The following is a 41567-nucleotide window of genomic DNA, read 5'->3' as shown; positions in this document are numbered from 1 at the left end:
GGCCGGTAGACGGACCGGCCGAGGTGGGTCACGGTCCCGGTGACGGGGTCGGTGACCAGGCGCCGCCAGGTCCCGCCCGCGGCCAGGGCCCGGGCCAGGTCCGGGGTGATGGGCCCGTACCCCTCCAGGTACGCCGCCGGAACGGCCTCCTCGCCCACCTCCCCGCCGCCCTCGCCGGTGTCGGCGTCGTCGGTGTCGGCATCGGTGCGCCCGGCACCGCCCTCGGCGCCGCCGGCACCGGCTCCGGTTCCGCTGCCGGTAGAGGCCGTCCCCTCGGCGCCGACGGTCGAGGCCGACCCGCCGGTCGAGGCAGACCCGTCGGCGCCGGTGCAGGTGCCGGTTCCGGTGTCGTCAATGGCGGTGGTGGGCAGGGCTGTGCCCTCTGACCCGCCCGGGGGTTCGGGCGGGAGGGTGGTGGCCAGCGGCACGGTGACGTGGACGCGGATGTCGGGAACGGTGAAGCGCTCGCACGAGCGCAGCAGCAGCTGGTGCAGCGGCGGGAACTCCACCCCCACCGGGACCCCCGGCGGAGCCGCGCCCGGCACCGCACCGGGCGGCACGACCCGTGGTGGGGAGGCAGACGCTGCGCGGGAGTCCGCACCGCTCCCGGTGTCCGCCCGCGGACCATCCGGTGGCGTGCCGGGGGTGCCGTCGTCCGAGGGCGCGGGCGGGCCGTCCGGCGGTGGGCCGTCTGTCGGGGAGCTGTCCACGGTCCGTGTTCGTGTGCGGCTCGCGTCGTTCACGTCGGACACGTCGGGCACGCCGGTGCCGGTGCCGGTGTCGGCGTTGCTCGGGGTCTGGGGTGGGCCGGTGGTGCCGGTGGTGCCGGTGATCAGGGCGGCGTGGGTCAGGGCCAGCAGGGCGTCGGCGCGCAGCTGGTCGATCGTGCGGGCGTCGCCGTCGTTCTTCGCCCCGTGCGCGATCGCGTCCAGGGTCAGATCGACCTGGACACAGTCCTCGGCCGGCAGCACCGCGTAGATCGACCCCATCCCGTCGGGGAGCACCCGGGTGTGGTTCACGTGCCGCCGCGCCCGCGCCCGCACCCGCCGCTCCTGCGCGTCCTGCGGGTCGACCTCCACCAGCGCCCGGGCCAGGTCCCGACGCACCTGCGCCACCGTGCGCCCGTCCGCCTCCTCCAGCACCCGCGCCTCGACCTGCACCGCGACCTGCACCGGCGACCCCTGCAGCGTGGTCACGATCGCCGCCGCCTTGGCATAGTCGACCACCCCCGCCTCCAGCGCCGCCGCGGTGTCCCGGAACCGCCGCGTCAGGCCCTGCCCGACCCGGACCAGCGTGCGGGCCTCCTGCCGCGAGACCGCCAGCCGCATCGCGATCTCCTCCCCCGTGACGTCCACCGGCCCGGCCAGGCGCGGATGGTCGAAGAACGTCGCGGTCTCCGCCAGCCCGGCCGCCGCCAGCGCCACCCGCCCCGCCGCCCACGCCTGGACCCGCCGGTGCGCCGCCAGGACCTCGATCCCCGCGACCCGCCCCAGCCTCGACACCTCCGTGCCGGTCAGCACCGCCGCCAGGTCCGCACCCCCACGCATCCCCGCCAGCACCCCCACCCCGACCCCCAGCGACGCCGCACCCTCCCCCGCCACCACCGGGTCGAAGACCTCCAACACCCGCCGCCGCAACGCCCGCGACCACGCCGGACCACCACCCACAAACCCCTCAGGATCCGGCGCCCCCGCACCGTCATCAGCCGCCTCGGCGGCCCCGGCGTCGGCGTCGGTGACGGCCTCGACGGTGGCGGCGCCGGCATCGGAGTCGGCGACGGCGTCCGCGGTCACCACCACGCCCGCGGCGGTGCCGACTGGGTCGTCGGAGCCGGCAGAGGAAACGGCGGCAGCATCGAGCTCGCCGGCGGCAGACTCCTCGGCCGGCAGCGCGCTCGTCCGGGTGAACCCCGCCGGCGCCAGCCCGGCCAGGACTGCGGACCCCTCCGTGTCCGCCCCGGGGGCGCGCGGGGCCTCGTCGTCCGGGCCCAGCAGCTCCTCCAGCACCCCCTGCGCCCACGGGTCGCCCGCCTCCAGCAGCACACCAAGACCCTGCAGCCCCGCGCTCGAGAGCTCGTGCGCCCGCGCCAGCCGCTCCGCCGCCCTCTGCTCAGCGGCGAAAGCACGCAGATGCCGGCATGGGCCGTGCCGCCCGTCCTCCGGGCAGCACCACCCACCCGCACCGCGCACCCCGCCTCTGCTCATGGATCGATCGTATGTTCGACCACTGACATCGGGCATCGCCCGTCGCTGACCAGCGAGTTCGCTCACGCACGAAGGTCGGTGCCGGCGTCGCACCTCCGACGTCCTCAGGGATGACCCGCTCCGAAGGCGTGGTTCTGCAGGCGCCGGAAGCAACCGGCCCCGCCTTGCCGCCAGCGCCAGCGGCCGGCCGGCCAGCAGCGGCGAGCGCGAGCCACGAGCCACGAGCCACGAGCCACGAGCCACGAGCCACGAGCCACGGAAAGCGACCGCCAGCCGCTCGTTGAACAACACGTCCGGACCGCCCACGATCCCCGTTGGCGAGCTCCACCCGAAGCAGATTCACTCCCCGGCCAAGGCCCCGAGAAGGGTCTCATTCCCCCAGCATGGCCCGGAGACGGGTGAGCATCTCCCCCCGCGTCTCCACACCGAGGCGACGACGAATCCTCGCGATGTGGTGCTCGGCGGTGCGCGGCGAGATGAAGATCGTCTCCCCGATCTCCCTGTAGGTCTTGCCGGCCAGCACCAGCCGGGCGACCTCCTGCTCGCGCGCGCTGAGACCCGTCTCGTCCACCACCCCGACCGGGATTCCCGACGGCGTGGTGGTGTCCTCAGGCTGACGTGCCGCCGCGGAGGGGTGCAGATCGCGGGCGCAGGCGAGCAACCTCGCCATGTCCGCCCGGTCCGGCGCCCGTGCGGCCGCATGACCTGCGAGCCGGGCACCGTCCCAGGTCAGGCCGACGGCGGAGAGCCCCTCGGCGGCGCGCTCCACCGCGGTGACGTCGACGTCGGAGCTGAGCACCCGCACCCAGGCACGGCCCGCGGCCGCGAGTGCCGCGGCGTACGGGTTGGTCGCGGCTGCGGTCACCAGTCCGCGGGCGTGCGGAGCCAGGCTCGCGGGCTGACCGGTGAGGATCGCCGCCTGGACGCCGCACCAGTGCAGGGGCGCGGCCCACACCGACGGCTGGCCCAGCCGCTCGAGCAGCTGCCACGCGTCGGCGAGGTGCGGGTCAAGCCGTGTCTCCTCGTGCAGCCGCGCCGCCGCCATGAGCAGCTCGCCGAGCGGCAGGAGGCTGAAGAGGTCGACAGGGAAGTGCAGGAGCGAGGCCCGGGCCCTCGCCCAGGCACGTACGAGCCCGGCCGCGTCGTCCGACCGGCGCGCGAGCCCTACCTCGAGCGCGGTCCGGAACATCTCGTCCCGGGGCACGAGGTTGCCGTCAGCCTCCTGCAGCGCGGCGCGGGCGTCGTCGGGCCGATCGCGCAGCATCGCCACCCACGCGCGCATGAGCTGGAGCCGGGGCGCGGCTGCCGGACCCCCCTGATGGCCGCGCAGGGCGTCCTCGACCACCGACTCCGCCACGGCGAGCTCACCGGTGTTGACCGCCACCAGGGCAGCGATGATCGCGGGCAGCTCGGGCACCGGCGCTGCCGCCCCGTTGGCGGAGAAGGTGTCGGAGGCGCGCACGAGCATCCACAGCGCCCGGGTCGACTGACCCTGCAGCGACTCCCACAGGCCGTCAGCCATGAGTGCACTGGTGACGGCGAGCGAGGTCGGTGAGCCGTGACGGGCACCCGCCGCCAGCATGCGCTCGGCCCCCTCGGCGTCCCCGGACCCCAGCATCGCGACGGCCGCGAGGGGCGCCGAGGCACCGAGCCGCTCCGCACCGGCCCAGCGGTACAGGTCGGCCCCGCGAGAGAGCATGCCCCGCTGCGCCCAGACGGACGCCCCGACGTCGACGGCGCGCACCAGGTCGGGCGGGTTCTCGTGACCGAGCAGCTCCTCGACGATGGCCCCGGCACGGTCCAGATCTCTCGCCTGGGCGGCCGACTGTGCTCGGCGTGCCGCGGTGGCCAGCGTGTCCGCGCCGGCCGCGGTCGCCTCCTCGTACAGTTCCGCCGCCAGCTCCGGCTCCACGGCCAGGGCGTCGTCCGCCGTCGACTCCAGCGCGCGCGCCACATGCGGGTGCCGCAGGCCGGTCCGTGCCAGCTCCCGGGCGACGTCGTTGAGCGAGTGGCCACCCGCGAGCAGCGTGTCGACCAGGGCCCGCTGCAGCGGCCGGACCCGGTACGCGGGCGTCACGGCCAGCAGCCCGGCGCGCACGAGCGGCACGATCGTGCCGTCGTGCATCATCAGCCCGCAGGCCACCGCCTCCGACACGATCGCGTCCCCCTCCGCCGGAGGGCCCTCCAGGACGGGCGGGACCGCGTCGCCGGAGAGGTCGAAGCCGACGGCGGAGGCGAGCAGGAGATCGCGGAGCCCGGCGTCGAGGTGCTCGATCTCGTGCCCCACCTGCAGCGAGACGGAGCCGAGCACGTCATCGGCCCCGAGACCGGTGCTGCGCATCGCGCCGACCATGCGGTTGACGAGCCACGCCATCCCACCGGTGGCGGCCAGGATCTTCTCGACCTCCTCCATCTGCACCTGGCCACGCAGGCTGCGCCCCGCGTAGGTCAGGATCTCCGCCGGGCCGAGCGGACCGAGCACCACGGGCGGACGCTGCTCGCCGAGCGCGGAGACGAGCCGTCGAAGCCCCGGCGCCACCGGCCACGGCCGGTACGCGACGACCAGATCGCCGTCGTGCTCGTTCCAGTGCCGCAGGACGTGCTCGTACGCCGGCTCGGGCAGGGTGTGCGCGTCGTCGATCAGCACCGCCCGGAACCCGGACAGGTTCTTCAGGTCGAGCTCGGACCGGACGAGGCGGGTCTCGACCCCGGTGCTGCGGTACGCGTCCGCGAGGTCTGCCAGGAGCGCCGACTTGCCGGAGCCGCCGACGCCGATCAGCGTCGCCGCCCGCCTGGCCGGCGGCCCGCCGGTGATCTCCTCGTACAGGGCCGCCGCCGCGGTGCCCCGGATGTCGCGGAGCGCGACCGGACGCTGACCGATCATCAGCCACCAGCCACGGTCGGTGACAGGGTCTCGCCGGCGGTCGGCTCGATAGCGGTGGGCGTGACCAGCGGCGGCTCCGTCGGTTCTGCCAGCGTCGAGGTCGGCGACGGCACCGGGTCCGGGGTGGCCGGCGGCACGGGCGCCTGCGTCGTCGGCTCGACCGTGGGCGCCTGGGACGTCGGCTCGACCGTCGGTTCCTGCGTCGTCGGCTCGGGCGAGGGCGTCGTCGGCTCCGGCGAGGGCTCCTGGGTCGCCGGCGGCTCGGGCGTGGTGGGCTCGGGCGACGGCGTGGTCGGCTCGGGCGACGGCGTCGTCGGCTCGGGCGACGGCGTGGTCGGCTCGGGCGACGGCGTCGTCGGCTCGGGCGACGGCGTCGTCGGCAGGTCCGTGGTCGGCGAGGGGCTCGGGCTCGAGGGCGAGGTCGGGGACGAGCTCGGGGTACCGGGCCTCGTCGGCGCCGTCGTCCCGGGCTTCGCGTCCTGCGACGGCGTGCCGCCGCCGCCCTTCCCGCCCGTCGTCGTGGCGCCCGGCTCCGTCGTCGTCCCGTCCTCTGACCGCGTGGACGACGGCGACGCCTCCTTCGCCGGACGGACGGTCGAGACCGCCTCGGCCTCCGCCCTCCGCCCCGCGAAGACCCCCGCGTCGGTCGCCATCGGGGCGGCCTGGGCGGGCGCGGCCGGCTGCTCGGCGGCGGCCGCCGCCGGCGGCTCGGGCCGCACGGAGTCACCGAGCTTGGCGACGACGTCCGAGAGGGTGCTCCGCCCCGCGTCGATCACCGTCGGTCCCTCCCCGGCCACCGAGGTGATGACGGTGATGCCGAGGACCGCGGCGGCCACGGCTGCGACCCTGGCTCCCGTGACCCGGCGGTTGGGCCGGGACGCCGGCTCCGGCACGAAGGCCGATCCGGCGGAGACGAGCCTCGGCGGCGCCTCGTCCGGCGTCGCCGCGTCCACCGTGTCGCGGGGGATGCCGGCGGGCGTGACGATCGCGGGCGGTGCGACGGCGTCGCCGGCGGCGGACAGCGCGGCCCCGAACGCCACGGATGCCTGCGGGTCGGTGTCGATCGCGATCGGACGGCCGAACTGCGCCGAGAGGACCTGCGCGACCAGGGGGATGCGCGAGGAACCCCCGACCAGGAGGATCGCCTCGAGGTCCGCCGGTGCGACCTTCGCCGACTCCAGCGCCGCCGCGAGCACCACCGCGGTCTCCTGGACGGCCGGGGCGATGAGCTCCTCGAGCTCGGCGCGCACGATCCGGACCTGGGTCTGCAGGTCGGGCAGGAGCACCGGGACGTCCGTCTCGGCGTCGGCCGAGAGCGCCTCCTTCGCCTCGGTGCACTCCCGCCGCAGCCGTGCCAGGGCGGACAGCGCCCCCGGCGCGGCGGGGTCGAGATCCGTCAGGCCCGTGCCCACCGCCGCGGCGACGTGGCCGAGCACGAGATCGTCGAGGTCGGCCCCACCGAGCCGCTCGAGGCCCTGGGGCTCGCCGAGGATCTCGCAGGCCCCCGGCCCCGTCCTGCGCACGACGGCGGCGTCGAAGGTTCCGCCGCCGAAGTCGTAGACCGCGACGACGGCGCCGTCGCGGATCCGCTGCTGGGCGAGGTAGTGGCGGGCCGCGGCGCAGGGCTCGCCCACCAGGGTCACGTCGGCGAGGCCGACCCCGGCCAGGGCCTCGCGGACGAGTCCGGTGCGGTAGGCGCCCCAGGTCGCCGGGACGGCCAGAGCCACCGCGGCGGGGGCCTCGCCCTCGCGCTCCGTGGCCCGGTCGACCACCCACCGGGCCTGGGTGGCCAGGAGGTCCTGCGGCGTGACCGAGACGTCCCCCAGCCGGAGGGGGACCGTGTCCCCCACCCGGCGCTTGACCTCGCGGACGACGCGCTCGGGGTGGGAGAGGATGCGCCGCTCGGCGGCCTCGCCGACCAGCACCTCACCGTCCTCGCCGAGGAAAAGCACCGACGGCACGGCGGCGCCCCGGGCCCCCAGCCGGAGGAGCTGCGGGACCTCCAGGTCCGTCCCGCCACCGCCCGGCCGCACCGTGGCGGCGAGGGTCGAGGTGGTTCCGATATCGATGCCCAGCAGGTACGGCATGTCTTCCCCAGACGGCGCTCATCGTCGACACAGCCCCCCGGCCCGCTGCCAGGCTACGACCCGACGGGAGGGCGTGCACACCCCTTGGAAGGGGGATTGAGAGGCGAGTTTTCGGCGGGATTATGCGGAATTTCCCGTCCCAGGCGTCCGGGCGACACGGCACCGGACGGGACGACGGCGGTGAGTGCCTAGGGTGACGACGTGACCACCCTGCTGCTCGCCTCCGCCTCCCCGGCCCGTCTGTCCACCCTCCGCTCGGCGGGGATCAATCCCCTCGTGGCGGTCTCCACCGTCGACGAGCCGGCGGTGCTCGCGGCCGCGGTCGCCGAGGCCGTCGCCTCCGGTCGGGGCGAGCTCCCTGCCGCCGAGCAGGTGCTCGTGCTGGCCCGGGCGAAGGCGCAGGACGTCCTCGGCACCGCCCCCGTGGCGGCCCAGGCCGATCTGGTGCTCGGCTGCGACTCGATGCTCGAGATCGACGACGGCTCCGGCGCGGAGGTGGTGGGCAAGCCGGCGGACGCCGCGGACGCCGTGGCGCGGTGGCGCCGGATGCGCGGCCGCTCGGCCGAGCTGCACACCGGGCACTGGCTCGTGGGCGGCGGGCAGGAGGTGGGCGCCACCTCCTCCACGGTGGTCCACTTCGCCGACCTCTCCGACGCCGAGATCGACGCCTACGTGGCCACCGGCGAGCCGCTGCGGGTGGCGGGGGCGTTCACGATCGACGGCCTCGGCGGCCCGTTCGTCACCGGGATCGAGGGCGACCACCACGGGGTGGTGGGCCTCAGCCTGCCGCTGCTGCGGGACCTGCTCGGCCGGCTCGGCCACACGGTGCCCGACCTCTGGTCCGGCCCCCTGGCCTGAGCGTCAGAGCCGGGCGACAACCTCGTCGAGCATCTCCTCGGTGAGCCTGCCCGTGAACGTGTTCTGCTGGCTGACGTGGTAGCTGCCGAGCAGCCGCACCCGATGACCGTCCGCGGCGCGGAGCAGCACCTCCGCCCCGTGCCCGAACCGCGGCCGCGGGCGGGGGACGTCCCAGCCGAGCCGTCGCGCCGAGGCCAGTGCCGCCTCCCACCCGATGGCGCCGAGCGCGAGCATGGAGCGCAGGCCCGGCGCCACGAGGGCGAGCTCCCGGTCGAGCCACTGCCCGCACGTGCGCCGCTCCTCCGGCGTGGGCCTGTTCGCGGGCGGGGCGCAGCGCACGGCCGAGACGATCCGCAGCCCGATCAGCTCCAGGCCGTCCCCGGCCGCGACGCTCTCCGGCTGGTTCGCGTAGCCGGCGCGGTGCAGGGCGGCGTAGATCCAGTCCCCGCTGCGGTCGCCGGTGAACAGCCGCCCGGTCCGGTTGGTCCCGTTCGCCGCCGGCGCCAGCCCGACGACGAGGACGCGGGGCGCCGCGTCACCGAACCCCGGCCCCGGGCGGCCCCAGTACGGCTGGTTCGCGAAGGAGGCGCGCCGCCCCGTCGTCGCGACGGACTCGCGCCAGGCGACCAGGCGCGGGCAGGCACGGCACACCGAGACGTGAGCGTCGACGTCGGCCACGTCCCGGGCGGCCGCGGCGAGCGCCGCGACCTCCTCCGCCGTGGTGGCCACCGTCGTCGACGGACAGGCCGGATCCCCGGGCCAGCCGGTGCCGGGCGGGACCGGCGAGGGGAAGAGCTGCCCGGTGACCGGGTGGGGCAGGGGCACAGCGGCGTCGGGCACGCCGCCCATCCTCCCGCGCCGGCCGTGCGCCACCCGGAATTTGTGACCCTGCTACAAGGCCAGACCCCATGACACACGTCACACCGCACGAAGTTGTCGGAATCGCACAACTGCCACCGGGCGCCGTTGAAGGGATGGACAGACTTGGCGCGCGTCGCCGGGTCGAAGTGGGAACCGGCGACGACGCACGGCTAACGTGGTGCGGTCATCTCACCCTTCTCGCACCCCGGGAGCGCCCCATGCCGAGCACCTCCACCCTGCCGGGTCAGCGTCACCGGCTCCGGAAGGTGCTCATCGCCAACCGCGGGGAGATCGCCGTGCGCGTCGCCCGGGCCTGCGCCGACGCGGGCATCGCGACCGTGGGCGTGTACGCGGACCCCGACCGCGACGCCCTGCACGTCAAGCTCGCCGACGAGGCCTTCGCCCTTGGCGGAATGCGCGCCGCGGAGACCTACCTGGACGCGGGCAAGATCCTCGACGTGGCCCGCCGCTCCGGCGCGGACGCCGTCCACCCGGGCTACGGCTTCCTCTCCGAGAACGCGGACTTCGCCCGCGCCGTCATCGACGCCGGCCTCGTGTGGATCGGCCCGCCGCCCGAGGCGATCGAGGCCCTGGGCGACAAGGTCACCGCCCGCCACATCGCCCAGCGCGTCGGCGCCCCCCTGGTGCCCGGCACCGCGGACCCCGTGGCCGACGCCGCCGCAGTCCTCGCCTTCGCCGACGAGCACGGCCTGCCGGTCGCGATCAAGGCCGCCTACGGGGGCGGCGGCCGCGGCCTCAAGGTGGCCCGGACCCGCGAGGAGATCCCGGAGCTGTTCGACTCCGCCGTGCGCGAGGCCACCGCGGCCTTCGGGCGCGGCGAGTGCTTCGTCGAGCGCTTCCTGGACCGCCCCCGCCACGTCGAGACGCAGTGCCTCGCCGACACCGCCGGCAACGTCGTCGTCGTCTCCACCCGCGACTGCTCCCTCCAGCGCCGCCACCAGAAGCTCGTGGAGGAGGCGCCCGCCCCGTTCCTCTCCCCCGAGCAGGAGCGCCAGCTGGTCGAGGCGTCGAAGGCGATCCTGAAGGCCGCCGGCTACGTGGGCGCCGGCACCTGCGAGTTCCTCGTGGGCGTGGACGGGACGATCTCCTTCCTCGAGGTCAACACCCGCCTGCAGGTCGAGCATCCGGTGACGGAGGAGGTCGCCGGCATCGACCTGGTGCGCGAGCAGCTGCGCCTCGCCGAGGGCGAGGAGCTCGGCTACGACACCGTCGCGCCCCGCGGCCACTCCATCGAGCTGCGCATCAACGGCGAGGACCCGGCGTCCGGGTTCATGCCCGCCCCGGGAACCATCACCTCGCTCACGTGGCCCTCGGGGCCGGGCGTGCGGGTCGACTCCGGCGTCGTCGGCGGGGACTCCGTCTCCGGCGCCTTCGACTCGATGCTCGCCAAGATCATCGTCACCGGCGCCACCCGCGAGCAGGCGATCGAGCGGGCGCGCCGCGCGCTGCGGGAGACCGAGATCGTGGGCCTGCCCACCGTCCTGCCCTTCCACCGCTCGGTGCTCGCCGAGCCGGACTTCGTCGCCGCCGGCGGCGCCGAGAGCTTCCGGGTGCACACCACGTGGATCGAGACCGACTACGCCGAGCGGCTGCGCGCGCTGCCCTCCACCCGGTCCGCGACCCCGCCGCCCACGCCGGAGCCGGCCGAGGCGGAGGCGACCGAGCGCGTCGTCGTCGAGGTCGGCGGCAAGCGCCTGGAGGTCGTGATCCCGGCGGGGCTCGGGATCTCCGGCGGCCTGCGCGGCGCCGCCCGCCGGCCCGTGCGCCGCTCGGCGGGGCGCACCGCTGCCGCGGCCGGGAGCAACGGCGCGTCGCTGACCTCCCCCATGCAGGGCACCATCGTCAAGGTGGCCGTCGCGGACGGCGAGATCGTCCAGGCGGGCGACCTCGTCGTGGTGCTGGAGGCCATGAAGATGGAGCAGCCGCTCGTGGCGCACCGCGCCGGGCGTGTGCACGGCATGGCGGCCGCCGTCGGCCAGAACGTCGCCACGGGCGCCGTGATCTGCCAGATCGACCCCATGGACGACGCCTCGGTGAACTGACGTCACCCGGCCGTCAGGGGACCCTGCGGCTGCGGCCGCCCGCACGCGCCGGAGCACGAGCGGGCGGCCGGCCTGCGGGGGCTCAGGCGAAGGCGCCGGTCCACGTCGTCGGCCCGAACACCTCGTAGTGGATGTTCTCGGCCGGGACCTCCCGGGCCACCAGCGCGTCGCGCACGGCGAGCATGAAGGGCAGCGGCCCGCACAGGAACGCCTGCGTGCCGGGCTCGAGGGCTACCTCGGAGAGGTCGACCCGTCCCGCGTGCACGACGTCGACCGGCCGGCGCGCACCGAGGTCCTCGTACCAGCGGTGCAGGCTGGCCGAGGGCAGGCGCTCGACCAGCTCCGCGAGCTCGCGGCGGTGGGCGTGGCTGGCGGCCGACCGGTCGGCGTGCAGCACGGAGATCGCGCGCCGGTCCTCGGTGTCGGCGAGGTGGTTCAGCATGCCGATGACAGGGGTGCACCCGATCCCCGCCGAGGCGAGCAGCAGGGGCGCGTCGCCCTCCGGCGGGAGCACCACGTCCCCGAAGGGCAGGGTGACCCGCAGGTCGTCCCCCTCGAAGACGTTGTCGTAGACGAAGTTCGAGACCTCGCCGGCCGGCGCGACCACGCCGTCGGCCAGCTCGGCCGCGAGGACGCGCTTGACGGTGATGCGCCAGCTGCCCTCCGAGGGCGCCGAGCACAGGCTGTACTGGCGGATCTGACGGGCGCCGTCGGGCAGGGTGACCCCGACGGAGAGGTACTGGCCGGGCAGGAACGCCGGCAGGGGCTCCCCGTCGGGCGAGGTCAGCACGAGGGAGACGGTGTCCGCGGACTCCAGCCGCCGGGCCGCCACGCGCACCGTGCGCCACACGTCGCCGACCTCCACCCCCGCGCCGCCGTAGAGGCCCTTCTCCATCGCGATGAGGGTCTCCGCCATCAGCCAGTAGACCTCGTCCCACGCCGCCGCGACCTCGGGGGTGACGGCGTCGCCGAGCACCTCGGCGATCGCCTCGAAGAGGTGCTGGTGGACGATGCGGTACTGCTCGGGGGTGATGCCGAGGGAGGCGTGCTTGTGGGCGATGCGGGAGAGGACCAGGTCCTGCCTGGCCGGGTCCGGCTCCAGCTGCAGCGTCGCGAACGCGGCGATCGAGCTCGCCAGGGCCTTCTGCTGCTCCCCCTGGCGCTGGTTGCCCCGGTTGAACAGGTCACGCTCGAGCTCGGGGTGCGCGGCGAACATCTTCCGGTAGAAGAGCGGGGCGATCTCGCCCAGCGCACCCCCCACCGCGGGCAGGGTGGCGCGGACGATCTCCTCGGACTGCGGTGTGAGCAACGGTCTCTCTCTTCCTGACGGATCTCTTGACTGACGGGGGGATCGGGGTTCAGCGCCCGAGCGCCGGTGCGGCGGCGGGCGCGGCCCGGGCGTCCGGGCGGGCGAGGTCGAGCAGGACGACGTCGGCCGGCGCCCGCGCGACCTGCTCGACGGTCACCGCGTCGAGCGAGGCGTAGAAGGCCTCCTGGGCCGCGCGCAGGGCGCCGCGGAGCCCGCAGGCGGCCCGCAACGGGCAGGGCGAGGGACCCTCGCAACGGGCCACCTCCTCCTCGCCCTCGAGCCGCCGCGCCAGCCAGCCCACGGAGGCACCTCGGCCCAGCTCGGTCAGCGCCAGGCCGCCGCCCCGGCCGCGGCGGGTCACCACCGCGCCCAGCTCGGAGAGCCGGGTGACCACCTTCGCCGTGTGGGAGTAGGAGACCTGCAGCTGGTCGGCGAGCACGCGGGTGCTCGGCGCGGACGGCGGCGTCTCGGCGGCGAGGCGCATGACCACCCGGAGGCCGAGGTCCGTGAACTGGGTGAGCTGCATGGGCGGCACCGTACGTAAATCGGAGTCTGCGACTCCAATTTCGGTGCTGTCGTATGAAGTCCGTTACGCCCCGGTTCACGACGTTTCGGGAGGGATGTCCTGTCCGGTTCCGCCCGGCATGTCGGATCTGCCCGGCGGAAGATCACGTCACGCTGTCCGCATGCCGGACGCGCGCCTGGCCGCTCGTCCGGGACCGGCCGCGGCCCGTGTGCGACGCTGATCCGGTGACCTCGCCCGCACACCGCCCCCCGCCCGACGCGCGCGTGCACCGTCAGCCCGGCGACGGCTGGGTCGAGTGCGCCTGCGGCGCCCGGCACTGGGGACTGAACGGCGCCGCAGGGCTCCTGCTGTGGCGGCCCGGGCCGGCCGGCGTCGAGGTCGTGCTGCAGCACCGCGCACTGTGGTCGCACCACGGGGGCACGTGGGGCCTGCCGGGCGGGGCGATCACCGACGGCGAGAGCCCGCGCGCCGGCGCCGTCCGGGAGGCGGCCGAGGAGGCGGGAGTCCCGACGGCGGCGATGCGGCTGCGCGCTGACCGCGCCCTGGTCCACCCCGACTGGTCCTACACCACCGTGCTGGCCGAGGCCGTGGCCCCGCTGGACCCGTCGGTGACCGACCCGGAGAGCCTCGAGGTCCGCTGGGTCGGCCTCGACGGCCTCGACGGTCTCGACCTGCTGCCCGCCTTCGCCGACGCGCTGCCGGAGCTCCGGCGCATGCTGCGGCGCCTGGTGATCGTGGTCGACGCGGCGAACGTCGTCGGCTCCCGCCCGGACGGGTGGTGGGCGGACCGTGCCGGCGCCACGCGCCGCCTGCGGGACCACCTCGCCGCCCTCGTGCGCGAGGGCCTGCCCGCCCGCGCCGTCGGCCTCCCCGGAGGCAGCTGGTTCCCCGACGTCGTCCTCGTCACCGAGGGGGCGGCCCGCAGCGTCGAGGCCGTCGACGGCGTCAGCGTGGTCAGCGCGGACGGCCACGGCGACGACGCCCTCGTGGCGGTGGTCCGCCGCCTGGTGCGCGACCCCGCCAACGACGTCCTGGTCACGACGGCGGACCGGGAGCTGGTCGGCCGGGTGGAGGAGCTCGGCGCCCGCGTCGCCGGCCCCCGCCTGGTGCGGAACTGATCGACGCCGCCGCGCCGTCCGGAACCCGGGCGGCGGTCACCGCCCGTGGGCGGCGGCACCTAGTCTTGGGGCATGAGTGAGCGCACCGCCTGGGCCTTCGGCCTCGCCACCCGCACCGACTCCGGCGACGTCCTGGACGTGTGGTACCCCTCCCCCGCGCTGGGCCCCGCCCCCGCCGACGCCGGCACCCCCGCGGACCTGACCGCGCTCGAGCGCCCCGACGCCGACCGGGGCGTGCGCACCGAGGTCGTGCGCACCGAGATCGACCTCGACGCCGCACCGGCCTCCACCGAGGACGCCTACCTGCGCCTGCACCTGCTCTCGCACACCCTCGTGGCCCCCAACACGATCAACCTCGACGGGATCTTCGCCGTCCTGCCCACCGTGGTGTGGACCTCGGCGGGCCCGTGCGCCGTGGAGGGGTTCGAGACCACCCGGGCCCGCCTGCGCGCCGCCCACGGCACGGTGACGGTCCACGGCGTCGACAAGTTCCCCCGGATGGTCGACTACGTCATGCCCGCGGGCGTGCGCATCGCCGACGCCGACCGCGTGCGGCTCGGCGCCCACCTGGCCGCCGGCACCACCGTCATGCACGAGGGCTTCGTCAACTTCAACGCCGGCACGCTGGGCCGGTCCATGGTCGAGGGCCGTGTCTCGCAGGGGGTCGTGGTCCACGACGGCGCCGACATCGGCGGCGGCGCCTCGATCATGGGCACCCTCTCCGGCGGCGGCAAGCAGGTCATCTCCGTGGGCCCGCGCTCCCTGCTCGGCGCGAACGCCGGCCTGGGCATCTCCCTCGGGGCGGACTGCGTCGTCGAGGCGGGGCTGTACCTCACGGCCGGCACCAAGGTCTCGGTCCTCGCCGGCGGCGGCACCCGCCCCAACCACGGTCAGCTCACCGAGCCGCCGGTGGTCGCGGCCCGCGAGCTCTCCGGCCACGACAACCTGCTGTTCCGGCGCAACTCCCTCTCCGGCGCCGTGGAGGCGCTTCCCCGCAGCGGCACCGGGGTGGAGCTCAACGCCGCCCTGCATGCCTGACCCCGCACCGCGGCGCCGCCGTGGGACCGGCTCGCGCACCCGTGGCTGCGGGGCCGGCGCCCTGGTGCTGCTGGGCTCCCTCGGCCTCAGCGTCGGCGCGGTGGTGCTCGCCCTCACCGTCCTCACGGGGGACGACGGCGCGTCCGGGACCTGCCGGGTCGACCTCGAGGACGGCACCAGCGCGGCGCTCGAGGCGGACCAGGCCGACAACGCCGCCCTCTTCGCCGCGATCGGCGCCCGGCGCGAGCTCCCGGCCCGCGGGGTGACGGTCGCCATCGCCACCGCGCTGCAGGAGTCCAAGCTCCGCAACATCGACTACGGCGACCGTGACTCCGTGGGCCTGTTCCAGCAGCGCCCCTCGCAGGGATGGGGCACCGTCGAGCAGCTGATGGACCCGGTCTACGCCACCAACGCCTTCTACGACGTTCTCGTCACCATCGAGGGGTGGGAGGGCAAGGAGATCACCGACGCGGCCCAGGACGTCCAGCGCTCGGCCTTCCCGGACGCCTACGCCCAGCACGAGGGTCGCGGCCGCGCGTTCGCCTCCGCGCTGACGGGGTACTCACCCGCGGCGCTCACCTGCCACCTCGACCCGGCCGAGGAGCCCACCGGCGACGGCGAGAGCCCGGGCGCCAACGCCGCGCAGCGTGCCGCGGCCGTCCAGGCCCGGCTCGCCCGCGACTTCGGCGAGGTCGCCTCCACCGTCGCCCCGGGCGGCGTCCTCGTCGTGGACGCCACGTCCGTGCCGCCCGGGCTGGAGCCGTCCCCCGAGCGCCGCGCCTGGGCCCTCGCGCAGTGGGCGGTGGCGACGGCGTCCGCGACGGGCGCCGACGTCGTCGCCGTGGACGGCCGCGCCTGGGTGCGCGCCGACGGCGACGAGGCCAGGTGGGTCCCGCTCGACGAGGCCGGCGTGCCCGACGCCGTCGCCCGGGCGGCCGCCGGTGCACCGCCGGGCGCCGTCGTCATCGCGTGACGCACCACGACCGGCGGGCGCGAGTCAGCGGGTGAACGCGCTGAGCCCCGTGATCGACCGGCCCACGACGAGCTGGTTGATCTCGTTCGTGCCCTCGAACGTGTAGATCGCCTCGGCGTCGGCGAAGAACCGGGCGACGTCGGTGTCCAGGGTGATGCCGTTGCCGCCGGCCACCTCGCGCGCCAGCGCCACCGTCTCGCGGGTGTGCCGGGCGATCCAGCCCTTGGCCAGCGCGGCGTCGGCGTCGGTGTGGCCCGGGCCGTCCTCGAGCTGGCTCAGCCGCACGGCCATCCCGAGCGAGGCGGTGAGGTTCCCGAGCATCGTCGCGAGCTTGTCCTGGACCAGCTGGAACCCGGCGATCGGCCGCCCGAACTGGGTGCGGGCCTTCGCGTAGCGCACCGCCGCCTCGAAGGCGCCCGCCTGCGCGCCGACCGCCAGCCAGGCGACGTCGGCGCGCATCGAGCGCAGCAGCCGGTTGACGTCCGTGAAGGAGTTCACGTCCTGCAGCCGCATGGCCTCCGGCACCCGCACGCCGGTCAGCGTGATGTGCCCGTTGTTGACGATGCGCAGCGAGACCTTGCGCCGGATCTCCTCGACCTCGACGCCGGGCGCGTGCCGGTCCACGAGGAACGCCTTGACCTGACCGTCGGCCTCGTCGCGGGCGACGACGGTGATGAGGTCGGCGTACTCGGCTCCCCCGATCCACCGCTTGGCGCCGTCGATCACCCAGCCGTCGCCGTCGCGGCGGGCGGTGGTCTCCAGGCCGCCGGCCACGTCGCTGCCGTGGTCCGGCTCGGTGAGCGCGAAGACCCCCTTGGTCCGCCAGCTGCGGATGCCGTCGTCGAGCGCGGCCACCTGCTCGGGGCTGCCGCCCAGGAGCACGGAGTTGCGGAACAGAGTGCCCTGGGCGCCGAAGAACACCGCCACGGAGACGTCGGTGCGGGCGAGCTCGAGCATCCGGAAGCCCTTGAACAGGGCGCCCGGCTCCCCTACCTCCGGCGGCGCCATGAGGTCCAGCGCCGCGATCGGGCCGCGGATCTGGTGCGGGAACTCGGCCCGGTCCCAGCAGTCGTTCACCAGCGGCTTCACGTCCGCCTCGAGGACGGCTCGCAGCCGGGTGAGCACGGCGTGCTCGGCGTCGCCGAGGAGGGACTCGTACCCCAGCGGGTCGACCTGCTCGTACAGGCGGGTGCGGGTGGTCCGGGCGTCGTGGACGGCGGTCATCGGCCCGGCCTCACGCGTAGAAGCGGAAGAGGGTGGTCGCCGCGACGGCCGGCTTGGTGCCCCCCTCGACCTCGAGGACGTTGTCGAGGGTGATCTGGTAGCCCCCCGGCACCTCCGTGACGTCCCGGACCGTCGAGCCCATGCGGACCCGGTCCCCGACCTTGACCGGCGCGGGGAAGCGGACCTTGTCGAGCCCGTAGTTGACCTTGGTGCTCACCCCGTCCACCTGCAGGAGCTCCTCGGAGAACGGGATGACCAGGGCCAGGCTGAGGTACCCGTGGGCGATCGGCGCCCCGAACGGCCCGTCCTTGGCCCGCTCGGGGTCGACGTGGATCCACTGGTGGTCGTCGGTGGCGTCGGCGAAGAGGTTGACCTGCTGCTGGGTGATCTCGCGGTAGGCGGACCGGCCGAGGTCCGCGCCGACGAGCCCGGGCAGGTCCTGCAGAGAGACGGTCGTGGTCATCGGGCGTTCCCCTCGTAGGTGGTGCGGATCAGGTGCTTCTGGAGCTTGCCGGTGGCGGTGCGGGGCAGGCGGTCGACGACGACGACGTCCTGCGGGATCTTGTAGCGCGCGAGCCGCCCGGCGAGGGCCGCGACGATCGACCCGGGCGTGACGTCGGCGCCCTCGGCGAGCACGACGTAGGCGTGGCCGACCTCGCCCCACCGCGGGTGCGGGACGCCGATGACGGCGGCCTCGGCGACGCCGGGGACGTCCAGGAGCGCGTTCTCGACCTCCGCGGGGTACACGTTCTCCCCGCCGGAGATGAACATGTCCTTGAGTCGGTCCTTGATCCAGACGTAGCCGTCATCGTCCACGGTCGCCAGGTCACCGGTGTGGTACCAGCCGTCGACGACCGCGGCCGCGGTGGCGTCCGGCAGGTTCCAGTACCCCTGCATGACGTTGGGACCCTGGGCGACGACCTCGCCGATCTCCCCGGGCGCGACCTCCGTGCCGTCCGGGCGCACCACCTTCCCCTCGACCCAGAAGTGGGGCCGCCCGGCCGAGCCGGCCTTGCGGAACGAGTCCTCGGCGAGCAGCAGGAAGATGCCCGGCGCAGTCTCGGTCATGCCGAAGCCCTGCTGGATGGCGACGCCGCGGTCGGCCCACGTGCGCAGCATGCGGTCGGGCAGCGGCGAGCCGCCGACGAGGACGTTGCGCAGGCTGGACAGGTCCGTGCCCGGGAAGTCGGGATGGGCGGCGAGCGCGTCCATCATGGCCGGCACCGCGAAGATCGACGTCACGCGCTCGGCGGCGACGGTGGCCAGCACCGTCTCGGGCCGGAAGGCCGGCTGGACGATGATCCTCCCGCCCTTGAGGAAGGTCGGCATCGTCATCGTGTTGAGGCCGGCGACGTGGAAGAGCGGGGCGACGGCGAGCATCACCTCGTCGCGGGTGAAGTCGGTGTCGATCAGGGCCTGGAAGTACTGGAAGGTCAGGGAGCCGTGCGTGTGCGTGGCCCCCTTCGGGCGCCCCGTGGTCCCGGAGGTGTACATGATCATGACCGGGTCGTCCCACGTCACCGGCTCGTCGATGACGTCGGTGCCGCCGGCGGCGAGGAAGGCCTCGTAGTCGAGCGCGCCCGGTGCGCCGGCGGCCGCGGTCCCGGCCGCGGCGCCGCCGACGGCGACCCACGTCTCCACGCTCTCCAGGTGCAAGAGCTGCGCCGCGTGGCCGGCGTGCTCGCTGCCGAAGACCACGGCGCGCGCCCCGGAGTCGGTGAGGATGTACTCCACCTCGGCCGGGGCGAGGCGGGCGTTGACGATCACCCAGACCGCGCCGAGCTGCGCCGTCGCGAAGAAGGTCTCCAGCAGGGCCGGGTGGTTGAAGCCGACGTACGCCACCCGGTCCCCCCGGCCGACCCCGGCCGCCCGCAGGGCGTTGGCGAGCTGGCGGGTGCGCCGCTCGACGTCGGCGTAGGTGTCCACCCGGTCGCCGAAGACGATCGCCGGACGGTGGGCGCCGTTCTTGGTCCGGCGCGCCGGCCACGAGCCGATGCCCAGGTCACGCACCGGACCCGCCGCCCTCGTCCAGCCCGAGGAGCCGGACCGCGTTGTCCTTGAGGATCTTGGGGCGCACCTCGTCCTTGAGATCCAGCTCGGCGAAGTCCTTCAGCCACCGCTCCGGGGTGAGCAGCGGGAAGTCCGAGGCGAAGAGCACCTTGTCCTGCAGCAGCGAGTTCGCCTGTCGCACCAGCGCCGGCGGGAAGTACTTCGGCGACCAGCCGGACAGGTCGATGTAGACGTTGCCCTTGTGCGTGGCGACGGCGATCGCCTCGTCCTGCCACGGCACCGAGGGGTGGGCCATGATGATGTCCAGCCCCGGGAACGTGGCCGCGACGACGTCGAGCAGCGTGGGGTTGGACAGGCCGAGCTTGATGCCGAAGCCCCCCGGCAGGCGAGCGCCGATGCCCGTCTGGCCGGTGTGGAAGATCGCCGGGAGCCCGTGCTCCTGGATCACCTCGTAGATCGGGAAGTACCGCTCGTCGGAGGGGTCGAAGTCCTGCAGGGACGGGTGGAACTTGAAGCCCCGCACGCCCAGCTCCTCGACCTGCCGGCGGGCGCGGCCCGCCGGGTCGTCGCCGCGCGGGTCCACCGAGCCGAACGGGATGAGGACGTCGTTGTTGCGGGCCGCCCCCTCGGCGATCTCCTCGGTGCTGTTGGGCGCGTGCCCCAGCGCGGTGGTGGCGTCGACGGTGAAGACGACGGCGGCCATGGACCGCTCGCGGTAGTACTCGGCCGTCTCGTCGATCGTCATCCGGTCCGTGGGAGCCTTGAAGTACTTCGCCGCCGCGTCGAGCACCTCACCGGGCAGGGAGAGGTGGCCGTGGCCGTCCTTCTCGACGTGGACGTGGGTGTCGACCGCGACGACGGCGGCGGCGTCGACGGCGCACTCGTACCGGGTCACCGCTGCTCGACCTTCTCGGCCTTGTCCGCCGCCGGGGCCGGGGGCTCCGGCATGGGCTGGCCCACGCTCTGGAGGACCTGGCCGAAGAGGGAGTCGAAGTCCTCGCTGAGCTGCTCGTAGCCCCAGCCGCCGTCCTGGAAGGCGGTGGCGACCTCCTGGGGGTGGGACCACAGCGCCAGCCGGTCCCCGCCCACGCCGATGGCCTGCCCGCTGATCCCGGCGGCGGCGTCGGAGGCCAGGAAGGCGACCACGCCCGCCACGTCCTGCGGGGTGCCGAAGCCCAGCACCCGGCGGGCGAACGGCGGCATCTGCTCGCCGCGCGCGGCGGCGTCGACGAACTGCTTGAAGAACGGCACGGTCTCGGTCATGGCGGTGGCCGCGACGGGGATGACGGCGTTGGCGGTGATGTTCGCCCGCGCCAGCTCCATCGCCCAGGTGCGGACCATGCCGACGATGCCCGCCTTGGCCGCGGCGTAGTTGGTCTGGCCGAAGTTCCCGCGCTGACCGGTGGGCGAGCCGATGCAGATGATCCGGCCGCCCTCGCCCTGCTCGCGCATGCGGACGGCGGCCTCGCGCACGCAGGTGAAGGTGCCGCGCAGGTGGACGTTCACCACGGTGTCGAAGTCGTCGTCGGACATCTTCCACAGCACCGTGTCCCGAAGCACGCCCGCGTTGGTCACGAGGATGTCGAGGCGGCCGAAGCTCTCGACGGCGGCGGCCACGAGGGCCCTGGCGGTCTCCGTGGGGCCCACGGGGGCGACCAGGGCGGTGGCCTTCCCGCCCGCGGCGGTGATCGACGCGACGGCGTCGTCGGCCACCTGCTGGTCCACGTCGTTGACCACCACGCTCGCGCCGCCGGCGGCGAGCTGCTGGGCGTAGGCCAGGCCCAGTCCCCGGCCGCTGCCGGTCACGATCGCGACTTTCCCTGTCAGGCTCATGCGGATCTCCTCGTGCGTGTCCTCGGCGACATCGAGGCCGAGCCGGTCGGCGTCGCCCTCGACATCCGTCACCGCAGAGTCTGGCCGCGGTCATTTCGTTTGTCAATGATTGACAGTCTCAACCGCTTTGCCCAGTCTGGAACGCACGAGGCGGGTGCTCTCCGCGACCGGAGGGCACCCGCCTCGACAGCAGGGTTGATCAGCGCTGCATGCTCAGCGCTGCTCGACAGGCACGAAGCTGCGCTCCGCCTCACCGGTGTAGACCTGGCGCGGCCGGCCGATCTTCGTCGTCGGGTCCGCGATCATCTCGCGGTACTGGGCGATCCAGCCGGGCAGGCGGCCCAGCGCGAACAGGGGGGTGAACATCTGCGTCGGGAAGCCCATCGCCTTGTAGATCAGCCCCGTGTAGAAGTCCACGTTCGGGTAGAGCTTGCGCTCGATGAAGTACTCGTCGTTGAGCGCGATCTCCTCCAGGCCCATGGCGATGTCGAGGAGCTCGTCGTCCTTGCCCAGGCGGGCGAGCACGTCGTGCGCCGCCTCCTTGACGATGGCGGCGCGCGGGTCGTAGTTCTTGTAGACCCGGTGCCCGAAGCCCATGAGGCGGACGCCGTCCTCCTTGTTCTTGACCTTCTTCATGAACTCGGAGGCGTCGCCGCCGCCGGACTGGATCTTGGTGAGCATCTCCAGGACGGCCTCGTTGGCGCCGCCGTGCAGCGGGCCCGACAGCGCGCCGACGCCCGCGGCCACGGAGGCGTAGATGTTCGCGTGCGAGGAGCCGACCATGCGCACCGTGGAGGTGGAGCAGTTCTGCTCGTGGTCCGCGTGCAGGATCAGCAGCATGTCGAGGGCCTTGACGATGGCCGGGTCGACGTCGTGGCGCTGGTAGGGCAGCCCGAAGGTCATCCGGATGAAGTCCTCGACGTACCCCTTCGAGGCGTCCGGGTAGAGCAGCGGCAGACCGGTGGCGCGCTTGGCGATGGCCGCGATCATCGTCGGCACCTTCGCCATGAGCAGCACCGTGGACAGCTCGCGCTGGTACGGGTCGTGCGGGTCCAGCGTGTGCTGGTAGTAGGTGGCCAGCGCCGCGATGCCCGCCTGCAGGATGGCCATCGGGTGGCCGTTGGCCGGGAACGCCGTGAAGAACGCCTTGAAGTCCTCGTGCAGGATCGTGTGCCGCTTGATGCGGCGCTCGACGGCCTCCAGCGTGGCGGCGTCGGGGAGCTCGCCGTAGATGAGCAGGTAGGCGGTCTCGAGGAAGCTCGAGCCCTTGGCCAGCTGGTCGATCGGGTAGCCGCGGTAGCGCAGGATGCCGGCGCCGCCGTCGATGTAGGTGATCGCGGACGTGGTCGAGGCCGTGTTCATGAAGCCCGGGTCGAGCGTCACGAGGCCGGTCTCCTTCAGCAGCGAGGAGATGTTCACCCCGTCGTTGCCCTCGACGGCGGGCACACGGTCGAACCGGAGCGTCTTCCCGTCCACCTCGAACGTCGCCGGGCTCAGCTCAGCATTCGACATCTGTGTTCCTCCTCGATCGGCTCTCTGGGGAGCGCCTCGTTGCGTGGTCCAGGGTCGAACGGCCCCGGAGACGTGATCCGGTCAACAAAGATATGCCATCAGCACCGCGTACCAGGAAATCCGTCCGGGCCCGGACGGGCTCAACCGATCGGGCCTCCCTCGCGCAGCCGGCGGGCGGCCTCGGCGACCCGCTCGTCGGTGGCCGTGAGGGCGATGCGCACGTACCCCTCGCCGTGCGGCCCGTAGAAGGTGCCGGGCGCGACCAGGATGCCGCGGTGGGCGAGCGCGTCGACCAGCTCCCACGACGTCGCCGGCCGGGAGAGCGCCCGCACCCACAGGTACAGGCCCGCCACGGACAGCGGGTCGTGCGCGAGCCCGGCCGCGCCGACCGCCTCCAGGAGCACCCGCCGCCGCGAGCGGTAGCGCTCCCGCTGCTCCGCCACGTGCGCGTCGTCGGCCAGCGCGGCGGTCATGGCAGCCTGGACCGGCCCGGGCATGAGCATCCCCGAGTGCTTGCGGACCTCGGTGAGCCGGGCCACGAGCGCCCGGTCGCCGGCCAGCAGGGCGGCCCGGTAGCCCGCGAGGTTGGACTGCTTGCTCAGGGAGTACAGGACGAGCAGCCCGGCGTGGTCTTCGCCGCACACCCGCGGGTCCAGCAGGCTCGGCACGCCGTCGGCCGCCGCCGGCCCGTCCCAGGCCAGCTCGGCGTAGCACTCGTCCGAGGCGACGACGGCGCCGCGCTCGCGGGCCCAGGCCACCACCGCCGCAAGCTCGCGGACGGAGAGGACGTGCCCGTCGGGGTTCCCCGGCGAGTTCAGCCAGACCAGCCGCGCGTCCGGCCAGTCGGCCGGGTCGGGGCCGACGGCGACCGGGGTCGCCCCGGCCAGCCGCGCCCCGACGTCGTAGGTGGGGTAGGCGGTGCGCGGGTGGAGGACGACGTCGCCCTCCCCCAGCCCGAGCAGCGCTGGCAGGAGCGCCACGGACTCCTTGGAGCCGATCGTGGGGAGCACCGCGTCGGTGCGAAGCCCGGGCACCCCGCGCCGCCGGGCGAACCAGGCCGTGATCGCCTCGCGCAGCGCGAGGGTGCCGATCGTCTGCGGGTAGCCCGGGGAGTCGGCGGCGGCGGTCAGGGCGTCGCGCGCGACGGCGGGCGTGGGGTCGACGGGGGTGCCGACGGACAGGTCGACGATGCCGCGGGGGTGCGCGGCGGCACGCGCCTTGGCGGGGGCGAGCGAGTCCCAGGGGAAGTCGGGCAGCGCGCTGCCGTGCAGCGGCACCTCAGGCCTGCGGGGGCAGGGCGGCGATCATCGGGTCGTCCTTGTCGATGACGCCCATCTTCGCCGCGCCGCCCGGGGAGCCGAGGTCGTTGAAGAACTCGACGTTCGCGCGGTAGTAGTCGGACCAGACCGCCGGGGTGTCGTCCTCGTAGAAGATCGCCTCGACCGGGCACACCGGCTCGCAGGCGCCGCAGTCGACGCACTCGTCCGGGTGGATGTACAGCATCCGCTTGCCCTCGTAGATGCAGTCGACCGGACATTCGTCGACGCACGCCCTGTCCTTGACGTCCACACACGGCTGGGCGATGACGTAGGTCACGAGAGCTTCCTTTCCTCGCTGCGACTGCTCGGCGCACGGGCGCGCCGTCGCCCTAGTATCGCCCAGCCCGTCCGCGGGCACGACCGGCGTCCGCGGTCGGGCAGGATTGCCCCCATGAGCGCCACCCCCGGACCGCCCGCCCTCCCGTGGCTGAGCTGGCGTGCCGGCGACCGGGTCGTGGTGCGCTACCGGGAGGCCGACGGCCTCCACGACGCGCTCGGTGAGCTGCTCGAGGTCGAGCCCGGCGCCGTCGTCGTCCGCACCCGGCGCGGGGACGTGCGCGTCCCGGCCGAGGCGATGGTGACGGGGAAGCGGGTGCCGCCGCCGCCCGGCTGAGGCCGGCCCCGACGGCGGGGGTCCGGAGGCGTCAGCCCTGGTCCTCGCCCTCCGACGGGGGGTCGCCGCAGACCACGTGGTTCCACGGCGTGTAGGTCCAGGTCCAGCTCTCGTCGTCGTGCATCGTGCCGTCCTTGTACCGCTGCCGGTCGACGGTCACGGTGAAGCCGGGCTGCCCGCCGCTCTCGGGCTTGCACTCGGGCGAGGGGTTGTACACCGTCTTGGGCTCGACGACGTTGTACTTCTCCGACGTGCTCGTCCGCACGTCCCACACGTCCGTGCCCCACAGGCGGGCGTGGACCGCGTCGCCGGTGACCCAGGCCTGGACGAGCACGCCGTACTCGGTGTTGTTCCGCCAGATCATGTCCGTGCTCGGCTCCCACAGCGTCGCCTCACGGCCGGGCGGGTACCGCTCGAACCACCGGCTGTGCGGGGTGTGGGTGACGTCGTCCATGCCCGCGAGGAAGCCCACGTTGAACATGTTGGTCGAGAGCTGGGAGAGGCCGCCGCCGACGGCGGTGGAGACGAAGCCGTCCTCGACGACGCCGGAGGAGACGTACCCGTTCGCGGCGGAGATCGGCCCGATCGCCTCGAGGAGGGAGAACTCCTCGCCCGGCATGACCAGGACCCCGGTGACCTTCTGCGCGCCGACCTTGAGGTTCGTGGTGCGGACCGGGTCGTAGGGCATCGGGGAGGAGAACTCTGCGATGACCTCCTTGACGCCGAGGGCCTCGGCGTCGGCGGTGCTGAACTCCGGCTCGGCCTCCACGAGCGCCACCTCGGCGGTGCGGTCCGAGGACGTCCCGGCGGCGTGCACGGCCTCGGCGAGCTGGTCGGGGTCGAGCCCCTTGCCGGTCGTGGACGGCACGATCGTCGGCCTGCCGTCCTTGAGGACGATCTTGGCGTCCTCGCCGGTGACCTGGATCTGCGGGTTGACCTCGGCGACGGCGTCGGCCAGGCCCTCGCCGTCGAGCTCGAGCTTCAGGGCGGAGCCCTCCGCCACGAAGGTGGCGTTCGCGGCGAGCTGCTCCGGCGAGAGCTCAGCGAGCGTGCCGTCCACGCTCACCGTGACGGGCGCGGAGACGAGCGGCTGGGCGAGGGTGGTGAGCGCCTCGTCCACCGCCTCGGCACCGACCGCCGGGGCGACCGGCTGCGTCGGCAGCTCCAGCGGGCGCTCGGCGGTGAGCCAGGTCCGCGCCACCGCCTCGGTGGCGGCGTCGACGTCGACGGCCGTCCCGTCGACCGGCTCCGTGACCTCGGGCGTGGCTCCCGCGAACGTGATGGCTCCCTCCACCGGCGCGACGTCGAGCTCGCCCGCCACGGTCGTGAGGGCCGCGCGCAGGGCGGTCTCGTCGACCTCGGACACCGGCTCGACCGGTCCCATGCCGAACAGCCGTCCCCACAGCACGCGCGGGTCGAGGGTGAAACCGGTGAGCCCGTCGAGGGTGGCGTCGACGTCGAAGCTCAGGCCGACGGCCGCCGGGTCGAGGCTCGAGGCGGCCTCGCCGACCGCGGCGGGCACCTGCTCGGCGGCCAGGGGCGAGAGCTCGGCCTCCAGGCGCACGCGGGCGTCGTCCGCCGGCAGGCCGCCGATCGGGACGCCCGCGACGGTCGTGCCGTTGGGTGTGCGGTCGCCGAGGAACCAGGCGCCGGCCCCGTAGGCCAGGGCGAGGAGGACGACGATGATCCCGGCCACCAGTCCCCCGCGACGTCGGCGGCGCGGCTCCTCGGCGCGGAACTGGTCGAACGGCGAGGGCATCGGGCGGTCCTGGGGATCGGGGGCGGCGTGCACGGGCGCCGCATGGACGGCGGTGGCGTCGGGGCCGGCGGCGGGGAGCGTGACGGTCGCGTCGGCGTCGGGCTCCGGTGCGGCGGGTGCCTGGCCCGGGTCCTGCTGCCTGCGCGCGAGAACGGAGTCGAGATCGGACATCCCGTGGGCTCGGTGGGTGTCCGGGGTCGGGCGGTCCGCGGGGCCGACGGTGTCGTCGACGGACCCGCGCCCGGCTGCTCGGTCGTCAGTCACTCAGCGTCCTTCTTCCCCCTGTGCCGCCCCGTGCGACCTCAGCATGGTAGGACGCATGCGTCCGCCGCACCGCCGGGCGCTGCCCAACGTCACCACATCGTTACGGACACCCGTGACGTTCCCTACAGCGCGCGCACCCGCCCGAGGTGGTGCACCAGTCCCCCGGCGCCCGTGGTGCCGGTGCGCGCGTCGATGACCTCGCCGACCACGACGTCGTGGTCGCCGGCGTTCTTGATCCACGCCGTGCGGCACTCCAGCCAGCCCTGCGCGGCGTCGATCAGGGCGGCGCCGGAGTGCTCCCCCGCGTGGTGCGGGACCCCGATGAGCTGCCCGAACGCGGGGCGTCCCGGCATGGCCAGCCGTTCCGCAGCCACGACCGCCGAGGCGTCCAGGATGCTGACGGCCCAGGTGTCCACCTCGTCCAGCGCCTCACGCAACCGGGCGTCGGTGTACACGCAGAACAGGACCATCGGCGGGCGCAGCGAGACCGACGTCACCGCCGTCGCCGTCATGGCGAGGTCGAGGCGGCCCTGCCGCAGGGAGACCACGGTGACGCCGCCGGGCAGCCGGCCCATCGTCGCCCGGTACCGCTCGACCAGCTCCTCCGGGACGGGCGCCGCGCCCGCACTCACCGGGCGGTCCCGGCCCGGCGGACGGCCGGGCCGTCGGAGAACCACCTCCGGGGCGCGAGCATCGTCAGGGCGGCGACCAGCGGCATGCCGAGCAGCCACGCGTAGCTGAGGAGCTGGTCGGTGACCAGGACGTCCCCGTTCGGGCTGACGAACGTCATGGTCAGGGTGGTCAGGACCCCGGCGAGCCCGAGCAGGAACACGCCCGCGCCGTCGGCGGCGGAGCGGGCGAACACCGCACCGACGACCACCAGGGCGAAGGCGGCCGGCAGGCCCGTCGGCACCCCGCCCGCCGTCCAGCGGTGGACCAGCGTGCCGGCGGCGCCGACGACGACACCGGCTACCACGGCCACGACGGCGGCCACGACCCTCCCGGTTCGGTCGCCGCGGTCCGTGCGCTCGTTCACGCGACCGTCCCGCCGAGGAAGGCGGCGAGCCGGTCGGCGCCCCGGGTACCCGCGAGCCGGTCCCGGGTGAGGCCGTCGATCGTCCGGGGGTCGCTCAGCTCCTCCACCCGGTCCCGGCCCGGGGCCAGGCGCAGGCTCGCGGTGCCGAGCAACGGCTGCAGGATGCCGTTGCTCACGGCGTACCAGCCGCACACCGGCAGGCCGCGGTTCTCCTGGCGGGTGAGGTCGAGCAGGTGGACGGCCTGCACCTGGGTGCGGTGGGCCTGCATCGCCTGCACGACGGCGGGAAGGACGGGCTTGACGTCGATGGTCAGGTCCACCTGCTCGTCGGGCACCACGAGCGAGGGCAGCTCGTGGTCCGCGGCGAGGGTGCCCAGGGCGTCGCCCCGGGTGCCGAACTGCGGCTGGCGGTCGACCATGGCGTCCAGCCAGCGCAGCGCGGCGCGGTACCGGGTCTCGGGCTCCACGATCCAGCCGACCACGGGCACGTCCCAGGGGTCGAGCTCGGACAGGGGGTCGTCGGGCTCCTCGGACGGCGCCGCGTCGGCGGCGAGCTCCACGGCCCGCATCGTCACCTGGTGGAGGTGCACGTGGTCGGGGTGGCCGTAGCTGCCGTGGGCCTCCTCGGTGATCACCACCTGCGGCCTCGCACGCCGGACCACGGTCGCGAGCAGCCGCGCGGCGACCTCCACCGGCACGGACGTCAGCGCGTCGGCGGCGGACTCCGTCCCCGGGCCGGCCAGCCCGGTGCGGATCCAGGCCATGCCCGAGTCCGTGAAGTGCGCCGGCCGCTTCGCGGCGAGCCCCGGCTGGGTGTCGAGGAACCGGTGGGCCCGCACCCCGAGCGCCGAGAGCGCCCGCGAGAGCTCGTGCTCGCGCTCGTGCGCGAGCGCGGGGCGGTCGTCGGCGAGGTGCGCCAGCTTCGGCGCCAGGATCTCGCCGAGCTCGCCCCGGGTCGCGGTGACCACCCCGACGCCGACGCCCACCGAGGCGGCGCTCGCGAGGACGCCGCCCGCTCCCAGCGTCTCGTCGTCGGGATGGGCGAAGACGCCGAGGAGCCCGCCGGTGATCATGGGGGCCCGGGAGATCGCGTGCAGGTCGGTCATGTCCCCCATCATGGCCCTGTCCGGCCGAGGTCGCAGGCGAGCCGGCGGGCCGTCAGACCTGGGCGGCGCGCCTGTTGCGCGAGGTGGTACGGAAGCGGTCCTGGGAGTCCAGGATGACCTTCCGGATCCGCACCGCCTCAGGAGTGACCTCGACGCACTCGTCCTCGGCGGCGAACTCGAGGGACTCCTCGAGGGTGAGCCGGCGCGGCGGCACGAGGTTCTCGAAGTTGTCCGCCGTGGAGGAGCGCATGTTGGTGAGCTTCTTCTCCTTGGTGATATTGACGTCCATGTCCTCGTTGCGGGAGTTCTCCCCGACGACCTGGCCCTCGTACACCTCAGAGGTGGGCTCGACGAAGAACGAGCCGCGCTCCTGCAGGTTGATCATCGCGAACGGGGTGACCGAGCCGGCCCGGTCGGCCACGAGCGAACCGGTGTTCCGCAGCTCGATCGGTCCCTGCCACGGCTCGTAGCCCTCGGCGATCGAGGAGGCGATGCCGGTGCCGCGGGTCTCCGTGAGGAACTTGGTGCGGAACCCGATGAGGCCACGGGCCGGCACGACGAACTCCATGCGGACCCAGCCGGTGCCGTGGTTCGACATGGTCTCCATGCGGCCCTTGCGCTGAGCCATGAGCTGGGTGACGGTGCCGAGGTACTCCTCGGGCACGTCGATGGTCATGCGCTCCATGGGCTCGTGGCGCTTGCCGTCGATCTCCTTGGTGACCACCTGCGGCTTGCCGACGGTCAGCTCGAAGCCCTCGCGGCGCATCTGCTCGACGAGGATGGCCAGCGCGAGCTCGCCGCGGCCCTGGACCTCCCAGGCGTCGGGCCGCTCCGTGGGCAGCACCTTCAGCGAGACGTTGCCGATCAGCTCGCGGTCGAGCCGGTCCTTGACCTGTCGGGCGGTGACCTTGGCGCCCTTGACGCGGCCGGCCAGCGGCGAGGTGTTGATCCCGATCGTCATGGAGATGGCGGGGTCGTCGACGGTGATGAGCGGCAGCGGTCGCGGGTCCTCGGGGTCCACGAGGGACTCACCGATGGTGATGTCCTCGATGCCGGCCACGGCGACGATGTCGCCGGCGAACGCCGACTCCGCGGGCACGCGGTCGAGCGCCTCGGTGCGCAGCAGCTCCGAGATCCGGACGTTCTTCGTGGTGCCGTCGGCGCGAGCCCAGAGCACGGACTGGCCCTTGCGCAGCTCACCGTTGTGGATGCGCAGCAGCGCCAGGCGGCCGAGGAACGGCGACGCGTCGAGGTTGGTGACGTGCGCCTGGAGCGGGGCGTCCTCGTCGTAGGAGTAGGCGGGGATCTTCTCGATGATCGTCTCGAAGAGCGGCTCGAGGTCCTCGCTGTCCGGCAGCGTGCCGTCGGCGGGCTGCGCCAGGCTCGCCCGGCGGGCCTTCGCGGAGGCGTAGACGACGGGGACGTCGAGGATCGCGTCGAGGTCGAGGTCCTCGACCTCGTCGGCCAGGTCGGACGCCAGACCGAGCAGGAGGTCCTGCGCCTCGGAGACCACCTCGGAGATGCGCGAGTCGGGGCGGTCGACCTTGTTGACCACCAGGACGACCGGAAGCTTGGCGGCGAGGGCCTTGCGCAGCACGAACCGGGTCTGCGGCAGCGGCCCCTCGGAAGCGTCGACGAGCAGGACGACGCCGTCGACCATGCTCAGCCCGCGCTCGACCTCGCCGCCGAAGTCGGCGTGGCCGGGGGTGTCGATGACGTTGATCGTCAGGCCGTCCTCGAGGCCGGCCTTCTGCGCGGCCGGGCCGCGGTAGTGCACCGCGGTGTTCTTCGCGAGGATGGTGATGCCCTTCTCGCGCTCGAGGTCGCCGGAGTCCATCGCGCGCTCGTCGACGTGCTGGTGCTCGCCGAAGGCGCCCGACTGCCACAGCATGGCGTCGACGAGCGTGGTCTTGCCGTGGTCGACGTGGGCGACGATCGCGACGTTGCGCAGGTCGGAGCGCAAAGGCATACGCGGGACTCATTTCATCGAGAGGTTCTGCCCCGCGCGGCACGGCCCGGGGCGGGCCTCGGCGGCCCGCAGGACGTCCGACGGCGGTGGGCAGGCACCCGATCACGGGCACCAAGGGTCGATTCTACTGCCGAGGGTGCCTCTCGCGTCACCCCGGAGCGCTGTGCGCGCGGTCACGGGCGGGGCGGCAGGCCGCGGCGGGCAGGGATGATGACGCCATGGGACCGACCATCGTCTTCCGCCCGACCTCCGCCCGCGTCTACGCCGTCCTGTGCTGGATCGTCGCGTTGGCGATGCTGCTCGCCTTCGCCACCAACGGCGGCCTGGCGGAGGTCCTGCAGTACGGGCCGGTGGCGCTGGCGATCGCGGCCCTGGGCTGGGCGGTCTTCTGGCAGCCGCACGTGCGCGTCGAGGCCCGCGGCGTGACGCTGGCGAACGTCTTCCGCACCCACGAGGTCGGGTGGGAGGCCGTCGAGCGCGTCGAGACGCGCTGGGGGCTGAACCTGCGCACACCGGCCGGCAGGCTCTCCGCCTGGGGCGCCCCCGCCAAGGGAGCGCTGTTCGCCGGGCGGCGGTCGGAGGCGCAGCCGGAGCTCCTCGACACCGACGGCACGGGCACCTTCGCCGCGAGCGGGGACTCGGTGCTCGTGGGGCGGGTCATCGAGCTGCGGGCCGGGCAGGCGGGTCTTCCGCGTCCGGCCGGTGCGTGGACCGGCGTCCGCTCCACGACCAACGTCGCGGCGGTGGTCGCGGTCGTCGGTGCCGTCACCCTCGCCGTCGTCGCCGCGACGACGCTGGGCTGAGCCGGGCGCGGGCACGGCACAGGGCCGGTGGTCACCCACCGGCCCTGTGGTCGTTCCCCGTCGGGGGCGTCAGCGAGCGGTCACTCGGCGACGAAGCCCCAGTTCTCGGCGCGTGTGGTGCTGAAGCCCGTGGCACCGAAGTTGGCGAGGTTGCTCACCGTGGCCACGAGGTCGGGGCGCTGGTACAGCGGCAGGGTGTGCACCGACTCCCAGATCAGCTTGTCGGCCTCGTTGGTCAGCTCGATCCGCTTCTCGAGGTCGGTCTCGACCGCGATCTGGTTGATCAGCTCGTTGAGCTCGGGGTTGTTGAGCTTGGCGTAGTTCGACGTGTTGGTCGACGGGTCGCCGTAGATCTGGCCGATGCTGTCCATCGGGTACGGGGTACCGATCCACGAGAACGCCATGATCTCGAAGTCGCCGGCCTCGAGCGCCGGGCCGAACTCGTCGACCGGGGTCTGGACGAGCTCGAGGTTGATGCCGACCTCCTTGAGCTGTGCCTGCGCGAGCTGGGCCTCGTTCTCCGAGACCGGGACACCGGTGAGGACGGAGAACTTCACCGTCAGCGGCTGGCCGTCCTTCTCCCGGATGCCGGTGGACTCGTTGAGCACCCACCCGGCCGCCTCGAGGTCGGCGGCGGCGCGCTCCGGGTCGTACTCGAAGTCGCCCGCGTTGTCCTGGTAGCCGGCCTGGTTCTCCATGAAGAAGTGGTTGTTCAGCGTGCCGATGAGGTGCTCGGGCATGCCCGCGAGGTCGGACTCGGCGATCGCCTGACGGTCGAGCGAACGCACGATCGCCTGGCGGATCCCCTGGTCCTGGAGCAGACCGGCGGTGGAGTTGAACGTGAAGTGCCGCCAGTTCGGCGCGAGCGCCTCACGGATCTCGGCGTTGGCCACGGTCTGGGCCAGCTGGTACGCGTTCGGGTCCGAGCCGATGTCGAAGACGTCGATCTCGTTGTTCTGGAACGCGGTGCCGGTGGCGTCGGAGGCGACCACGCGGAACTGGACCTCGTCGAGCAGCGCCTCGGGGCCCCACCAGTTCTCGTTCGGGACGAGCGTGAGGACCTGCTGGGCCTTGTCGATGTTCTCGACCTTGTACGGGCCGGTGAACCAGTCGGCCGGGTACTCCAGCCAGCCCTCGTTGAAGGTGGCGGCGTCCGCGAGGCCCTCGGCCGGCAGGACGGAGCTGACGATGCGGCTCCAGTCCGGGTACGTGGACTTGAAGGTGATGACGACCTGGAACTCGTCCTCGCCCTGCTCGACCGACTCGATCTGCTCGTAGGGCGTCGTCTCGACGCAGAGGAACTCGGTGTCCTCACCGTTGCACGCGGTGAGCGTGGCCTCGTAGTCCTCCCACGTGATGGGGTCGCCGCTGTTCCACTTGGCGTCGGGGTTGAGGTTGAGGGTGATGACCTGCTGCTCGCCCTCCATCTCGTCCGTGAAGTCGACCAGGTAGTTCTCGTTCGGCGTGGGCTTGCCCTCGCCGTCGTAGTCCCAGTTCGCCACGGAGATGGTGTCGCGGATGTCCGTGTAGTCGGCGTTGTTGCCGTTGACCTGCATCGGGTTCCACTGCGGGGGCAGCTCGGCGACGGCGCGACGCAGCGTGCCGCCCTGCTCGAGCTGGTCGCGGGAGGTGGCGTTGACCTGGAACAGGTCCCCCTCGCCCTCCGTGTTGACGCCCGGACCGGCCTCGCCGCCGGCGGCCGTGGTCTCGTTGCCCGAGCCGGTTTCGCCGCCGTCGCTGCAGGCGGCCAGGACGAGAGCGAGTGCCGCGCTGGTAGCGAGGACTGCTGCACCCTTCTTCGTGCGCACTGTTGAACCTCCATCAGGTGAGTCGAGAACGTCGGCGGTCACCCGCTGAAGGCAGACATCGGTCTGCGGCACGTTCTGTGGGATGTACTGAACCACGCACGGTGTGACATACCGCACGCTTACCGATAATTCGGGGTCACTTGTGACCCAATTGAGACCCGCAGGAAGTGGGCCCCGTCAGAAGACCTCGACCGCCTCCGCGTAGTGGCACGCCGAGCGCTGGTCGTGCGCCATCGGCCGCAGCGCCGGCTCCTCCGAGATGCACCGCGAGCGTTCGTCGTCGGAGAGGGTCAGGAACTTCTGGCACCTCGTGCGGAACCGGCAGCCCGACGGCGGGTTCGCCGGGGACGGCAGGTCGCCGGAGAGGATGATCCGCTCCCGCTTGCGCTCGAGCTCGGGGTCCGGCACCGGGATGGCCGAGAGCAGCGCCTGGGTGTACGGGTGCGTCGGGCGCTCGAACACCTCGTCCACCTGGCCCACCTCGACGATCTTGCCCAGGTACATCACGGCCACGCGATCGGCGATGTGCCGGACCACGGACAGATCGTGGGCGACGAAGAGGTAGCTGAGCCCGAGCTTCCCGCGCAGCTCGTCCAGCAGGTTGATCACCCCGGCCTGGATGGAGACGTCCAGGGCCGAGACCGGCTCGTCGAGGACGAGCAGCTTGGGCTCCAGCGCCAGGGCCCGCGCGATACCGATGCGCTGACGCTGGCCGCCCGAGAAGTGCTGGGGGTAGCGGTTGGCGTGCGAGGGCTCCAGACCGACCAGGCGCATGAGCTCACGCACCCGCTCCTCGGCCTTCTTCCCGTGGACCCCGTTCGCCTCGAGCGGCTCGGCGATGATGTCGAAGACCGGCAGCCGGGGGTCGAGCGAGGCCATCGGGTCCTGGAAGACCACCTGCAGGTCGCGCCGCACGCGCCTGCGGGCCTGCCGGCCGCGGAGCGTGGCGACGTCCTTGCCCAGGACGACGACGGTGCCGTCCGAGGGCGCCCTCAGGTCGAGGATCTCCAGCAGCGTCGTCGTCTTGCCGCAGCCGGACTCCCCGACCAGCCCGAGGGTCTCCCCCGCGCGGATGTCGAAGCTCACGCCGTCGACGGCGTGGACCGTGCCGACGCGGCGCTTGAACACCGAGCCCTTCATCAGCGGGAAGTAGCGCTGCAGGTCCGTGACGCGGAGCACCTCCTCGCGCTCCTCGCGGGGCAGCTCCGCGAGCGGGTGCTCCACGAGGCGCGGCAGCGGGTAGATCTCCTTGAAGGTGAGGTCCTTCGCGGCGATCTCCTCCGACCGGTGGCAGGCGGACGCGTGCCCGAGGCCGCGGGTCGGTTCGAGGGCCGGCTCGATCTCCCGGCAGACGTCGACGGCCATCGGGCAGCGCGCGGCGAACGGACAGCCGGGCGGGAGGTTGAGCAGCGAGGGCGGGTTGCCCTCGACCGGGGCGAGCGCCCGCTTCTCCCCCTCGTCCGGGCGCGGCAGCGAGCCGAGCAGCCCGATCGTGTAGGGCATGGTGGAGCGGTAGTAGATGTCGTCCACCGGCCCGCTCTCGACGACGCGGCCCGCGTACATCACGGCGACCTTGTCGGCCAGGCCCGCCACGACCCCGAGGTCGTGGGTGATCATGACGACGGCGGCCCCGGTCTCGCGCTGCGCGGTCTTGAGCACGTCGAGGATCTGCGCCTGGATCGTCACGTCGAGGGCCGTCGTCGGCTCGTCCGCGATGATGAGGTCGGGGTCGTTGGCGATGGCCATGGCGATCATGGCCCGCTGGCGCATGCCGCCCGAGAACTCGTGCGGGAACGCCTTCACGCGCACCTGCGGGTTGGGGATCCCGACGAGGTCGAGCAGCTCCACCGCCCGTTCCTGCGCCGCCCGGTCGTCGAGGTCGCGGTGGGTCTGGAGCGCCTCGACGATCTGGTCACCCACGGTGTAGACGGGGGTGAGAGCGGAGAGCGGGTCCTGGAACACCATGCCCATCTGCCGGCCGCGGATGCGGGACATGTGCGCGTCGGAGCGGCCGAGCAGCTCCTCGCCGTGCAGCCGCACCGAGCCGGAGACCCTGGCGGTCTCGGGCAGCAGCCCCATCACCGACATCGAGGTGACCGACTTGCCCGAGCCGGACTCGCCCACGATCCCGAGCACCTCGCCGGCGCCGACGGAGAAGCTCACGCCGCGGACGGCGTGGACCACGCCGTCCTCGGAGGGAAAGTCCACGGTGAGGTCCTGGACCTCGAGCACGGGGACGCCGTGGACGCGCGCCGGGCCCCGCGCGTCGAGCGTGGTCGCGGTGCCACCGCCACGGTTCCTGCTGCGGCTGAGGATGTTCACGCGCGGCCTCCGGACCTCGACGAGGGGTCGAGGGCGTCGCGCAGCCCGTCGCCCACGAAGTTGATGAAGATCAGCATCAGCGTCAGCACGGTCGCCGGCGCCAGGAAGATCCACGGGTACGTGGACGCCATCCGCTGCCCCTCGGCGATGAGCGTGCCGAGGGACGTCTCCGGCGCCTGCACGCCGAAGCCGAAGAAGGAGAGCGACGTCTCCGCCAGCACGGCCGAGGCCACGGCGAGCGTGGCGTCGATGATGAGCAGGGAGGAGATGTTCGGGATGACGTGCCGGAAGATGATCTTCGGGGTGGACACGGACATGTACTTCGCCGCGGTGACGTACTCCAGGCCCTTGATGCCGAGCGTCATGGAGCGCACGACGCGGGCGGAGAGCATCCAGCCCAGGCCGGCCAGCAGCAGGATCAGCATGATGACGGAACCGCGGCTCTGACCGGTCTGCACCGAGATGATCGCGATGATGAAGAAGCTCGGCACCACGAGCAGCAGGTCGATGACCCACAGGGCGACCTTGTCGAACCAGCGGCCGTAGTAGGCGGCGAACGAGCCGATCGTCGCCGCGACGAGCGTCTGGACGACGGCGACCCCCAGGCCGATGAGCATCGACTTGCGCAGGCCCTCGGCGGTGAGGGCGAAGACGTCCCGGCCGGCCTGCGTCGTCCCCAGCCAGTGGGCGTCGCTCGGGGGCTTGAGGAAGGCCGTCTGGTCGATCTGCGTGTAGGTCCACGGGCTCAGGTACGGGCCGGCGACGGCGAACGCCGCGAGCAGCAGGTAGCCGACCAGGCCCACGACGGCGGTCCTGTTGCGCAGGAAGCGCCGCAGGATGATGCGGCGGCGCGAGAGCCGCCGGGTCACGGCCGGGACGCCGCCGGTCGCCACCTCCGGCAGCTCCGCCGTCAGCGGCGCGTTCTTGTCGCCGGGCTCGTAGTCGAGCGGGATCCCCGCCGGACCGCTCGCACGGTTCCCGTTCGTCGTCGTCATCTCAGCTCACCCTCACTCGCGGGTCGAGGGCGGCCACGAGCACGTCCGAGAGCATGGCGCCCACCAGGACGCACACGCCGCCGAACGCCGCCACCGCGACCGACCCGTTGACGTCCTGCGCCGTGATCGCCTGCACGCCGTAGATGCCCATGCCGTGCCAGCCGTAGATCAGCTCTGTGAACGTCGCCCCGAGGACGAGGGTGGCGATGGTGAACGCGAAGTACGTGCCGGTGGGGATCAGCGCGGTGCGCAGCGCGTGCCGCCGCAGCGCGCGGCCCTTGCGCAGCCCCTTCGCCCGCGCCGTGCGGACGTAGTCCGCACCGAGCGTGTCGAGCATGAGGTTGCGCTGGATCCGGCTGTAGGACGCGACGCCGCTGAGCGTCAGCGTGATGGTGGGCAGCAGCAGGTGCTGGAGCCGGTCGAAGAGCGGCGCCAGCGCCCCGTCCCCGTGCCGGCCCGTCTCCCCCAGGAACTCGAAGAACTGCGTCCCGGTCGCCTGGTTGATCTGGATCGCGAGGATCTGCAGGACGACGGCGATCACCAGCGTCGGCGTCGAGATGATCACCAGGGAGAGCAGCGTGACGGCCCGGTCGCTGATGCGGTACTGCCGCGTCGCGGTCCAGGCGCCCAGCGCCACGCCGAGCGTGATGCCCAGCACCGACCCGATGGTCACCAGCCGCAGGGAGACCCACACGCGCGTGCCGATCTCCTCGTTCACGCGGTTGCCGAAGGGCGTCTGCCCCCAGTCCCACGAGGTGACGACGCCGGTCAGCCACGTCCAGTAGCGCTCGAGGACCGGCGTCTTGTCGTTGAGGTTGTACGCGGTGAGCGAGGCGTCGATCGAGGCGGGGTCGATCGGTGGGTTGCGCAGCTCGTACAGGGACCGCGGGTCGAGCTGCGTCGCCGCGAGGACGTACGTCAGGCTCACGGCGAGAAAGAGCAGGACCAGGTAGTTCAGGAACCTGCGCGAGAGGTACGGGAGCATGCTCTGTCTTTCGAGGCGCGGCCGGGCCCGGAGGTCGAGCCACTCGCGTGACTCGTCGCACGGTTCGACCTGACGGACGACGCCACACGTGGCCAGGTGTGACCTGGCTCATGCGGCGTTCCGACAGAGTACATGCTCGTCCAATACTCCAGGCCCGCCGAAGGTCACGGTACGGCCACGCCTGGACCGCCTCCCCCACAAGCGACCGCCCGCCGTCGTGCAGGAGCACGGACGGCGGGCGGCCGGGACGGTTCGGACCTAGGCGCGGGGGGTCTCGGGCACCTCGGGACCGAGCTCGAGGCTCGCCCCCGGGATGGCCGCGAGCAGCTCACGCGTGTACTGCTGGCGCGGGTTCTCGAAGACCTCGTCCGTGGTCGCCTGCTCGACGATCCGGCCCTTCTCCATCACGGCGACCTGGTCGGCGATCTGCCGCACCACGGCGAGGTCGTGCGTGATGAACAGGTACGTCAGGCCCAGCTCCTTCTGCAGGTCGTTGAGCAGGGTCAGCACCTGCGCCTGGACCAGCACGTCGAGGGCCGAGACGGCCTCGTCGCAGACGATCAGCGACGGCTGGAGGGCGAGGGCCCGCGCGATGGCGACGCGCTGGCGCTGGCCGCCCGAGAGCTCGTTGGGGTACCGGCGCATCGTCGACCTCGGCAGGGCGACCAGCTCGAGCAGCTCGGCCACCCGCGTGGCACGGGACTTCTTGTCGCCGATGCTGTGGACGCGCAGCGGCTCCTCGATGGTCCGGAAGATGGAGTACATCGGGTCCAGCGAGCCGTACGGGTTCTGGAAGATGGGCTGCACCTGGCGGCGGAACTTGAACAGCTCGCGACGGTCCAGCGTCCCGACCTCGGTGCCCTCGAACACCACCCTGCCCTCGGTGGGCTCGAGCAGGTTGAGCATGATGTTGGCGACGGTGGACTTGCCCGAGCCGGACTCGCCCACCAGCGCCATCGTCGAGCCGCGCGGGATGGCGAACGAGACGTCGTCGACCGCCTTGAACTCCTTGCCCACACCGGGCACGGCGCCACGCAGGGTGAAGACCTTCGTGAGGTTCTGGACCTCGACGATGTTCCTCGCCCGCTCCGGGTGGCCCTCGCCGCTGGCGAGCAGCTCCTCTGTCTGGACCCCCTGCTCCTTGGCGCTCTGGATGCGCCGCGACGCCAGGGACGGCGCGGAGGCGACCAGGCGCTGGGTGTAGGGGTGGCGCGGGTCGGAGAGGATCTGCCGGGCCGGCCCGGACTCGACCACGCGGCCCCGGTGCATCACCACGAGGTGCTCGGCGCGCTCCGCGGCGAGCCCGAGGTCGTGGGTGATGAAGAGGACCGCGACGTGCCGCGACCGGGTGAGGTGGTCCAGGTGGTCGAGGATCTGCCGCTGGACGGTGACGTCGAGCGCGGAGGTCGGCTCGTCCGCGATCAGCAGCCGGGGCTGCCCGGCGAGGCCGATGCCGATGAGTGCGCGCTGGCGCATGCCGCCGGAGAACTCGTGGGGGTACTGCTTGGCGCGCCGTGCGGCGTCGGGCAGGCCGGCGGCCGCGAGGACCTTCTCGACCTCGGCGTCGGCGTCCTTGCCCCTGGCGACGCCGTTCGCGACGAGGGCCTCCTTGACCTGGAAGCCGATCTTCCACACGGGGTTCAGGTTGGACATCGGGTCCTGGGGCACCAGCCCGATCTCCCGGCCGCGCAGGTCCTCGATCTCCTTGCGGGAGGCCCCGACGAGCTCGCGCCCGCCGAACTTGATCGAGCCCCCGGTCACGCGGCCCGTGCCCGGCAGCAGGTCGATGACGGCGTGCGCCGTGGTGGACTTGCCGGAGCCGGACTCGCCGACGATCGCCACCGACTGGCCCGGGTAGACGGTCAGGTTCGCCCCACGGACGGCGGGCACCATGCCCGTCGAGGACTGGAAGGCGACCTCCAGGTCACGGATCTCCAGCAGCGGGGTGTTCGGGTCGACGGTCTCGGCCACCGCCGTCGTCGTCGCGGTGAGGTTCTCCGTCATCGGGTGCGCACCTTCGGGTCCAGGGCGTCGCGCACCGCGTCACCCATCATGATGAAGCCCAGCACCGTGATGGCGAGGGCGCCGGCCGGGTAGAAGAGCACCTCCGGGCGCGTCCGCAGGGACTGCTGCGCGATGGAGATGTCGCCGCCCCAGGAGACGACGTTCGGCGGCAGGCCGATGCCGAGGAAGCTCAGGGTCGCCTCGGCGACGATGAACGTGCCCAGCGCCACGGTGGCGTAGACGATGATCGGCGCGGCCGCGTTGGGCAGGATGTGCTTGGTCAGCGCCGAGATCCGGCTGACGCCGAGCGACTTCGCCGCCGTGACGTAGTCGTTGTTCTTCACGCTCATGACCGAGCCGCGGGTGATGCGCGCGATCTGGGTCCAGCCGAACGAGGCCAGCACCGCGACCACGGTCAGCGAGGTCCTGTTCTCGCTGAACAGCTGCATGATCACGATCGCGGCGAGGGTCAGCGGGATCGCGAAGAAGATGTCGGTGATGCGCGAGAGGATCGTGTCGAACCAGCCGCCGAAGAAGCCGGCGACGGCGCCCATGACAGTGCCGATGACCAGCACGGCCAGGGTGGTGAGCACACCGACGATCACCGAGGGGCGGGCGCCGTAGATGACGCGGGAGTAGATGTCGCAGCCCTGCTTGTCGAACCCGAAGGGGTGACCGGCGGCGGAGCCACCGAGGCTGTTGGAGAGCTCGCAGAACCGGGGGTTCTGCGAGGTGAAGAGGCCCGGGAACGCCGCGACGACGACGACGAGCGCGATGATGGCCGCGGCCACCCAGAAGAGCGGACGACGGCGGAGCTTGTGCCACGCCTCGCTCCACAGGCTGGAGGGGGCGCCGGAGTCGTCGACCGCGTCGACGGCGCCGAGGCCCGTCTCGTCCATCTCGGCGAAGAAGTGCTCCTGGTGCCGCCGCGTGGCGACGGGCTCCGGACCGCGGCCCGGGCCGGTGTGGATGATGTCAGGCATAACGGATCCTCGGGTCCAGAGCGGCGTAGAGAAGGTCGACGACGAGGTTCGCGACGATGTAGATCAGGACCAGCACGGTGGTCAGCGAGACGACCGTGGCGTTCTCCCCCTGCAGGACGGCCCGGTAGAGGGTGCCGCCCACGCCGTTGATGTTGAAGATGCCCTCGGTGACGATCGCCCCGCCCATGAGGGCCCCCAGGTCCGCACCGAGGAAGGTCACGACCGGGATGAGGGAGTTGCGCAGCACGTGCACGTTGATGACCCGGCCGCGGGAGAGTCCCTTGGCGGTCGCCGTGCGCACGTAGTCGGCGGTGAGGTTCTCCGAGACGGAGGTCCGCGTCAGCCGGATGACGTAGGCGAACGACACGGCCCCGAGCACCAGCGCCGGCATCAGCAGACTCTTGAAGTCAGGGTCGCTGCCCGCCGTCGTCGGCAGCCAGCCCAGCTGGACGCCGACGAAGAACTGGAGCACGAAGCCGATGACGAACGTCGGCACCGCGATGACGAAGAGGCTCGTGACGAGCGCCGTGGCGTCGAAGAGGCCGCCGCGACGAAGGCCGGCGACCAGGCCGACCAGCACGCCGAAGACGGCCTCGAAGACCAGCGCCATGACGGCCAGCTTGAACGTGACGGGCAGCGCGCCCTTGATCACGTCGAACACGTCGCGGCCGGAGAAGGTGATGCCGAAGTCCAGCGTCAGGATGCCCTTGAGGTAGAGCAGGTACTGGACGATGAACGGCTCGTCGAGGTTGTACTGCTGGCGGATCTGCTCCTTCACGGCCTCCGGCAGCCCACGCTCACCGCCGAGGGCGGCGACCGGGTCGCCCGGCAGGGCGAACACCATGAAGTAGATGAGCAGCGTGGCCCCCAGGAACACGGGGATCACCTGCAGGATCCTGCGCCCGATGTACCGGAGCATCAGGTCCCTCCTCGATCAAGTCGTTGATTCAGACACTACGCGTGGACGTCGGCGGGCCATCGTGGCTCGGCGTCGACGGGTGCGAGGGACGACGATACGTCGTCGCCCCGCGACGCACGAAGCCGGGGGCCGGACCTCACGGTCCTACCCCCGGCTCCGGGGCGGTTCGGAGTGAGCAGGCT

33 protein-coding genes are annotated in these 41567 nt (G+C 73.2%); 7 read left to right on the top strand and 26 right to left on the bottom strand.

Features of this window, described 5'->3' with window-relative positions:
* The 3 genes from ABD774_RS15850 to ABD774_RS15840 all read right to left on the bottom strand — a co-directional run.
* A partial coding sequence (locus ABD774_RS15850; protein WP_345043182.1) for a DUF222 domain-containing protein occupies positions 1-2204 on the bottom strand: 2204 nt, incomplete at its 3' end.
* 370 nt (positions 2205-2574) lie between these two features.
* Positions 2575-5088 (bottom strand): LuxR C-terminal-related transcriptional regulator, encoded by a 2514-nt coding sequence (locus tag ABD774_RS15845; RefSeq protein ID WP_345043179.1) that lies wholly within the window; start codon positions 5086-5088, stop codon positions 2575-2577.
* On the bottom strand, positions 5088-7175 hold the full coding sequence (locus tag ABD774_RS15840; RefSeq protein ID WP_345043177.1) for an Hsp70 family protein: 2088 nt from the start codon (positions 7173-7175) through the stop codon (positions 5088-5090). The genes ABD774_RS15845 and ABD774_RS15840 overlap by 1 nt, the downstream gene beginning before the upstream one ends.
* Before the next feature lie 201 nt (positions 7176-7376).
* Here ABD774_RS15840 and ABD774_RS15835 point away from each other — a divergent pair, with 201 nt between their 5' ends.
* Positions 7377-8033, top strand: coding sequence for a nucleoside triphosphate pyrophosphatase (locus tag ABD774_RS15835; RefSeq protein ID WP_345043175.1), 657 nt, complete (start codon positions 7377-7379; stop codon positions 8031-8033).
* Between the two features lie 3 nt (positions 8034-8036).
* On the opposite strand, the gene ABD774_RS15830 is transcribed toward ABD774_RS15835, so the two are convergent.
* A complete protein-coding gene (locus ABD774_RS15830; protein ID WP_345043198.1) occupies positions 8037-8882 on the bottom strand; it encodes a uracil-DNA glycosylase in 846 nt (281 codons plus the stop codon).
* Positions 8883-9112: 230 nt separating this feature from the next.
* Here ABD774_RS15830 and ABD774_RS15825 point away from each other — a divergent pair, with 230 nt between their 5' ends.
* Positions 9113-10957 (top strand): acetyl/propionyl/methylcrotonyl-CoA carboxylase subunit alpha, encoded by a 1845-nt coding sequence (locus ABD774_RS15825; protein ID WP_345043172.1) that lies wholly within the window; start codon positions 9113-9115, stop codon positions 10955-10957.
* Between the two features lie 82 nt (positions 10958-11039).
* Here ABD774_RS15825 and ABD774_RS15820 read toward each other — a convergent pair whose 3' ends face one another.
* The gene (locus ABD774_RS15820; RefSeq protein ID WP_345043170.1) at positions 11040-12266 is read right to left on the bottom strand and encodes a globin domain-containing protein; all 1227 of its coding nucleotides are present in this window, start codon (positions 12264-12266) and stop codon (positions 11040-11042) included.
* A 49-nt stretch (positions 12267-12315) separates the two neighbouring features.
* Positions 12316-12792: an RrF2 family transcriptional regulator gene (locus ABD774_RS15815; protein WP_345043167.1), complete on the bottom strand. Its 477-nt coding sequence runs from the start codon at positions 12790-12792 to the stop codon at positions 12316-12318.
* Between the two features lie 224 nt (positions 12793-13016).
* On the opposite strand from ABD774_RS15815, the gene ABD774_RS15810 reads away from it, so the two are divergent.
* The 3 genes from ABD774_RS15810 to ABD774_RS15800 all read left to right on the top strand — a co-directional run bounded on the left by ABD774_RS15810 (position 13017) and on the right by ABD774_RS15800 (position 15921).
* Positions 13017-13910: an NUDIX domain-containing protein gene (locus ABD774_RS15810; RefSeq protein WP_345043165.1), complete on the top strand. Its 894-nt coding sequence runs from the start codon at positions 13017-13019 to the stop codon at positions 13908-13910.
* Between the two features lie 72 nt (positions 13911-13982).
* A complete protein-coding gene (gene dapD / locus ABD774_RS15805; protein WP_345043162.1) occupies positions 13983-14948 on the top strand; it encodes a 2,3,4,5-tetrahydropyridine-2,6-dicarboxylate N-succinyltransferase in 966 nt (321 codons plus the stop codon).
* Positions 14941-15921 carry a hypothetical protein gene (locus ABD774_RS15800; RefSeq protein ID WP_345043160.1) on the top strand — a complete coding sequence of 327 codons (981 nt, stop codon included), beginning with the start codon at positions 14941-14943 and terminating at the stop codon, positions 15919-15921. The genes dapD and ABD774_RS15800 overlap by 8 nt, the downstream gene beginning before the upstream one ends.
* 24 nt (positions 15922-15945) lie before the next feature.
* On the opposite strand, the gene ABD774_RS15795 is transcribed toward ABD774_RS15800, so the two are convergent.
* From ABD774_RS15795 to fdxA, 8 genes are all read right to left on the bottom strand, one after another.
* Positions 15946-17145, bottom strand: a complete 1200-nt coding sequence (locus ABD774_RS15795) for an acyl-CoA dehydrogenase family protein (RefSeq protein ID WP_345043158.1) — start codon at positions 17143-17145, stop codon at positions 15946-15948.
* Between the two features lie 10 nt (positions 17146-17155).
* Entirely contained in the window at positions 17156-17608 is a 453-nt protein-coding gene (locus ABD774_RS15790) for a MaoC family dehydratase (protein ID WP_345043155.1), read from the bottom strand.
* The gene (locus ABD774_RS15785; RefSeq protein ID WP_345043153.1) at positions 17605-19155 is read right to left on the bottom strand and encodes an acyl-CoA synthetase; all 1551 of its coding nucleotides are present in this window, start codon (positions 19153-19155) and stop codon (positions 17605-17607) included. The genes ABD774_RS15790 and ABD774_RS15785 overlap by 4 nt, the downstream gene beginning before the upstream one ends.
* Positions 19148-20050, bottom strand: a complete 903-nt coding sequence (locus ABD774_RS15780) for an amidohydrolase family protein (RefSeq protein ID WP_345043151.1) — start codon at positions 20048-20050, stop codon at positions 19148-19150. Before ABD774_RS15780 ends, ABD774_RS15785 begins: the two co-directional genes overlap by 8 nt.
* Positions 20047-20988, bottom strand: coding sequence for an SDR family oxidoreductase (locus ABD774_RS15775; RefSeq protein WP_345043196.1), 942 nt, complete (start codon positions 20986-20988; stop codon positions 20047-20049). Before ABD774_RS15775 ends, ABD774_RS15780 begins: the two co-directional genes overlap by 4 nt.
* 213 nt (positions 20989-21201) lie before the next feature.
* Positions 21202-22500 (bottom strand): citrate synthase, encoded by a 1299-nt coding sequence (locus ABD774_RS15770; RefSeq protein ID WP_345043148.1) that lies wholly within the window; start codon positions 22498-22500, stop codon positions 21202-21204.
* A 140-nt stretch (positions 22501-22640) separates the two neighbouring features.
* Complete coding sequence (gene dapC / locus ABD774_RS15765; RefSeq protein ID WP_425554571.1) at positions 22641-23777, bottom strand: succinyldiaminopimelate transaminase; 1137 nt, start codon at positions 23775-23777, stop codon at positions 22641-22643.
* A 1-nt stretch (position 23778) separates the two neighbouring features.
* Positions 23779-24096, bottom strand: a complete 318-nt coding sequence (gene fdxA / locus ABD774_RS15760) for a ferredoxin (RefSeq protein WP_248257651.1) — start codon at positions 24094-24096, stop codon at positions 23779-23781.
* A 114-nt stretch (positions 24097-24210) separates the two neighbouring features.
* Here fdxA and ABD774_RS15755 point away from each other — a divergent pair, with 114 nt between their 5' ends.
* Positions 24211-24432: a putative acetyltransferase gene (locus tag ABD774_RS15755; RefSeq protein ID WP_345043145.1), complete on the top strand. Its 222-nt coding sequence runs from the start codon at positions 24211-24213 to the stop codon at positions 24430-24432.
* Between the two features lie 31 nt (positions 24433-24463).
* Here the strand turns inward: ABD774_RS15755 and ABD774_RS15750 are convergent, their stop codons facing one another.
* From ABD774_RS15750 to typA, 5 genes are all read right to left on the bottom strand, one after another.
* On the bottom strand, positions 24464-26455 hold the full coding sequence (locus ABD774_RS15750; RefSeq protein WP_345043142.1) for a VanW family protein: 1992 nt from the start codon (positions 26453-26455) through the stop codon (positions 24464-24466).
* A gap of 122 nt (positions 26456-26577) precedes the next feature.
* Positions 26578-27087 (bottom strand): flavin reductase family protein, encoded by a 510-nt coding sequence (locus ABD774_RS15745; RefSeq protein WP_345043140.1) that lies wholly within the window; start codon positions 27085-27087, stop codon positions 26578-26580.
* Complete coding sequence (locus tag ABD774_RS15740; RefSeq protein ID WP_345043137.1) at positions 27084-27491, bottom strand: DUF6113 family protein; 408 nt, start codon at positions 27489-27491, stop codon at positions 27084-27086. The genes ABD774_RS15745 and ABD774_RS15740 overlap by 4 nt, the downstream gene beginning before the upstream one ends.
* Positions 27488-28597, bottom strand: a complete 1110-nt coding sequence (locus ABD774_RS15735) for a PIG-L family deacetylase (protein ID WP_345043135.1) — start codon at positions 28595-28597, stop codon at positions 27488-27490. Before ABD774_RS15735 ends, ABD774_RS15740 begins: the two co-directional genes overlap by 4 nt.
* A 52-nt stretch (positions 28598-28649) precedes the next feature.
* A complete protein-coding gene (gene typA, locus ABD774_RS15730) occupies positions 28650-30566 on the bottom strand; it encodes a translational GTPase TypA (RefSeq protein WP_345043133.1) in 1917 nt (638 codons plus the stop codon).
* Between the two features lie 218 nt (positions 30567-30784).
* Here typA and ABD774_RS15725 point away from each other — a divergent pair, with 218 nt between their 5' ends.
* The gene (locus tag ABD774_RS15725) at positions 30785-31369 is read left to right on the top strand and encodes a PH domain-containing protein (protein WP_345043130.1); all 585 of its coding nucleotides are present in this window, start codon (positions 30785-30787) and stop codon (positions 31367-31369) included.
* Between the two features lie 80 nt (positions 31370-31449).
* On the opposite strand, the gene ABD774_RS15720 is transcribed toward ABD774_RS15725, so the two are convergent.
* The 7 genes from ABD774_RS15720 to ABD774_RS15690 all read right to left on the bottom strand — a co-directional run bounded on the left by ABD774_RS15720 (position 31450) and on the right by ABD774_RS15690 (position 41385).
* Positions 31450-33177: an ABC transporter family substrate-binding protein gene (locus ABD774_RS15720; protein ID WP_345043128.1), complete on the bottom strand. Its 1728-nt coding sequence runs from the start codon at positions 33175-33177 to the stop codon at positions 31450-31452.
* Between the two features lie 177 nt (positions 33178-33354).
* Entirely contained in the window at positions 33355-35493 is a 2139-nt protein-coding gene (locus tag ABD774_RS15715; protein WP_486327330.1) for an ABC transporter ATP-binding protein, read from the bottom strand.
* A 2-nt stretch (positions 35494-35495) separates the two neighbouring features.
* Complete coding sequence (locus ABD774_RS15710; RefSeq protein ID WP_345043126.1) at positions 35496-36494, bottom strand: ABC transporter permease; 999 nt, start codon at positions 36492-36494, stop codon at positions 35496-35498.
* A gap of 1 nt (position 36495) precedes the next feature.
* Entirely contained in the window at positions 36496-37479 is a 984-nt protein-coding gene (locus tag ABD774_RS15705) for an ABC transporter permease (protein ID WP_345043123.1), read from the bottom strand.
* A 258-nt stretch (positions 37480-37737) separates the two neighbouring features.
* The gene (locus ABD774_RS15700) at positions 37738-39483 is read right to left on the bottom strand and encodes a dipeptide ABC transporter ATP-binding protein (protein WP_345043121.1); all 1746 of its coding nucleotides are present in this window, start codon (positions 39481-39483) and stop codon (positions 37738-37740) included.
* The gene (locus tag ABD774_RS15695) at positions 39480-40466 is read right to left on the bottom strand and encodes an ABC transporter permease (protein ID WP_345043118.1); all 987 of its coding nucleotides are present in this window, start codon (positions 40464-40466) and stop codon (positions 39480-39482) included. Before ABD774_RS15695 ends, ABD774_RS15700 begins: the two co-directional genes overlap by 4 nt.
* Positions 40459-41385: an ABC transporter permease gene (locus ABD774_RS15690; protein ID WP_345043116.1), complete on the bottom strand. Its 927-nt coding sequence runs from the start codon at positions 41383-41385 to the stop codon at positions 40459-40461. Before ABD774_RS15690 ends, ABD774_RS15695 begins: the two co-directional genes overlap by 8 nt.
* Positions 41386-41567 lie beyond the last annotated feature (182 nt).

This window comes from Georgenia daeguensis (assembly GCF_039537705.1).
GTDB classification, from domain to species: Bacteria; Actinomycetota; Actinomycetes; order Actinomycetales; family Actinomycetaceae; genus Georgenia; species Georgenia daeguensis.
Note: the sequence above shows the minus strand (reverse complement) of the source record. Positions and strands in the feature narration are given on the sequence as shown.

Coding starts and splice junctions, on each gene's coding strand:
- ABD774_RS15845 (WP_345043179.1), bottom strand. CDS start 5,088: ATGATCGGTCAGCGTCCGGTCGCGCTCCGCGACATCCGGGGCACCGCG.
- ABD774_RS15840 (WP_345043177.1), bottom strand. CDS start 7,175: ATGCCGTACCTGCTGGGCATCGATATCGGAACCACCTCGACCCTCGCC.
- ABD774_RS15830 (WP_345043198.1), bottom strand. CDS start 8,882: ATGGGCGGCGTGCCCGACGCCGCTGTGCCCCTGCCCCACCCGGTCACC.
- ABD774_RS15825 (WP_345043172.1), top strand. CDS start 9,113: ATGCCGAGCACCTCCACCCTGCCGGGTCAGCGTCACCGGCTCCGGAAG.
- ABD774_RS15815 (WP_345043167.1), bottom strand. CDS start 12,792: ATGCAGCTCACCCAGTTCACGGACCTCGGCCTCCGGGTGGTCATGCGC.
- dapD (WP_345043162.1), top strand. CDS start 13,983: ATGAGTGAGCGCACCGCCTGGGCCTTCGGCCTCGCCACCCGCACCGAC.
- ABD774_RS15800 (WP_345043160.1), top strand. CDS start 14,941: ATGCCTGACCCCGCACCGCGGCGCCGCCGTGGGACCGGCTCGCGCACC.
- ABD774_RS15795 (WP_345043158.1), bottom strand. CDS start 17,145: ATGACCGCCGTCCACGACGCCCGGACCACCCGCACCCGCCTGTACGAG.
- ABD774_RS15790 (WP_345043155.1), bottom strand. CDS start 17,608: ATGACCACGACCGTCTCTCTGCAGGACCTGCCCGGGCTCGTCGGCGCG.
- ABD774_RS15775 (WP_345043196.1), bottom strand. CDS start 20,988: ATGAGCCTGACAGGGAAAGTCGCGATCGTGACCGGCAGCGGCCGGGGA.
- ABD774_RS15770 (WP_345043148.1), bottom strand. CDS start 22,500: ATGTCGAATGCTGAGCTGAGCCCGGCGACGTTCGAGGTGGACGGGAAG.
- ABD774_RS15755 (WP_345043145.1), top strand. CDS start 24,211: ATGAGCGCCACCCCCGGACCGCCCGCCCTCCCGTGGCTGAGCTGGCGT.
- ABD774_RS15735 (WP_345043135.1), bottom strand. CDS start 28,597: ATGACCGACCTGCACGCGATCTCCCGGGCCCCCATGATCACCGGCGGG.
- typA (WP_345043133.1), bottom strand. CDS start 30,566: ATGCCTTTGCGCTCCGACCTGCGCAACGTCGCGATCGTCGCCCACGTC.
- ABD774_RS15725 (WP_345043130.1), top strand. CDS start 30,785: ATGGGACCGACCATCGTCTTCCGCCCGACCTCCGCCCGCGTCTACGCC.
- ABD774_RS15710 (WP_345043126.1), bottom strand. CDS start 36,494: ATGACGACGACGAACGGGAACCGTGCGAGCGGTCCGGCGGGGATCCCG.
- ABD774_RS15705 (WP_345043123.1), bottom strand. CDS start 37,479: ATGCTCCCGTACCTCTCGCGCAGGTTCCTGAACTACCTGGTCCTGCTC.
- ABD774_RS15700 (WP_345043121.1), bottom strand. CDS start 39,483: ATGACGGAGAACCTCACCGCGACGACGACGGCGGTGGCCGAGACCGTC.
- ABD774_RS15695 (WP_345043118.1), bottom strand. CDS start 40,466: ATGCCTGACATCATCCACACCGGCCCGGGCCGCGGTCCGGAGCCCGTC.
- ABD774_RS15690 (WP_345043116.1), bottom strand. CDS start 41,385: ATGCTCCGGTACATCGGGCGCAGGATCCTGCAGGTGATCCCCGTGTTC.